Genomic DNA, 56,548 nt, shown 5'->3' with positions numbered 1-56,548 from the left:
CGCCCGAGGCGCGCAGGGCGTTGCGCAGCGCATCCTCGGCCGTGTCCCAGGTCGCGTCGTCGCCCAGGCGCGGTTCGGGCCGCAGCGCGATCTTGATCTGGATGTCCTCGAAGCCGAAGTCGGCGTACACCCGCAGCGCCTGCTCGTGGAACGCGCGCACCTCGTCCTCGACCTGCGCGGCGGTGCAGAACACGTGGCCGTCGTCCTGGGTGAAGCCGCGCACGCGCAGGATGCCGTGCAGCGCGCCGGAGGGCTCGTTGCGATGGCAGGCGCCGAATTCGCCGTAGCGGATCGGCAGGTCGCGATAGCTGTGCAGGCCCTGGTTGAAGACCTGCACGTGGCCCGGGCAGTTCATCGGCTTCAGCGCGTAGGTGCGCTTCTCCGATTCGGTGAAGAACATGTTGTCCTGGTAGTTGTCCCAGTGGCCCGACTTCTTCCACAGCTCCACGTCCAGGATCTGCGGGCAGCGCACTTCGCCATAGCCTGTCTCGCGATAGACGCGGCGCATGTACTGCTCCACGACCTGCCACACCGCCCAGCCCTTGGGATGCCAGAACACCAGGCCGGGCGCCTCCTCCTGCAGGTGGAACAGGTCCTGCGCCTTGCCGATGCGGCGATGATCGCGCTTCTCGGCCTCCTCGATGCGCTGGATGTAGGCCTTGAGCTGCTTCTCGTCGGCCCAGGCGGTGCCGTAGATGCGCTGCAGCTGCTCGTTCTTAGAATCGCCGCGCCAGTACGCGCCGGAGATGCGGGTGAGCTTGAACGCCTTGAGGAAGCGCGTATTGGGCACGTGCGGGCCGCGGCACATGTCCACGTATTCCTGGTGGTGGTACAGGCCCATCGCGGTGATCTCGGGGCCCATGTCCTCGATCAGGCGCAGCTTGTAGTCCTCGCCGCGTGCCTTGAACAGTTCGACGACCTCGGCGCGCGGCGTCATCTTCTTGATGACGTCGTACTCCTGCGCGATCAGTTCGCGCATGCGCGCCTCGATCGCGGCCATGTCGTCCGGGGTGAACGGGCGCTCGGAGTGGATGTCGTAGTAGAAGCCGTCCTCGATCACCGGCCCGATCACCATCTTCGCATCCGGGTACAGCTGCTTCACCGCATGCCCGACCAGGTGCGCGGCCGAATGGCGGATGATCTCGACGCCTTCGGCATCCTTCGGCGTCAGGATCTGCAGCGTCGCGTCGTGCTCGATGAGGTCGCTCGCGTCCACCTGGCGACCATCGACCTTGCCGGCCACGGTGGCCTTGGCCAGGCCGGGGCCGATCGACTGGGCCACGTCCATGACGGTGACGGGGTGTTCGAACTCGCGGCGGCTGCCGTCTGGGAGGGTGATGGTGATCATGGGCCAGCGATGGGATTCGGAAGTGGGGATTGGGGATTCGGAACGGCGACCGGGCTCTTTACGAATCCCAAATTCCCAATCCCGAACCGTGCGGCCGCCAAGCGGCCCCAAAAAAAAAGCGCCACGAGGGCGCCCTGCGGAGTGCCTCGGTCGTTCTCAGCGTCGGACGGTGGTAGTGCGCATGTCGCACGCTCGGCCGGCGTTTCCGCGGGCCACCTCGTGGCGGATCTCCCGCGATTCTACCCCGGATCGGCGATTGTTGCGCTGCACCGCCTGACTTGCGCGGTCGGTGGCATCATGCCGCCAGCCCTCCGCAGCGGCCCGCATGAACATCCGGGGAAAAGCCACCTCGCTCGACATCGCGCACCTGGCGGGCGTGTCCCAGCCCACCGTCTCGCGCGCGCTGCGCGGCAGCCCGATGGTCAACGAGGAGACCCGGCGGCGGATCCTGGCGATCGCCGAGCAGCTCAACTACAAGGTCGACAAGAACGCCTCCAACCTGCGTGCGCAGCAGTCGGGCACGCTGGCGCTGCTGCTGTTCGAGGATCCGACCTCGGACGAGTCGCACATCAACCCCTTCTTCCTGCCGATGCTGGGCTCGATCACGCGCGCCTGCGCGCGTCGCGGCAAGGACCTGCTGATCTCGTTCCAGCAGCTGTCCAACGACTGGCATGCCGATTACGGCGACAGCCACAAGGCCGACGGCCTGATCCTGCTGGGCTACGGCGACTACCTCGCCTACCAGGGCAAGCTGGCCACGCTGATGTCGCAGGGCACGCCGTTCGTGCGCTGGGGCGCGGTGCTGCCGGGACAGCCCGGCCTGTCGATCGGCTGCGACAACATCGGCGGCGGCCGCCAGGCCGGCGCGCACCTGGCCGCCATCGGGCGCCGGCGGGTCGCGTTCCTGGGCGATGCCTCCACCCACTATCCCGAATTCCTGGAACGCTACGAAGGCTGCGACGCGGCCCTGCGCGAAACCGGACCCGGCCTGGACCGGGCCCTGCAGGTGGACGCGGAGAGTTCGGAGGATTCGGGCCACGCGGCGGCGCAGGCTCTGCTGGCCCGCGGACTGCCGTTCGACGCGGTGTTCGCGGCCAGCGACCTGATCGCCATCGGCGCCATGCATGCGCTGGCCGACCACGGGCTACGCATCCCGGAGGATGTGGCCGTGGTGGGCTTCGACGACATTCCCGCCGCGCGCATCGCGACCCCGGCGCTGACCACGATCAACCAGAACACCATCCTGGCCGGCGAGCTCCTCGTGGACAGGCTGGTCGCCCTGGTCGAAGGCGCGCCCGCCGAAAGCGAGCGCCTGCCGGCGACGCTGGTGGTGCGCCGTTCCAGCAGCGAACTGCCGGCCGGTTAGGGCCGCCGCCCGGCAGGCGGTGCGGACCGCCTGCATGCGGGCAAGGACGCGCCCGCGGATCCGCGTTGCTCGCGCCGGCCTTCAGCCTTCACCTGCCGCGCGCGGCGCCCCTGGAAGCGGAGGCGTCATCGCCTGCGTCAGCGCCTGCAGCAGGGCCGGATCGTCCACCGGCACGTCGCGCAACAGCACGCGCACGCCATGCGCAGGCACTTCGAGGTCGATGCGATCGCCGAGTTCGACCGTCGCGCCGTCGACGCCGTCGCGCCAGGTGCCGCGCTGCACCGGCCCGTCCACGGTAACGCGCGCCGCCGCATCGCCCTTGTTGAGCAGCACCAGGGCGGTCTGCGCAACGCCGCTGCGCTGGTAGACGCGATAGAACGCGGCCTGGTCCCCTTCCAGCTTCAGGTTGAGCTGCAGACCGCGCTGCAGCGCGGGCGACTCCCGACGCAGGCGGGCGATGCGCTGCAGCGGCCCGAAGATCGGACTCTGCGCGGCGGCATCGATCCGCGCCTGGCCGTAGTAATTGCGATTGCCGGCGTGCTCGGCACGACCCCGCATGAACCCGGTTTCCGAACCGTAGTACAGCACCGGGATGCCGCGCGCAGTGAACAGCCAGTTGTGCGCGTCGATGAAACCCGTGTCGCTGGCGTCCATGCGCGGCATGTCGTGGTTGTCATAGAAGGTGGCGAGGTCGTAGGGATTGGCATAGGGGCCGTCGCGCAGGTGCAGCGCCGGCGCCAGTCGCTCGTAGCCCGCGCCCTTGCGGCCGAACACCTCGTCCATCGCCTGCTTCATCGGGAAGTCGAGCACGCTGACCTCGCCGTGGCCCTTGTGCGTATGGACCGCGATGTTCTTGGCTTCGTAATCGAAGGCCTCGCCGAACATGAAGAAGTCCGGGCGCTTGCGCCGGATGCGTTCGCTGAACTGCTGCCAGAAGCCGCCCGGCATCCAGGCGATGGTGTCGATGCGGAACGCGTCTGCGCCCTGGTCGATCCACTGCTCGTAGGCAGAGGCGAGGTGATCCAGAACCTGCGGATTGGCCGGGTCGAAATCCGACAGCTGGGCCAGGTTGCCGTCGTAGATCGAGCCGTCCTTCGCGTCGACCGGCCCGACCTTGCTGTAGAAGGCGTGCAGCGGGTTGCCGGCCGGATCGAGCTGCTGCGGCGGCAGGTTGCCATGATCGGCAACCAGGCGGCCATCGCGGTCGTAGACGCGCCCGAACATCGGCTGGTCCTGCGGCATCGACCATGCCGGCGACCCGTGGTTGCCGACGATGTCCAGAACCAGCTTCATGCCGCGCGCATGCATCGCGCCCGCCAGTTCGGGGAAGCCCATGCCAGGACTGGGCAGGTGTTCGTCGACGCGGTGGAAGTTGACCCCCCAGTAGCCGTGGTAGCCGGCCTTGCCGCGATCGCTGAGGATGCTGTCGCAGCCCGGCTGGGTGCCGCCGGTGAAGGCCTCGTCGGGGTTGTCGACGATGGGGGTGATCCACACCGCGCCGAAGCCCATGCCGTGGATGTAGTCGAGGTTGTCGGCCAGGCCCTTGAAGTCGCCGCCCAGGTAGCCGATGTTTCCGGCGACGCCGTCACAGGCCGGCAGGGGTATGTCGAAGCTGCGGTTCGCGCCGCCCTGGTCGCGATGGTCGTTGTCCGGATCGCCATTGACGAAGCGGTCGGTGAGCACGAAGTACACCGCGTGACTGGCGAACGGCTCGAGGGTGCCGTGGAACTCCTGCGCAGCGGCAGTCGATGCGGCCGGGCGCGCATCGGCAGCGGGTTCGGGTCGCGTTCCGGCGCAGGCGGCGAGGCACGCGGCGGCGAGCAGGAGGGGAATCAGGCGCATCGTCAGGCGACTCCGGTGGTGTCGCGCGGCGCGACCTGGGACAGGGGCAGGCGTACGCGCAGCGTGCACAGCCCGGCAATGAACAGGCAGGCGCCGCCGAGCATGAGCACGCGCAGCGGATCGCCATCGAACAGCCTGGACAGCAGGACCCCGAGCGTGCTGACCGCAACGAGCTGCGGGATCACGATGAAGAAATTGAAGATGCCCATGTAGACGCCCATCTTCGCGGCAGGCAGGCTGTCGGACAGCATCGCGTAGGGTAGCGACAGGATCGATGCCCAGGCGAACCCCACGCCCACCATCGACAGCAGCAGCCACTGCGGGTCGCGCACCAGCGCGATCGACAGCAGGCCCAGCCCGCCCAGCCAGAGGTTGAGCAGGTGGCTGCCGCGCAGGCCGACGCGCCGCGCCAGCCACGGGATCGCGATCGCCGCGAGCGCTGCGAAACCGTTGTAGGCGGCGAACAGCACGCCCACCCAGTTGGCGCCCTCGTTCCAGGCCGCGGATGCGGTGTCGGTGGTGGCGTAGTGGTGCCGGGTGACCGCGGCGGTCGTGTAGATCCACATGCAGAACAGGCCGAACCAGGAAAAGAACTGCACCAGGGCCAGCTGTCGCATCGTGCCCGGCATGGCATGCAGGTCGGCGACCAGTGCGGGCAGCAGCGTTTCCGTGCGCATCCGGGGCGCCAGCAGCCGCAGCAAGCCGTAGGCCAGCGGCAGCGCCGCGAGCACGTACAGCAGCCGGTCCCAGCCGAGCCACGAGACCGCGACCACGCCGGTCGCGCCGGCCAGCAGCCAGGGCACGCCGCCGGCCGCCGATGGCGGCTGCGCCGCGCCCGCGAGGCGGCCGCCTTCCGGCTCGGCGTCATCGAACGACGCCAGCACCTCGGGCGGATACTCGCGGGTCCGCAGGATGGTCCACAGGATCGCCAGCAGCAGGACCGCGCCGCCTGCGTAGAAGGCGTAGCGGACAGTGTCGGGCACCTCGCCCGGCGCCGCCGTATTGGCCACGCCCCACTTCGCCAGCAGCCACGGCAGCAGGCTCGCCACCACCGAACCGACGCCGATGAAGAAGCCCTGCATCGCGTAGCCGGTGGGCCGCTGCCGGGGCGACAGCTGGTCGCCGACGAAGGCGCGGAACGGCTCCATCGACACGTTGAGCGAGGCGTCGAGGATCCACAGCATGCCCGCGGCGATCCACAGCTGCGGCGAGTTGGGCATGACGAACAGCGCGAGCGTCGAGAAGATCGCGCCCCACAGGAAGTAGGGCCGGCGCCGGCCGAGCCGGGTCCAGGTCCGGTCGGAGAAGTAGCCGATCACCGGCTGCACCAGCAGGCCGGTCAGCGGCGCGGCGATCCACAAGCCGGGCACCTGCTCCATGTCCGCGCCGAGGGTCTGGAAGATGCGGCTGACGTTCGCGTTCTGCAGCGCGAACCCGAACTGGATTCCCAGGAATCCGAAGCACATGTTCCAAATCTGCCAGAACGACAGTTGCGGCTTGCTCGCCATGCGGCCCCTCACCCGTGTGCGCCGTCCGCATTGTCACTGCTTTGCGCGCGTCTGTCCCTGCCCCGACGGCCACGATCGCAACCTGGCCGGCGCGCACCGAAAGCTGAGGAAAGCCCTTGATTCAAGCGCTTTCGCGATCGCCACCGGCTGCACAGCGCCGCCCCTGCGCATATCGCATGCATACGTATTCATACGCGTTTGCATCCGGCAACGGGCGTTCCGGCGCAGGCGTTGTGGAATAGTGCCGACCGTCCAGAGCAGGTCGGAGTCGCGCGTGGAGAAGCACGTGGCAGCAACTGAGTGGTGGCGCGGCGCGGTGATCTACCAGGTGTACCCACGCAGCTTCAAGGACACCGGTGGTGACGGCGTCGGCGACCTGCCCGGCATCGTCGAAGGGCTCGATTACATCGCCTCGCTGGGCGTGGACGCGATCTGGATCTCCCCGTTCTTCAGATCGCCGATGGCCGACTTCGGCTACGACATCGCCGACTACCGGGACGTCGATCCGCTCTTCGGCACGCTCGAGGATTTCGACCGGCTGCTGGCGAAGGCCCACGGCTTGGGCATCCGCGTGGTGATCGACCAGGTGCTCAGCCACACCTCCGACCAGCATGCGTGGTTCCGCGAAAGCCGCATGGATCGCGACAACGCCAAGGCCGACTGGTACGTGTGGGCCGATCCGCGCGAGGACGGCACCCCGCCGAACAACTGGATGTCGCTGTTCGGCGGGATCGCCTGGCGTTGGGAACCGCGCCGCGAGCAGTACTACCTGCACAACTTCCTCGCCGCCCAGCCGGACCTGAACTTCCACAACCCGGACGTGCAGGCCGCGACGCTGGACAACGTGAAGTTCTGGCTCGACCGCGGCGTCGACGGCCTGCGCCTGGACGCGATCAACTTCTGCTTCCACGACCGGCAGCTGCGCGACAACCCGCCCAAGCCCGCGCACCTGCGCACCGGCCGCGGCTTCAGCGCCGACAACCCCTACGCCTACCAGTACCACTGGCACAACAACACGCAGCCGGAAAACCTGCCCTTCCTCGAATCGCTGCGCGCCCTGCTCGACCGCTATCCGGGCGCGACCACGCTGGGCGAGATCTCGTCCGAGGACTCGCTCGCCACCACCGCCGAGTACGTCAATCCGCGGCGGCTGCACATGGGCTACAGCTTCGAGCTGCTGACCGACGACTTCAGCGCGGGCTACATCCGCGGCACGGTCGAACGCCTGGAATCTGCGATGACCGAGGGCTGGCCATGCTGGGCGGTCTCCAACCACGACGTGCAGCGTGCGGTCACCCGCTGGGGCGGCGCCGACGCCGGCCCGGACTTCGCCAGGATGCTGGTGGCGCTGGTGTGCTCCCTGCGCGGATCCGTCTGCCTGTACCAGGGCGAGGAGCTGGGCTTGCCCGAGGCGGACGTTCCGTTCGAGGCCCTGCAGGATCCTTACGGGGTCGCGTTCTGGCCCAACTTCAAGGGCCGCGACGGATGCCGCACGCCGCTGCCGTGGACCGGGGATGCGCTCGGCGGCTTCACCAGTCGCGATCCCTGGCTGCCGATCCCGCAGGCGCACCTGGAATTGAGCGTGCAGCAGCAGGACCAGGATCCGCACTCCACGCTCAACGCGACGCGACGGTTCCTGCGATGGCGCAACGGGCAGGTTGCGCTTCGCCATGGCGACATCCGCTTCGTGGAAACGGAAGAGCCATTCCTGGCCTTCGTCCGCAGCATCGCCGGACATCGGATGCTGGTCGTGTTCAACCTGTCGGCCGCGGCCGGGACGATGCCCTTGCCTGCATTCGCGTCCGGGATGAGCGCGATCGACGGCCATGGCTTCCAGGGCGCCGAGATGGTGGCGAGCCACGCTCTAAGCCTGCCCGCGTACGGAGTCTGGTATGGCGCACTGCGCGACGACGCGGACGCGCTCGGCAGCCCGCAATGAATACGTATGCAGCGCAGCGCCGCCCATCGGCACCGCGCCTAAGATTGCTCCAGTGAAGAAAGCAGCGACACCGGGCGTGCGAAGCAACGCCAAACGCCTTTACTGACCGACAACTGATCCTTCGGGAGGGGACATGTTGAATCAAGAACGCAACCTGCTGAGCCTCGCGCTCGCCGCCGCCATCACGATGGCCGCCAACGCCGCGCAGGCGCAGACCGCACAGGAGCAGGACGCCACGCCGGTGCCGCAGTCGGACACGGCCGAGCTCGATACCATCGTGGTCACCGGCATCCGTCGCGGCATCGAGAGCGCCATCTCGGTCAAGCGCGACTCGACTTCGATCGTCGAGGCGATCTCGGCGGAGGACATCGGCAAGCTTCCCGACGTCAGCATCGCGGAGTCGCTTGCGCGCCTGCCCGGCCTGTCGGCGCAGCGTGTCGCCGGCCGCGCCCAGGTCATCAGCGTGCGCGGGCTGTCGCCCGACTTCTCCACCACGCTGCTCAACGGCCGCGAGATGGTCAGCACCGGCGACAACCGCAGCGTCGAGTTCGACCAGTACCCGTCCGAACTGATCAATGGCGTGACGGTCTACAAGACGCCGGATGCCGGGCTCGTGGGCCAGGGCCTGACCGGCACGCTCAACATGCAGACCGTGCGCCCGCTCAGCTTCGACGAACCCGTCGGCGTGATCAGCGTGCGCGGCCTGCACAACTCGCTGGGATCGGCCGCGGATGCCTCGGGGTACGGCGAGCGGATCAATGCGAGCTACATCACCCGCTCGGACGACCGGCGCTTCGGCTTCGCGATCGGCTTCTCGCACTCCGATACGCCGATCCAGGAGAACCAGGTGGGCCTGTACGAGCCGTGGCAGCAGGTCGGAGACGGCTGGCGCCCCGGCGTGCCGGAGGGCACGTTCTATTCCGACGGCATCAAGGCGCTGCGTCGTACCGGCAACACCGAGCGCGACGGGCTGATGATGACCCTGCAGTTCCGGCCCTCCAACGCCTGGACGAGCACGCTGGACCTGTTCCATTCCAAGGCGCAGCAGGTCAGCACGGCCAACCAGTTCGAGGTGCACATCGGCGACTACAACGGCACCAACGGCGATGTCCGCCTCGACGTCACCAGCCCCGTGATCAACGGCGACGGCACGTTCACCGGAGGCGTGGCGGGCAACGTCTATCCGCTGGTCCGCGGCATGTACAACTACCGCGAGGACGAGATCAGCGCCTTCGGCTGGAACAACGAATTCACCGCCGGCAGCGTCGAGCTGGTGGCCGACGTCAGCTATTCCAAGACCGAGCGCGACGAGATCAACCTGGAGAACAACACGCAGCTCCTGCCCTCTCCCCAGCTCGATTCGGTGACACTGGATTACCGCAGCAACGGTTTCTCGCAGCTGGACCCGGCGCGCGACTACTCCGATCCGTCCTCGCTGTACCTGACCAACACGATCTACGGCTCCGGCTACGGCAAGACCCCGCGCGTCGAGGATGAGCTGCGCGCCTTCCGGCTGGACGCCTCGCTGCCCGCGCCCGCCGCCGCAAGCTGGCTGGCGGACTTCGATGTGGGCGTGAACTATGCCGACCGCCAGAAGAGCAAGTGGCAGCCCGAGGGCAACATCAACCTCGGCGCGCAGGGCGACACCGCGATCGGGCCCGACCTGCAGTACGGCCTGGTCGACCTGGGCTTCGCCGGCGTGGGCATGATCCCCTCGTGGAACGTCCCGGCGGCGGTCGCGCGCTACATGAGCTTCATTCCGGTCGACGACCTGTCCTATCTGATTCCGAAGGCCTGGCGGGTCGACGAGGAGATCTCCACCGCCTACGCGCGCGCCAACATCGACACGCAGTGGGGCAGCGTGCCGGTGCGCGGCAACTTCGGCGTGCAGGTCCAGCGGGTCGACCAGTCGTCGACGTCGCGCTACTGGGACACCACGCGGCCCGAAGGGCAGAACGTGCAGCCGATCACCCGCGGCAAGGAATACACCGATGTGCTGCCCAGCCTGAACCTCGCGTTCTCGCTGACCGAGGACCAGACCCTGCGCATGGCGCTGGCGGAACAGGTCGCGCGTCCGCGCGTCGACGAGCTGCGCGCTTCGCTCGAGTTCGGCGTCAACACGGCCACCGGCGAACCCGGCGGCTCGGGCGGCAATCCCGAGCTCGATCCCTGGCGCGCCTACGCCTTCGACCTGTCGTACGAGAAGTACTTCGGTCAGCGCGCCTACGTCTCGGCCGCGTTCTATTACAAGGACCTGCGCACCTACATCTACACCGAGGCGCGCGATGGCTTCGACTTCAGCGACCTGCTGGTCGATTACGTGCCGGGGCCGAACGAGCCGCCGACGCTGTCCACCGGACGCTTCACCGCCCCCTACAACGGCGAGGGCGGCTCGCTGCGCGGGCTGGAGCTGACCGCGTCGTTGCCGCTGGACCTGTTTTCCAGCGCGCTGAGCGGCTTCGGCGTGGTGGCCAGCGCGAGCTTCAACGACAGCGACATCACCATCCCGCCGCCGCCCAATGCGCAGAGCAGCGTCGGCAGCCAGAACGTGATGCTGCCCGGCCTGTCCGAGCGCGTGTACAACCTCACCGCCTACTACGAGCGCAACGGCTTCGAGGCACGCATCAGCCAGCGCAGGCGTTCGGACTTCATTGGCGAGATCGGCAACTTCGACGGCGACCGCACGCTGCGCTACGTGGTGGGCGAAAGCATCACCGACGTGCAGGTGAGCTATGCGTTCGGCGATCACACCGGGCTGGGCGGGCTGAGCGTGCTGTTCCAGGCCAGCAACATCACGGACGAGGCTTACCGCACCTACGCCGGCACCCGCGACCGCCCGCTCGAGCACATCGAATGGGGCCGCACCTACCTGCTGGGACTCAACTACAGGTTCTGATCCGCGCAGCGCCCTTGCGCAGTTCCGACCCCTGCCGGCCCTCCCCCGGCAGGGGTTTTCTCTGTGCGGCCGCACGCGTGGCGTCGATGCCGGCCGCGTTGCCGCGCCGGCCTCCAGGCACGGCCAGGCCCCGGAACCAGTGGCCTCCCGGGCTGTGCCGCTTCCTGGCGAATGCGCATCGCCACGCGCACCGCATCCGCGGGACCGTGCTCGAAGCCGCAGGACATCTCCACCGGAACGGGCGGGCGGAGACGAAGGATACGGCCGGGGCGAAGCCGGTCCTGCGCAGGGGGAGACCCTGCGACCGCACAAGAACAGAAGAATCCACGCATCGCGTGGTGGGCGGTACAGGGTTCGAACCTGTGACCCCTACCATGTCAAGGTAGTGCTCTACCGCTGAGCTAACCGCCCGAGGAACCGTACGCGACCGGGCCGGGCCCGGTGCGCCCCCATCCGTCTGGCGGATGGAAGGCCCGCCATCGCGGCGGGAGGCGAATTCTATCCGATGCCGGCGGCAGTTGCCATCCACCGGGGCACGGGTCGGGACCGCCCGGTGCCGCCGGGCGCCGGCGGGGGCCGGCGCACGTCCGTGCCGCGGCCGACGCGCCAGAGCGCGGTTGCGCCCCCGGGGCGTGCCAGGCGCGCAGCCCGGCACGACATCCTCACCCGGCCAGCGTCGCCTCCCGGATCTTCCGGATCTCGTCGCGCACCCGGGCCGCGTCCTCGAACTCCAGGTCGCGGGCGTGCTGGTACATCTGCTGTTCCAGGGTCTTGAGCCGCGCCGCCAGCTTGGCGGGGTCGAGCGCCGCGTAGTCCTCGGCGCGGTCGGCCACGCGGCGCGCCTTGCCGGCGGCCGCGCGGGCCGCGGCAGGCTCGTCGCGGGCGCCTTCCATGATGTCCATGACCGCGCGCACCACCGACTGCGGGGTGATGCCGTGCTCGGCGTTGTAGTCGATCTGTTTCTGCCGGCGCCGGTCGGTCTCCTCGATCGCGCGCCGCATCGAGTCGGTGACCCGGTCCGCGTAGAGGATGGCCTTGCCGCGCAGGTTGCGGGCAGCGCGACCGATCGTCTGGATCAGCGAGCCGGTCGAACGCAGGAAGCCCTCCTTGTCGGCATCGAGGATCGCCACCAGCGACACCTCGGGCATGTCCAGGCCCTCGCGCAGCAGGTTGATGCCCACCAGCACGTCGAACTTGCCCAGGCGCAGGTCGCGGATGATCTCCACGCGCTCGACCGTGTCCACATCCGAATGCAAATAGCGCACGCGGATGTCGTGTTCGCCGAGGTATTCGGTGAGGTTTTCGGCCATGCGTTTGGTCAGCGTGGTGATCAGCACCCGATCGCCCATCGCCACGCGCTGGTTGATCTCGCCCAGCACGTCGTCCACCTGGGTGGCGACAGGCCGGATCTCGACTTCGGGATCGATCAGGCCGGTCGGGCGCACCAGCAGTTCCACCACCTGCCCTTCCGACTTCTCGATCTCGTACTTGCCGGGCGTGGCCGAAACGAAGATCGTGCGCGGCGAGCGCAGTTCCCATTCCTCGAACTTCAGCGGCCGGTTGTCCAGCGCCGAGGGCAGGCGGAAACCGAATTCCACCAGCGTCTCCTTGCGCGAGCGGTCGCCCTTGTACATCGCCCCGACCTGCGGCACAGTCACGTGCGATTCGTCCAGCACCAGCAGCGCATCGGGCGGCAGGTAGTCGAACAGGCAGGGCGGCGCTTCCCCGGGCATGCGCCCGGTGAGATGGCGCGAATAGTTTTCCACGCCGGTGCAGTAGCCCACCTCGGCCATCATCTCCAGGTCGAACTGGGTGCGCTGCTGCAGCCGCTGCGCCTCCACCAGCTTGTTCTGCGCGTAGAACTGCTCCAGCCGCTGCGGCAGCTCGAGCTTGATCGCCTCGATCGCCTCCAGCGTGGTGCGGCGCGTGGTGACGTAGTGCGACTTGGGGTAGATGGTGTAGCGCGCCAGCGAACGTCGGGTCTCGCCGGTCAACGGATCGAACTGGGTCAGCTTCTCGATCTCGCCGTCGAACAGCTCGATCCGCAGCGCCTCGTCGTCGGATTCGGCCGGATGCACGTCCACCACCTCGCCGCGCACACGGTAGGTACCGCGGCGCAGTTCGGTATCGTTGCGCGTGTACTGCATCTCGGTCAGGCGCCGGATCAGCTCGCGCTGGTCGATGCGCTCGCCGCGCACCATGTGCAGCACCATCCGGAAGTATTCGTTCGGATCGCCCAGGCCATAGATCGCCGAGACCGTGCACACGATGATCGCGTCGCGCCGCTCCAGCAGGGCCTTGGTCGCGGACAGCCGCATCTGCTCGATGTGTTCGTTCACCGAACTGTCCTTCTCGATGAAGGTGTCGGTGGACGGCACATAGGCCTCGGGCTGGTAGTAGTCGTAATAGCTGACGAAGTACTCTACCGCGTTGTGCGGGAAGAACTGCTTGAACTCGCCGTAGAGCTGCGCGGCCAGGGTCTTGTTCGGTGCCATCACCAGGGTCGGCTTCTGCACCTGCTGGATCACGTTGGCGATCGTGTAGGTCTTGCCGGAGCCGGTGACGCCCAGCAGGGTCTGCCGCGCCAGCCCGTTCTCGAAGCCCTCGACGAGCTTCTCGATGGCCTGCGGCTGGTCGCCGGTGGGCTGGTAGGGGGCAACGAGCTGGAAACCGGCAGGGTGCAGGGCTCTGTTCATGGGGTGTCCATTAGGGCGGCGCTGGCGCAGACAGGCGCCCGAAACCGGAGATCGTATCCGGCCCACGGTTCGGGCGGTCCAGCTCAGGTGGGGGTGGCGTCAAGCTTTTCCTACCCCTGTCCGGGCCACCGCCCGACGGCGCCGCCTCCGGGCCGCGCCTAGGCTGTGCCGGTCATCTCGCCAGGAAGGCCGAAATGCGACGCAAGGATGCCGGCTTCGGCCTGCTCGAACTCATGGTGACGCTCTCGATCGCCGCCGTGGTCATCACCATCGGCCTGCCCTCGTTCTCGTCCGCGCTGGCGCGCCTGCGCGTCACGACGACGCTGCACCTGCTCACCGCCGACATGGCGATGGCCCGGGGCAGCGCCGTCGTCCAGGGCAAGCAGGTGGTCGTCTGCCCCCGCTCGGGGGCCACCGGCTGCAGCCCGGAGCCCGACTGGGGCCAGGGCTGGCTCGTCTTCATCGATGCCGACGGGAATCGGCGGCCAGACAGCGAATCGGACGTGCTGCGCGCGAGCGACCCTCCCGCGCACCAGCGGCTGTCGATCCGTTCCACGCGCCCTTTCCTGCGCTACCAGGCCGACGGCCGCAGTGCCCACAGCAACCTGACCGTTCATGTTTGCGAGGCGGACGCGCTGGCTGGACAGGTGGTCGTCAACAACCACGGACGCGTGCGCAGCGCGCGACCGGAGACGCCCACCGCCTGCCCGTCACGGCCCTGAAAGCCGCTGTCTTGACCTTGCCGGGGCAGCCATTAGAATACCCGTCCCCGCCCGAATAGCTCAGCCGGTTAGAGCACTTGACTGTTAATCAGGGGGTCGTTGGTTCGAGTCCAACTTCGGGCGCCAGCTTCGAACTAGAAAGCCGCGGATGACTCCGCGGCTTTTTTTTCGCGCTACCAGCAGTCCGCGACAGTGCCGGTAGCGCCTCCGGCCACGCCCTTGCGGCCGGCGTGGTCCAGGGTCAGGGTCATGCAGCGCGTATCGGCGACCTGCGAACCCTGAGGGACAGCGGACAACGTGAACCCGGTACCCGTTTCGTTGGGCGTGTAGGCCAGGTTGTAGGCGGTCGTCCCTTCGCCCTGCCTGGGCGAGGTGCGGTGCGCGGTGTCAACGCTCGCCCAGAAGCCGTCAAACGAGCCGTGGACCGTCCGCCAGCGCTCGGCACGCTGCGCCAGTTCCACCAGGGCGCCCTTGGCTTGTCCACGCTTGCCCTTGCGCACCGCGTCCATGTAGGACGGATAGGCGATGGCCGCGAGGATGCCCACGATCGCTACGGCCACCATCAGTTCGATCAGGGTGAAGCCCCTGTCGCGACGGCCTGTCGGCCGCCGCCTGTTCGTACGCGCTGTCATCGACGCCCCCCTGGTCATTCCGCTGGATGTGTCCGGGCTCACTTCAGCTGTCTCCAGGACTGTCGCCCGCACGGCCGCGGCAGGACGAAGCCGCCAGGATAGATCACCACCTGGCACTCCTCGAACGTGGGGCAGTCGACCCCGGGCGTACAGGCCGGATTGGTGATGTAGCTCGTCGGATTGATGGCCGCCACCGAGGTGCTCGTGATGGGCGCGCCGCCGCCTTCGATCTGCACCGCGCCGCAGTTTGCGCCGGTGCAGGCCGCCGCCTGCGACCCGAGCGTGCGCACATTGCTCAGTGCGCCGGAGCCCGAAAGCAGGTCCAGTGCGTAGACGATATTGGTCCCGCCCGGGTCGCAGCTGTCGCCGGTTGGCGAGAACGTGGTGAAGAACACGCGCCCGCTCTGGATACGCGGGGTGGCGATGAACCGTTCTCCCACCGGGACCAATCCGCTCCCGCTGGCGTTGCCGGCGAGGTTGTTGACCACCAGATCGAGGTACCAGCCGCGTTTGGCATTGCCGCCGTAATAGCTGACGCGATTGCGGCTGATGTCGCGCGTGGTGACCGGGGTATCGAGCGTGCCGTTGCCGTCGGTGTCGATCATCGCAGTCGTGTTGGACTGGATCCACTGCCGCTGCAGCACCGTGTCCTTGGCAGCGGCGTTGGCCATGGTGACCGGGGTGCCATTGTCGAAGATCGCGTAAAGCGACTGTACGTCCGGGGCCACCGCGACGTCGTTGTCTCCATCGACGAAGTACCGGCCGGTGCCGAAGTACACCATCACACCGTCGCCCGGGCCCGCGGAGACCCGCAGGCCACCCGTGACCGGCTGTCGCTGCCCGTTGGAGGCGATGGCTGTCACCAGCGGCTGTCCGCCCAGGGCGACAGCCCACGAGGACACCGAAGCATTGCTGATGTCGAACTTCCAGAGATTGCCCTGCAGGTCGCCGCCGTAGACGGTGTCGGCCTTGCCGTTGCCGTCACGGTCGATCGCGGTGACTTGGCCCAACCCGTTGTACGCGTCGGTGGCGTTGGCGCAGCTGCCCCAGATATTGAAGAAGTCGAGGGTGCAGATCAGCGTATCGACCCAGGACGCGGATCGGGCGGCCTGCCCGTCTCCCGCCGTCAGCTTGGCGATCCGCTGGCCGGTGAACGCATTGAGGATGTACAGAGACGGATCGCTGGTATTGCCGCCGTAGCCGTTGCCGAACAGCACACCCCACTGGCCGTTCTCCAACGGCAGCAGGAGCGGACGCCCGTACACGTTGCCGATATCCGCATCGATCGTACCGTTCAGTTCCCACAGAACGCTGGCGTTGCCGAAGCTGCCGGGGTTGCTGACGTCCAGCGCGAACACGGACCTGCCGCCGCCGCCCATCGCGCCGACCAGTACCGTCTTCCAGGTATTGCCGTCCTTCGCGTCGGTGACGGTGATCTGGCCATCCACGTAATAGCGATGGTTGTACAGCGCATCAGGCAGCGCGAGTTCGCCCAGGCGCCGCAGCGACTCGTGGGGAATGAAGCCGAACAGCTCCCGGCCTGCATTGCCCGCGGGGCACGCCAGGTCCTGGTTGCCGGCACACGGCGTGGTGTTGGCTTCGAACGCATGCAGCATGCCGTCGTTCGCGCCGACGTACACCACCGTGTCCCTGTCTGCCTTCTGCGCCAGGTAGCCGGACGCGCCGCCGTATCCGGAGAACATCGAGTCCGAATAGCTCCCGTAACCGAAGTCGGAACGCGGCGAGGCGATCACCGGCTCGGAGTTGATGATGTCGCCCAGCACGGCGGTGCGCGTGCGCAGGGTGTTGCCGACCCCGGGCCGGCCCTGCTCGCGCGACTGGTCGCCCCGCAGGTAGTTCACGATCGCTTCGGCGGTGTAGACGGCGCCATAGTTGTTCGGCAGGCTGGCCAGCGGACCGGTGATCCCGAGCCGCGCAAGCCGCGACGCGTCATCGGTGCCGAGGTTGCCGTTGTCGCCGCGGAACTCCACCGCGGTACGCACGTTGTCGCGGCCCGGCCGGGTGACCGTCCGGATGTTGCGTGCGGTATGCGCCGGCAGGCGTGCCTGCGCATTCCACAGCTCGGTCGGCGCCAGGGTGCCATCGCGATTGACCGCGGTGGCGGACAGGTTGCCCGACCAGTCCTTTCCGTTCCGGTCGCGACGGAAGCTCGGCAGCAGCGTGAAGGAGGCGCTGCCGACGCGCGCGCCGCTCAGTGCCTGGCTGCCGGACTCGATGCTGTAGTTGGCGATGTTGTCGAAGGCCCGCGACAGCTGTGCGCGGAGGTTGAGCGGGTTGGTCACCAGGAAGTAGTTGTCCGGATCGCCGTCACCGTCCACATCCCAGGCGTTGGGCGTGGGCGACCCGTACTTGGCGGCGTACCACAGCGGATCCTTGAGCTGGGTACCGCCCGCCACCGTGCCGGGCGTGAACGTGCGGCTGGCGGTGAAGGGCAGCCCCTGGTTGCAGGGCGCCGTGCTCATGGCCCCCACGCAACCGCCTGCCCAGACGCCCGCGGGCGTGTTGAGCATGTAGGCCGAGCTGGCCTGGTTCGTATTGTCGCGGTCGCGGACCTCGAGGTAGATGCCGTCACGGGTCGTGCCCGAGATCACGTAGCCCACGTTCTGGTTCGCGCTGCCGGCGGCGTAGTCGGCGGACAGGTCGATCGTGACGGTGTTGTTCGCGTTCGCGGTCACCACATAGCGACCGATCACGTCCATGTCGTGGTCGTTGCCCTGTTCGACGTCTTCGTAGTTGATCCGGAAGATCGCGCGCGGCCGCCCGCCATTGACGCTGGTGTCGACGGGCTGGCCCGGGAAGTTGGTGAAGCTCTCGACGTAGAAATCGACGATCGTATTGGTCGGCTTCAGGGCGTTGCCGCCGAAGGTGCCGCTGACGGTCTTCGCGAACGGCAGCAGCGTCACGGTCTGTCCGCCCACCGGAAACTCGATGCGCGGCAGCGGCGAGGCCAGCGCAATGGAATACGTATTGACGTTCTGCGGGCCCTGCGCGTCGTTCACGTCGGTGTTGCGACCGTAGCGCGCGACGCTGGCGGAATAGTAGGTGCCCTGCTTGGTCGGTTCCTCGGGCGCCAGACCGCGGATATTGCCGAAGCTGCCCGCGGACTTGGCCGTTGGCGCGCCGTCGGTCGTCTGCCCTGACACCTCGCCGATGAAGACGTTGCGGGCAGCGCCGAACTCCGCATCCCAGATCTGCTGACCCTGGCTGGCCACGTCCAGCCCGGGCAGGGCCGCATCCTCGCCGGTGTTGTTGAATGCGCTGCCCGGCAGGTCGCCGTCGTAGCTGGGATTGATGTCGCTGATGATGGTCTGGTGCGGACGCGCGCAGGAGGGGTACGCCTGGTGCGTCACCCCGCCGACGGTCGTGTCGGCATACGGGTCGCGCCAGGCCGGCGTCGGCAGGCCGAGGCGGGTGTCTTCGGCCTCACCCTGGGTGCTGCCGCCGGACGTGGCGAAGCGGGCGGTCGCCGCCCCGGCGCCGGCGAAGTAGCGCAGGCCCTCGAACAGCATTTCCGCGATGGGGTTGCCCCACATGCGGCATTCGCCGTTGTTGACTGCCCGGCCGCCTTGCGACACGCAGTTGCCCCCCACCCCGTGCGCGGTATTCGCCCAGTTCCAGTTGCGGTCCGCGTTGAGGTTGTCGGTGGCGCTGCCGTCGTAGCCGCCGCCGATCATCCTGAGACGATCGATGCTGCGCACGATGCCTTCCACGTCGGTCCGGAACACGCCGGTGGCCGGATCGATCTCGCGGTTGAAATCCTCGACGTTGCTGCGCAGCACGCCGCCTTCGAGGTTGTTGCGCTGGGAACCGGTGATCAGGCCGAAGAACATCTTTCTCGACTCGCCGTAGTCGTGCAGGATCCCCGTGGGCTTGTAGGTGGGGTTGCCCGCGCTGCCATAGGCCTTGCAGGAACTGTCGCGCAGCGCGGCGTTCCCCGCTCCCGCCGGACACGCGCTGACCCTGACGAAGTAGTCGGTCATCGCACTGCCACCGAGCGTCGGCGTCAGGTCGTAAGTGGTCCGCGTGGTGTTCTGCATGCGCAAACCGGAATTCTCGGTTCCGCTCAGGACCGTCCACGTGCCATTGCAGTTGTTCTGGTTGCTGCAGGTACGGAACTCGAGCGTATAGCCCTCTCCGCCGCCGTCCTCTTCATGGCGGAACTTGAACCTGTAGGTGGTCTGGCCCGCAAGCTCAACGTTGGCGCTCAACTCGTTACCACTGCAGGCACCGAATCCGCGACCGGCAGTGGTATAGCAGCCGGCCACGGCGACCTGCGTCCCATTGGCCTGCGTCAGCCGGAAGTCGATGACGTCGTCACCGTTGATGCGGAACTGATACCGCTGCGCGTTGTTGGAGACGCGGCGGATCTCCCCCTCGAAGATCGTCAGGAACTGGTTCTGGTTCGCGTCATGCGGGTTGCAGACATTGCCAGCCGTCGCGCTGTTGCAGTTGACGGTGTTGATGGGGTCGGAACCGTACCGGTTCGCGGCGATCGCATAGTTCGTCTCCAGCGTATCGAACGCGGCGCGATTGCCTGGGTGGCCCGGGAAGGGTTGTGTGACGCCACCGCCGGCGCAGAAGATGCCCTGATTGACGCAGCGACGGTTCGCGACCGGACCTTCGATGGACACCCATTCCCAGACCCGATAGGGCGAATTGGTCAGCACGCGGAAGCGCGGTGCGGTGTAGTCCGGGAAGGCGGATCCGGTGTCGGTGGTCGTGGTGACCGCGAACAGGTGGTAGGTATCTTCCGCCGGAAGGCTCAATGGGGCGTAGTTGCGGATGTCGTAGCCGTCGCGCGCGACGCTTCTGTACTCCTTGCCCCAGCTGTGCGCGTCCTGCGGGAAGAACGCACCCTGCAGCACCGTCTCACTGCTGGTATCGACGTGCCGCCAGCCGCCGTACAGCACGCGGCGCAGTGCGTCCATGCGCGACATGGTCAGGTAGTTGAGGAAGTCGCCGCTCCAGGCGCCCGTACAGGTCTTGTTCGGGGCCGCGGCCGTGGGGACGAACCGGTTGTTCTGCCAGCTGTAGCAGGCGTACGAATTGAAATACCCGTAATAGTCGATCCTGTATCGGGAACTGCCGTCGGTAGGGGCCGGATTTTTCAGCTGCCAACCGCGGTAGCCCACATCCAGGACGCCGTCGCCATCCAGGTCGGACGCGTCGTTGTACGCCTCGTAGTAGATCTTGTGGTCCTTGCCCATCACCAGCATGTTGAGCGGCGGGACGGCGTCCTCGATGTACAACGGGGCCTGCGCGATCGCGGGCGGGTTGCCGGCGAAATAGACGGTATCCGAATGCACGACGGCGGCACCGATGCCCGCAAGGACGAGCACGGTGCCGATGATGCCGGCGCGGAGGTTCTTGTTGCGACTCATGTCTGTTCCTCGCACCCGCTCAGGGGATGAACACGGTGTCGACCACGGATTCGGACGTTGGGAACAACGCCCTGTCCCTGTCGTAGGCGGTCACCTGATAGATCTGGTCCGTGCGCTCGGACTCGTCCGCAGGCATGTCGAGCGCGCCCCAGGAGAAGCACAAGTCCAGCCGGCGGACAAAGGGAGTCGCCCCGCTGTAGGCTTGCGCGTCGAAGGAGTAGGTGCAGTTGGTGGGTGCGATGCTGGCGATCGGGTTGCGGCCGGCCTCGACCTCGTCCTGCAGGCCCTGCTCCTGGATTCTTGCGATCGACTCGGCGTTCTGGAACGCCAAGTTGCCCGCCTCGTAGTTGGCGGACATGCGTTCCTGGAGCCCGGCCACCTGCATGGCCACGATGCCGATCAACGCCAGCAGGACCAGCATGATCAAAGCGACGTACAGCACGGCGCCGGACTGGTTGCGCTTGAAGGAAGCCTTGGACGCTTTCATGGTGCCGACTCAGTTGCCGAACAGACGATTGCGCAGCGCAATCGTGCTTTCGTAGACGGCCCGGTAGCGGGTGTCGTCCGGGGGGGTGAACGTGACACCGAGCGCGGACAGGCGTGTCGCATCCCCGTCGCGCTGCTCGGCCGCTGCCGGCTCCGTGCTGCGGGCCAGCAGACCGACCCGGACGAGGCCGACGCGCCGCCATGCGGTTTCCGGGTCCGCTGCAGGCTCGACAGCCGTCGCCACCAGGCTGCTGCCGATGTTGCCCGTCGGCGTGGTTGCGGCTCCGGTGTTGTTGTCCTGGCCGTATTCCAGCTGGAGCGACTCGATGCCCTCCACCAGCTCTTCCGGGTCCATGGCCGTGACTGCCGCCGAACCGGGCGCCGCGGTGTAGCGCATCCGGTAGAGGGCGGGGTTGTCGTTGGCGTTGATGCCGACGTAGTACACGACGCTTTCGGCGCGGTAGAGCATCGCCTGGCCGGTGGTGAACGGCGGCGTCGTGAAGAAGCTCGACTCGTTGAGTCCGCCGAGACCGACCGTGACGCTGCCCGCAGCCGATGGCGAAGCCGAAAACGGCGTGCTGGTCGCCTGGAAGACCGCGGCCTGCATGCAGTCGGCGATCGCGAACAGACCGGGGTTGGCGAGGCCTTCGGTCAGCCGCCCGGACTGGCCGGCTTCGAACTGGATAGTGGCCGGATCGCCCGGCGTGAATGCGGTGACCTGCGCTCCGATCGGGGCGAAGGTGCGCAGGACGAGGACGTCGCTGCCCGCGATGGGCGCTCCGGCCGCCGTCCCGCTCGGAAAGTCGTCGAACAGACTTGCCGGCATGCCCGACCAGCTGGCCAGCGATGCCGAGCCCGGCATGGAAGACAGCGTAACGGTATTGCCGTTCGCGGTGTTGACCGCCTCGTAGCCGACGATGGGCATGTCGAAGCGGAGCGCCAGTTCGGGTTCGGCGGCATAGTTGCCCGCGAATTGCTGCGCGTCGGTCAGGAACGTGGAGACCAGCGCCGGGCGTGAGGCGGTGACGTTGCCCGGGAGGAACCGGGCCTGGTCGTTCACGCAGCCGGCATGTCCCGCCATGCGCAGGTCGCGCTGCAGGATATCGATCGCGAACCGGCCGTTCTCCTGGGTTCGGGCCAGGCCTGCGGAGAGCATGTAGGCGGTCCTCGAAGCGGCGAACACCTCCACCAGCGCCAGGATCAACAGCGAACCGATCGCCAGCGCGACCATCAGTTCGATCAGCGAAACGCCCTTCTGCGAGCGACGCGTAGAGTGATGGCTCACAGGGTCGTCTCCAGCTCGATTCGGCCACCGCCGCTCAGGTTCTGCGTCTCGTTTTCGGCCCAGACCACGGTAATCGTGACCTCCGGCGCGTTGGTGACGTCGACTTCAGCATGGGAACCGGCGCCGAGCGCCTCCCGCACTTCGCACTGCCAGCGCTCCACGTTCCTGGCCGCGGATGTCGATGCATAGGTCTCGCAGCCGCCGGATGCATCCACGGTGGCGAAGTCGGATTCGCCCATCGCGTAGGCCGCGACTTGGCTGCGGTTCGCGCGCATCGTGTCGAGCAGTTCGCTGGCGAGGTTGACGGCCAGCGTGCGCTGCTGGGCACTGTGCGTGTAGCGCAGGTTGACCGTCTGCATCAGGGCCAGGCCCAGCAGGCCGAATGCCAGCACTAGCAGCGCGACCAGCACCTCGATCATCGAGAACCCGCGCTGGTGCGGCGCGAAGCGCTTCTGTGGTCGCCTGTTCATGGGCACACCCTCTTCTGGTTCACGATCTGTCCGGACACGTTGATGGCCAGATCGCGCACGAGCTCCTGGCCGGCCGGACAGGTGTCGGGCTTCAGTTCGAAGGTGGTCGAGGTGCCGGTCACCGGACGCCCGCGGTAGTCGAATCCGATCCGGTCGACTGGCGCGGCGGCCGCATTGGCCGCGGTCAGTACCAGCCGGGGGTGGGCATTGACCACGCGCACGACGGTATCGCTCGCCGACTGAAACGTGCCGTGGTTGGCGGCAACATCGCCACCATCCACCCAGACCAGCCAGCCCGCATTCCAGTCGCTGCCGCAAGCCACCCCATCGGCACTGGCGCAGATGCCGCCCCCGTCGGTGCTCCGGATGGCTTCGGAGCGCGCCAGCGACACACTGGCGATCAACTCGTTGGTGGTCGTGGCCAGTCGGTTGCGCCGCATCGAGCCTTCGAAGCTCGGGAACGCGGCCGCCACCAGGATGGCCACGATGGCGATCGCCACCAGCAGCTCGACGAGGCTGAACCCCAACAGACTGTTGCGCCGCATGTCCCCCACCCGTTCCCAGGGCTATCGGGCTAGGGTACAGACGGTGCCCGGGGGGGCAACCCCGGCAGGACGAACGGTGCCGAAGCCCGGACGAGCGTCACCCGGTCAGGCGATCACCCGGTAGCAGGGGCGATACTCGCCGGAAATCTTCATCCGGCGCTGCTGCACGAAGGCACGCAGCAGCGCGTCCAGCGCCTGCATGATGTCGGGGTCGCCGTGGATCTGGAACGGCCCGAACTCCTCGACCCGGCGCATGCCGTCTTCCTTGACGTTGCCGGCGACGATGCCGGAGAAGGCGCGGCGCAGGTCCGCGGCCAGGTCCTGGGGCCTGCGGCCGTGGCGCAGGTCGAGCGCGGCCATCGCCTCGTGCGTGGGCACGAACGGCTGCTGCACGTCGAGCGGGATCTCCATGCCCCAGTTGAAGAAGAACGAGTCCTTGTGCGCGATGCGGTACTCGCGGACCTTGCGGATGCCGGCCGACATGCGCTTGGCCACCTTCTCGGGGTCGGCCACGATGATCTCGTAGCGCGAAGCGGCCGCCTCGCCCAGCGACAGCCGGATGAACTGGTCGATCTGCTCGAAGTACGGCGCCGAGGCGGTGGGGCCGGTCAGGATGAAGGGGAACGGGATGCCGGCGTTCTCCTCGCGCAGCAGGATTCCGAGCAGGTAGAGGATTTCCTCCGCCGTGCCGACGCCGCCGGGGAACACGATGATGCCGTGGCCGAGCCGGACGAAGGCCTCCAGGCGCTTCTCGATGTCCGGCATGATCACCAGTTCGTTGACGATCGGGTTGGGCGACTCGGCCGCGATGATTCCTGGCTCGGTGATGCCGATGTAGCGCGGCCGGCGCTTGCGCTGCTTGGCGTGGGCGATGGTGGCGCCCTTCATCGGGCCCTTCATCGCGCCCGGCCCGCACCCGGTGCAGATGTCGAGCCCGCGCAGGCCCAGCTCGTAGCCCACGTTCTTGGTGTACTGGTACTCCTCGCGACCGATCGAATGGCCGCCCCAGCAGACCACCAGGTTGGGATCGGACGGCTGCAGCGCGCGCGCATTGCGCAGCAGGCCGAACACCGCATTGGTCAGCCCGGACGAGGTCTCCAGGTCCTCGGCGTACTCGGGACCGAGTTCGATCGCGGTGTAGGCCAGGTCGCGCACCACCGCGAACAGCAGCTCGGCCACGCCGCGGATGATCTCGCCATCGACGAAAGCCATCGCCGGTGCGTTGAGTAGGTCGATCCGCAGGCCCCGGTCGTGCTGCAGCACCTGGATGTCGAACGAGGGATACAGTTCCTGCGCCGCGCGCGGATCGTCCGACGCACTGCCGCTGGTCAACACCGCCAGCGCGCAGCGGCGCAGCAGGTCGTGCATGCCGCCGGCCGACGCATCCCGCAGGCGCGCCACCTCGTCGCGCGACAGCACGTCCAGCCCGCCCTTGGGGTAGATCCGGGCGCTCACCACCGGCAGCGAAGTCACTGCCATTTCGTTCTTGAGCTGTTCCATTCGGGGCTCTCTCTTCAGGCTGGCGACTGTAACGCAGCCGCCCCTACAAACGGAAACGGCCGGGTTGCCCCGGCCGTTTCGGTGCTGCGAACCGCCAGCGGTCAGAACTTGTAGCGGAAGCCCAGCTGGAGCGACCAGCGCGACTCCCAGTCGGTCCAGACCGGCGTGGTCACGCCGTTCGGATTCCGGCTGCCCACCGCATCGCTGTTGAAGTTGTAGATGTACCGACCGGTCGCCGCATCCACGCCCTGGAAGCCGACCGCAACGCGGTCACCGTAAGGCGAGTTGTACTGGATGCGCCCCCAGTCCTTGTTGATCAGGTTGCCGACGTTCATCACGTCCAGCCAGATCTCGGACTTGTGGCCCTTGAAGAAGCCGGGCAGCTCCTGACTGATGCGCAGGTCGAACTGGTTGACCCAGGGGTTGCTGAACCCGTTGCGCTCGGCCACCGCTCCGCGGTAACGATCCAGGCCGTTCTCTGTGATCCAGTCGAAGAACGCCGCTTCCATCGCGGCACCGCCGGTGAAGATCACCTCGCCCACCGACGCCGGCACGTACAGCAGGTCGTTGGTGTAACCGTCGCCGTTCATGTCGTTGGCGAACCGCCAGCTGTGCGGCGCACCCGAACGGCCTTCGTAGAACACCGAGAAGATCGTCGCGTAGTCGTCGAAGAACGACTTGCGGAACTGCATGGTGCCGGTGATGCGGTCGCGGATCTCGTAATTGGAGGTGGCAGCCTCGTCCGAGTTGGGGTCGAAGATCGCCTTGTTGGACCAGTTGGAGATGGCGCGCGAACTGGTCAGCGGGTTGACTTCGGTGGCGTTCGTGTAGGTGTAGTGCAGCGACCAGCCCCAGGTGTCGAGCAGCGGCTTGTTCAGGCCCGCGGTGAACTGGGTGGACCTGCCGTTGTCGGTGTTGGTGAGGAGCAGCACGCCGTCGCCGGCCCATCCGGTGACGTTCTCGTAGCCCGGCAGAGTATCAGCCAGCGCCGCTACGCCGACACCACCGTTGGCACGCGAGGCGGTGCGGGTGTTGACGTTGCCCCAGTAGAAGGTCCGGCCGTCATGCGTGCCGTCCACATAGGTCGGCGCGCCAAGGTCCAGGCGCTCGAAATGCAGGCCCTTATTGACGCGGGTGTACAGCAACTCCGCCGACGCCACGATGCCGTGCCACGGCAGTTCCTTGTCGAAGGCCAGGTTGGCCTTCCACACAGAAGGCTGCTCGAAGTCGCGGTCCATCAGGTTGACCATCATGCCGTAGCCGCTTGCCGGGTCAGGACGCGGCATGTTGTCGACGTCGTCCAGCTGCACCGGCAGCCAGCCGTCCGCGGTGTTGCGGTCGTTGTAGCCGATCAGGCCGAAACCAGTGTTCTGGTAGGAGTTGCCCACCCACACGTTCGCCGCCGAGCCCTGGAACAGGCCCACACCGCCGCGCAGCTGGCTCGGCAGATCGCTGTCGAAGGTGTAGTTGAATCCGAAACGCGGCTGGACCAGCGCGTCGTCCATCTTCTCGCGGTTGTCGTAACCGTAGTACGCCTGCACCAGCTGGTTGTGCACCGGCACGTCGTCCATGCTCGGGATGTCCACGCGCAGGCCGAACATCAGGGTCAGGTTGTAGTTGAACGCCCAGCTGTCCTGCACGAACAGGCCGGTGTTGGCGTGCTTGTAGCGCATCGCCACCGAATCCAGGTCATTGCCCGGCACCGGCGCATTGAGGTCGTAGACTGAGTACTGGCCAGCCCGGAAAGCATCCAGTCCGGCGAAGACGTAGGTGCCCCAGATGTTCTGCGCGTAGAGGTTGTAGACGTCGTTGCGCTCCCAGTCGAAGCCGAACTTGAGCGTGTGGTCGCCGACGTACCAGGTGGCGGCACCGAAGGCGTTCTCGGTGGTGGTGTTGATCTGGTTGCCGTGACGGAACTCGTCAGTACCGAAGTTCAGGTACGGGGGAGCGACGACGCTGTCGCCCGCGGTGTTCTCGCCGAAAGTCACGACCACCTGGGGCAGGCGCGAGTAGACCGTGCTCAGCGAGTCATAGGTGCGGCGGCCAACCTTGAACTCCGTGCTGAAGCTGTCCGACCAGTCGCTGAAGAGCTGCACCACGGAGGTCTCGACGTTCTTGGTGACGTCGTACCAGCGGCTGTTCAGTCCCAGGGCGGGACCGGAGACACCGACGTTGTGGCTGTTGTAATTCATGCTGTTGCTGGAGCCCGCCAGGTTGGGCTCAACCTGCTCCAGCTTGGAGAAACGCGCGGACAGGCGGTGGTTGTCGTTGATGTTCCAGTCGATCTTGGCCGCGTATTCCTCGACTTCGTTCTTGATGCTCGGCGGCGATTCCATGCTTCCGATATCGACGTTGTACACATCACGGGCGATCTGCTGGGCCTCGGCGATCTGCTCGTTGGTGATATCGACGATGGTGTTGGCGCCCGAACCGACCGGGCCGAACGAGGAGCCGGCGCGGTCGCGGCTGAACTTCTCGTAGTTCACGAAGAAGAACAGCTTGTCCTTGATGATCGGGCCGCCGAAGGTCGCACCGTAGGTCTGCTCGTCGTTGAAGCCGGTGAAATCGGCTCCGGACACCGGATGCTCGCCCCACCAGTCGCCATCGCGGTAGGCGCCGTAGATCGAGCCGTGGAACTCGTTGGTACCCGACTTGGTTACCGCATCGATCACCGCGCCAGTGGCGCCGGTGATGGTGGTGTCGTAATTGGAGATGTCGACGTTGATCGCCTCGATGGCATCCATCGACACCGGCTGGCGCATGGTCGGGAAGTTGTTCGACTCAAGGCCGAAAGTATCGCTGGTGTTGATGCCGTCGATGCGGATGGCGTTGTAGCGCGGATTCTGTCCGCCAACGCTGATCTCGCCGCGCGACTTGTCGCTCTGCGCGATGCGCGGATCCATGCGCACGTAGTCCTGGATGTTCCGGTTCGCCGACGGCAGCGCTTCGATCTGCTGCTGCGAAATGTTGGTGCCCGTTCCCATCTTGTTGGCGCTGAAAATGTCCGTGGCCCCGGCGATGCCGACGGCCGTCACCGTACTCAGGGTGGTCACGTCGGCAGCCAGCGAGGCATTGATCGTGTTCACCTGATTCAGCGCCAGGTACACGTTTTCCTCGGTCTTCGTGCCCTCGCCCGACTTGGTGATCGTGATCTCGTACGGACCGCCCACGCGCAGGCCGCGGGCGTTGTAGCGGCCGCTGGCATCGGTGGTGGCGCGGCTGACCGTGCCCGACTCGACGTGGGTGATGACGACTTCCGCGCCCGCGACGGGCTGGCCGCTGTTGTCGGTCACCAGGCCGCCGACGCCGGCGGAGGTGCTCTGCGCGAATACGGGCGCTGCGGCGAGCGCAGCGATCAGACCGATCGACAGTTTCGACAGTCGGATCCGGTTGCGGTGGGTCATGGGATTGCCTCGATGCGGGGTGGTCTTGGTGGCGGAGCAACCTTGTGCGGCGGCCACGGACGCTTGCGTATGGCAAGGCCGTGGTCGGCGGCATGGTTAACTTCAGATTAACACATTAACCGTTTCACATGACAGCGAAAAGACAGCTGTCAGCGTATGGAAGTGCTTGTCCACGCTGGATTTCATGCCGAATCCAAATTGCTGTTCCAAGTGCTTGTTGTTGCTATGCAACATCAGCTGACGAGCGACAGCCGCAGGTAGCTGGCCACCCCGTCGAGCAGCATCTGCACCGAGATCGCCACCAGCAGCATGCCCATCAGGCGCTCAATCGCGGTCAGGGCGCGCGAACCCAGCAGGCGGTAGAGCGAGGTGGCGGAGAACAGGATGGCGGCGGTCGCGGCCCAGGCCAGCAGCAGGGCCAGGCTCCATTCGCCGAGGCGATCGGGTTCCTTGCTGCCCATCAGCATCACCGCGGCCATGCCGGAGGGCCCGGCCACCAGCGGAATGGCCATCGGCACGATGAAGGGCTCGCCCCCGGGAATCTCGCCCATCAGGCCTTCCGGCGGCGGGAAGATCATGCGCAGCCCGATCAGGAACAGGACGATGCCGCCTGCGATGGCCACCGACTCCTGACGCAGGTGCATGACCTCCAGCGCGTACTTGCCGGCCCACAGGAACAGCATCAGCACCGCCAGCGCGATCAGCAGTTCGCGCGCCAGCACGATGCGCTGGCGACGCGGCTCCAGCCGTCGCAGCATGCTAAGGAACACCGGGATGTTGCCCAGCGGATCCAGGATCAGGAACAGCAGCAGCGCCGCCTGCAGGATGGTCATGGCGCGGGAGGGGCCAGCAGGGCGATGCAGTCGGCGGCGTAGCGCGCCGGGTCGCGCGCCTGGCGATCGCCCTCGACGGCGTAGGCGCGCGCGCGCAGCGGCGTACGCATCGGCCCCGGCCGCAGCGCACGGACCCGCAGCGGCGTGGACGCGGTTTCCGCATCGAGCATCGCCACCAGCGCCTCCTGGCCGTGCTGGGCGATGCCGTACCCGCCCCAGTAGGCAGGCGCGGCGCAGGGCGCCGGATCGATGACGAACACCAGGGTGCCGGCATCGGAGGCGCGCAACAGCGGCAGGCAGGCCTGGCTCAGCCACCAGCGCGCGGTCAGGTCGACGTGCAGGGCGCGGGCGAACCCGGCCGGATCGGTATACTCGAGCGGCGTGAGACCGGCGAAATCCGCGGCGCAATGGACCAGGCCGTCGAGCCGCCCCGGGCGATCGGCGAGCCTCGCAGCCAGTTCGGCATAGTCGTCGGGCGAGGCGCCCTCCAGGTCGAGCGGATAGAGCAGCGCCTGGCCGCCTGCCTTCTCGATGGCGTCGGCCACCTGCTCGAGCTTGCGCGACTTGCGGCCAGCCAGCACCGGGACGGCGCCGGCCTGTGCGCAGGCCAGTGCAACGGCGCGGCCCAGCCCGCCGTGGGCGCCGGTGACCAGGATCACCCGCCCCCGCAGCGCGTCGCCCTGCAATGCCGGGGACGTTGCGCTCACGCCTTCTGGACTTCCGCGATCATCCGCGCCAGCTCCCCGCTCTCGTGCAGTTCGAGCGTGATGTCGCAACCGCCGATCAGCTCGCCATGGATGAACAACTGCGGGAAGGTCGGCCAGTTGGAGAAACGCGGCAGGTTGGCGCGGATTTCGGGGTCGGCCAGCACGTTCACCGTATGGATGCCGGTCGCCCCGGCGGCCTTCAGCACCTCGACCGTGCGACTGGAGAAGCCGCACATCGGGAACTGCGGCGTGCCCTTCATGAACAACACGACGGGATGGTTTTCGACCTCGGCCTTGATGCGGTCCAGCGGCGTCATCGCGCAACTCCTGTACGGCGGCAACGCACGAAGCCTGCCCCCGGTAGTGGGTTTTGCGTATTGTATGCCGCGCTTCCCCGCGCCGCCGCCCGGACCCGACCGCACGATGCCGATCCAGCCGCAACCGCTCCACTGCGACGCCAGCGCTTTCGCGCCGCAACTGCCGGCAGACTTGGTGGCGCGGCATCGGGCCGCGCAGCAGGCGGGCGTCGAAGCCCTCAATGCCCTGCTGGCCGACGAGGTCGCCGATCCGCCGCCGACCCTGGAAGAACTGGCGCGCACGGCCCGCGGCGCGGTCGCCGCGCGCGCGGCCCAGGCCTGGGCGGAGGAGTTCTACTGGTCGGCGCTGCGGCCGGCGGACGGCGGGCCGCGCGAGGAGCCGCGCGGGCCGCTGGCCGAATCGATCGCCCAGGCGTTCGGCGACCCGGGCCGGATGCGCGAGCGCTTCGCCGAGGCCGCGACGCGGCTCTCGGGCCCGGGCTGGCTGTGGCTGGTCCAGCGGCGCGACCGCCGGCTGGCGATCCTGGCCACGCCGGGCTCGACCACGCCGCTGACCGGCGACGATGCGCCGCTCCTGGCCTGCCCGCTGTGGCCGCACGCCCTGCCCGACGATGGACCGGACGCGCGCGAACGCCATCTCGCGGCGTTCTGGGCGCTGCTGGACTGGAAGGCGGTGGCGAGCCGGATGCGCTGAGGCCGCAGGCACCACCCGGTGCCGGCGGCCGGGGCGCCCCCGCTCAGCCCTCGATCGCGGCCAGCGCCTGCAGCACCGGGGCCACCTGCGTCTCGCGCCCCAGGGCCGTACCCACCGCGCGCAGGGATGGCACGAGCCCGCCGACGTCGTCCGCACGCAGCGTGGCGTGGCCCACCTTGCGGCCGTCGCGCGGCTGCTTGCCGTAATCGTGCCAGTGGCCGCCGGCCTGCCCGAGCACCGCCTCCGCCCGCGGCATCGCGCCGATCCAGTTCAGCATGCAGGCATGCCCGCGCGCGCGGGTGTCGCCCAGCGGCAGCCCGAGCACGGCACGCAGATGGTTCTCGAACTGCGAGGTTTCCGCCCCCTCGATCGTCCAGTGGCCGGAGTTGTGCACGCGCGGCGCCATCTCGTTGGCCAGCAGCATGCCGTCGCGGCAGAACAGTTCCAGCGCGAACACGCCCACGTACTCCAGCCGTTCCGCAAGCGCGCGCGCATAAGCATGCGCCCGTTCGGCCAGCGCCGGCTCGCAGGCGGCCGGGGCAAGGCTGGCCGACAGCACGCCGTCTACGTGCCAGTTCTCGGTCAGCGGCCAGGTGCGGAACTCGCCGTCGCGCCCGCGCACGGCGACCACGCTCAGTTCGCGCTCGAACGGCACGAAGGCCTCGAAGATCAGGCCTACCGCCTGCGCCTGCGCGCCCAGCGCCTGCCAGGCCGCCTCGACATCCGCCAGCGACCGGATCCGGAACTGCCCCTTGCCGTCGTAACCGAGCCGGCGCGTCTTGAGGATGCCGGGCACGCCCACCCGGGCGACCGCCGCATCCAGCGCTTCGCGGCTTTCGACCGCGGCGAAGTCGGGCACCGGGATGCCCAGGTCGCGGAACAGGGTCTTCTCCACCAGGCGATCCTGCGCGGCCGCCAGTGCGCGCGGTCCTGGATACACCGGCACCCGCTGCGCCAGCCATTCCGCGCTGTCAGCCGGCACGTTCTCGAAATCGAATGTCGCCACGTCGATGCGTGCGGCGAAATCGGACAGCGCGGTTTCGTCGCGGTAGTCGCCCACCAGCAGCGGCGCGCACTGCCCGGCACAGGCGTCGGCGACGGGGTCCATCGTCACGAAGCGCAGGCCGAGCGGCGCGCCGGCCAGCGCGAGCATGCGCGCCAGCTGCCCGCCGCCGAGGATGCCGACCGTGGTCATCGCACGCTCACCGGCGCGGGTCGTCGGCGCCGGCGACCTCGTCGGTCTGGCGCTGGCGGAACGCGTCCAGCGCGGCACCGATCGCCGGCTGCGCGTGCGCGAGCATGGCCGCGGCGAACAGCGCGGCGTTGGCGGCCCCGGCCTGGCCGATCGCGAACGTCGCCACCGGAACGCCCGCAGGCATCTGCACGATCGACAGCAGCGAATCCATGCCGTTGAGCGCCTTGCTCTGCACCGGCACGCCGAGCACCGGCACCGCGGTCTTGGCCGCGAGCATGCCCGGCAGGTGCGCCGCGCCACCTGCGCCGGCGATGATCGCGCGCAAGCCGCGCGCCTGCGCCGTCGCCGCGTAGTCGAACAGCACATCGGGCGTGCGATGCGCCGACACCACGCGCACCTCGTGGGCGATGCCGAGCGCCTCGAGCTTCTGCACGGCGTGCTGCATCGTCTCCCAGTCGGAGCGCGATCCCATCACGACGCCGACCAGCGGAGTTGCGGAAGAAGCCGACATTCGGTGTCCCCGGACCTAAAGACGTATTCTAGCGGTTCATCCGACCGCCTTCCCGCCATGGACCGCAAGCTGCTCGACCTCCTCGTCTGCCCCGCGAGCCGGCAACCGCTGGCCCTCCTCGACCCAGGCAGCCTGGCCGCCCTCAATGCCGCGGTCGCCGCCGGCACGCTGCAACGCGCCGATGCGTCCGCGCAGTCGGCGCCGCTGCGCGAAGCGCTGGTGACGCACGACCGCAAGCTGGTCTACCGCATCGACGACGGCATCCCGGTGCTGCTGGCTGAGGAAGCGATCCCCACCGCGCAGATCGCGGACTTCCCCAAGGGCGACCGGCCACGCGCCTGAGGGACGCGACCCGGACCGCAGCGCGGGCCCTCCGGCCGCGGCCTTCGGGCACGGCCAGCCGACGCCCGCAACAGCCACCCGACCGAGGTGCCGCCATGCCAGACCCCTTGCGCCCGCTCGCCCCGCAGCCCGATCCCGCACAGGTGGCCAGCGACGTCGGCCGCGCCCTGGCCGAAGACCTCGGCGGCGGCGACGTCACCGCCGCACTGCTGCCCGACGACGCGGACCGCGCCTACCTGCTGTGCAAGGAGGATGCGGTGGTGTGCGGGCGGCCCTGGTTCGACGCCTGCCATCGCACGCTCGACCCCGAGGTCCGCATCGAGTGGCGCGTCGCCGAAGGCGATCGCGTCGTGGCCGGCACCGTGCTGGCCACGCTGCAGGGCCGCGCGCGCGCGCTGGTCAGCGCCGAGCGCGCCTCGCTCAACTTCCTGCAGACCCTGAGCGGCACCGCCACCGTCACCGCCGCCCATGTCGCCGCCGTCCGCGGCACCGACGCGCGCATCCTCGATACCCGCAAGACCCTCCCGGGACTGCGCGCCGCGCAGAAGTACGCGGTGCGCACCGGCGGCGGCGACAACCACCGCATGGGCCTGTACGACGCGGTGATGCTCAAGGAGAACCATGTGCGTGCATTCGGCTCGGTCGCGGCAGCGATCGCCGCCGCGCGTGCCGCGCAGCCTTCGCTGCCGCTGATCGTCGAGGTGGAGACGATCGAGCAGCTGCAGGACGCGCTCGCCAGCGGCTGCGATCGCATCCTGATCGACGACTTCGATGCGCCCACGCGACGCGAAGCCGTGCGGATCGCGCATGGCACGCCCTGGCAGGGGCGGATTCCGCTCGAGGTTTCCGGCGGCGTGGACCTGGACGGCGTGCGCGCGGTCGCCCTCGACGGCGTGGACTGCATCTCGATCGGTGGCCTGACCAAGCATCTGCGTGCGATCGACCTGTCGCTCAAGCTCGGCCCACCGCCAGGCTGATCGCGCGCCCCGACGCGGCGCGGCGAGGTTCGATCCACTGCCTGCCCCAGCGCCGCCAGCTAGAGCGGACGAGTGCGATTGCAATCGCCCGCCGCCGACGCCACATTGCAGCCCTATGCCCGACTTCCCCGCCCTGATCGCCCTGATGCTCGCCGGCGCCGCCGGCTACGCCTGGTGGAACTCCGCCCGCGCCGCCGCGGAACGGGCGGCGATCGTCGGCCGCGGCGCCTGCCAGGCCGCCGGGGTGATCTGGCTCGACCAGAGCGTGCACGCCAGCGGCCTGCGCCTGCGACGTCGTCCGGATGGGCGGCTGGGGCTGGAGCGCAGCTTCCGCTTCGAGTATTCGGAGGACGGGGTGCAGCGGCACGTGGGGCGCCTGGTGCTGCACGGCGAAGAGCTGGTCGGCTTCAGCGGGCCGGCGCGGGCGACCCAGGTGGTGACCCTGCACTGACCGCCAGCCTGGCCGCGGGCGCAGCCGGCCGCGGATAGCCGCGACAGCACGGCCAGTCAGTTCGCGCTCGCGCTACTTGATCACCCGCAGGTGCGCGCCGCGCCTGGGGGCGTCGTCGCCCGGGGCATCATCCGGCGGCGTGGGTTCGTCGTCCGGCGGCGGCGCGGCCGAGCCGGTATCGTCCGGAAGGGCCATGCCCTGTCCGGTCTCGCGCGCGTAGATCGCCAGCACCGCGGACACCGGCACGACGACCGGGTGGCTGACGCCGCCGAAGCGCGCGGTGAATCGCACCGCATCGTTGTCCAGTTCGAGCTTGGCCACGGCCCGGTCGGCGATGTTGAGCACGACCCGGCCTTCCTTGACGGTATGCGGGGGCACGCGCACGCCCGGAAGCTGCGCATCGACCAGGATGTGCGGGGTCATGCCGTTGTCGGCGATCCACTCGTACAACGCCCGCAACAGGTACGGGCGATGACTGGTCATGCTGGGGGGGGCATCGGACATCGGGCGTGATCCGGATCGGGGCCGCCGGCGTGCTGCACGCCGCAGGCGACCCCGGGGTCCATCAGTCCGGCAGGTCCCGCAGGTGCTTCTCCTGCGGCGTCAGGCTGCGCACGAAGCCCGGGTTGCGGAAGATGCGGTTGCCGTATTCCTCGATCACCTTGCCGTCCTTGGGCAGCGGCACGTCCAGCGCCGGCAGGCGCCAGATGATCGGCGCCATCGCGCAGTCGGCCAGGCTCATCTCGTTGTTGAGGTAGAACTTGGCGGCCTTGAACACGGGGATGGCGGCGGTGAGCAATTCCTTCAGGCGCTTGCGGCCTGCATCGGCCTGCGGCCGGCCGCCGAACTGGATCGCCTGGACCTGCGGCACCCACTCGTGCTCGATGCGCAGCATCGCCAGGCGCAGGCGCGCGCGCGAAAGCGGGTCGACCGGCATCAGCGGCGGGTGCGGATAACGCTCGTCGAGGTACTCGCTCACCACGCTGGCGGCGTAGAGCACCAGGTCGCGTTCGACCAGGGTCGGGACCGAGTGGTAGGGATTGAGGTCGATCAGGTCGGGGGGCGGGTTCTGCGCGTCGACCGGGATCAGGTCGTAGCTGACGCCCTTGGCGGCCAGTACCAGCCGTACCCGATGGCACAGCACGTCGTCGACGGACGAAAACAGGGTCATTGCATTGCGCATACGTGGACTCGCTGCCATCAACGGCTTCTCCCGCGGCCGGAATCCGCCGGCCACATGGCGCCGCCTGCCCGTCGCAGGCGGTCACCCGGTCTTCGCCCCGGACGATGCCGGGCGATCGCGTCCCGCATCCGCCGGACCGCGCCGCCCGACCGCACCGCCGGATTAGTGCACGTCCCTCCAGTACTCGTTCTTCATCAGCCACGCCAGCAGCGTCAGGAACGACAGGAACAGGATCACCCAGACGCCGAGCGCCGGCCGCTTGAGCGCGGCGGGCTCGCCGGCGTACTCGAGGAAGGCGGTGACGTCGCGCACGGTCTGGTCGAACTCGGCCGCGCTCTGGGTGCCGGCCGAGGAGACCTCCAGGTGCTCGACCTCCGCCTCGGCCGCGCCCTCGGCCTGCTCGGCGTACACCGCGTGCTGCAGGCCCTGCTGCTTCCAGAAGGGGTTGGGCATCGAGGCATTGGGGAACAGGGTGTTGTTCCAGCCGAGCGGACGGGTCTCGTCCAGGTAGAACGACTTGAGGTAGGTATACACCCAGTCGCTGCCGCGCACGCGGGTGATCAGGCTCAGGTCCGGTGGCACCTGGCCGAACCAGCGGGTCGCCTGCTCGGCCGGCATCGACGAGACGATGTGCTCGCCGAACTTGGCGCCGGTGAGGTTGAGGTTGGACATCACCTCGTCCTCGCTCAGGCCCAGGTCCTCGGCCATGCGCGAATAGCGCAGGTACTTGAGCGAGTGGCAACCGGCGCAGTAGTTCATGAACAGCTGCGCTCCGCGCTGCAGCGAGGCGCGGTCGGACAGGTCGGTGCCGGCGTGCTGCACCGGGCCGCCGCCCGCGGCCAGCGCCGCGAACGACAGCAGCATGCCGCTGGCGACGACCGCAAGGCGGGAAAGGATGGTCTTAGTCATGCGTCGTCACCCGTTCCGGCACCGGCTTGGTCTTGTCGATCGCCGTCCACAGCGGCATGGTCAGGAAGAACAGGAAGTAGAAGGCGGTGAGGAAGCGGCCGACGATGGTCTCGACCGGGTCCGTACCGGGGCCGGCGCCGATCTTGCCGAGCCAGATGAAGCTGATCGCGAACAGGCCCAGCAGCACCTTCGACATCAGGCCGCGGTAGCGGTAGGACTTGACCTTGGCGCGGTCGAGCCACGGCACCGCGAACAGGATCGCGATCGCGCCGAACATCACCAGCACACCGCCCAGCTTGTCGGGCACCACGCGCAGCATCGCGTAGTAGGGCGTGTAGTACCACACAGGCTTGATGTGCTCGGGCGTCACCAGGCGGTTGGCCTCGGTGAAGTTGTCGTGCTCGAGGAACCAGCCGCCGAACGCGGGCGCGAAGAAGATCACGAACGCGCATGCGATCAGGAAGAAGCAGACGTAGAAGCTGTCCTTCACCGTGTAATACGGGTGGAACGGCACGCCGTCGGCTGGGGCGGTCTTCGACCAGCGGTTGCCCTTCGGCCCCTTCTTGATCTCGACGCCGTCGGGGTTGTTGGAACCCACTTCATGCAGCGCGCCGATATGCAGCACCACCAGCAGCAGCAGCACCAGCGGCAGCGCGATCACGTGCAGCGCGAAGAAGCGGTTCAGCGTGGCGTCGCTGGGCAGGTAGTCGCCCATGATCCACTCGGTCAGGCCGTTGCCGATCACCGGGATCGCGCCGAACAGCGAGATGATCACCTTGGCGCCCCAGAACGACATCTGGCCCCAGGGCAGCACGTAGCCCAGGAAGGCCTCGGCCATCAGCACCAGGTAGATCAGCATGCCCAGGATCCACACCAGCTCGCGCGGCTTCTGGTAGCTGCCGTACATCAGGCCGCGGAACATGTGGATGTACACCACGATGAAGAACATCGAGGCGCCGGTGCTGTGCATGTAGCGGATCAGCCAGCCCCATTCCACGTCGCGCATGATGTACTCGACCGAGGCGAAGGCTTCCTCCGCGCTCGGCTTGAAGTGCATCGTCAGGAAGATGCCGGTCAGGATCTGGTTGACCAGCACCACCATCGACAGCACGCCGAAGATGTACCAGATGTTGAAGTTCTTCGGAGCGTAGTACTCCGACATGTGCTTGCGGTAGAACGGCGAGAAGCCCGGCGCACGCAGGGTGAACCAGTCCCACACGCCATTGACGCCGCGCTGGATCATGTTGCTCATCTCATGCCGCTCCCGGGTCGACGCCGACGACGATGGTGTTGTCGTCGGCGAAATGGTGCGGCGGCACCACGAGGTTGGTTGGCGCGGGCACGCCCTGGTAGACGCGACCGGCCATGTCGAACTTGGACTTGTGGCAAGGGCAGAAGTAACCGCCCTTCCACTCCGGATCGAACGGCGCCGGACGGATCTCGGCGACCATTTCCGGCGAGCAGCCCAGGTGCGTGCACAGGCCGACCAGCACCGAGACCTCGGGCTTGAGCGAGCGCAGTTCGGGGCTGGCCTCGCTGATGTAGGCCGGCTGCTGGTCGACGTTTTCCGACTTCGGGTCGCGCAGCAGGCCGTCCAGCGTCGGCAGCGCGTCCAGGATCGCCTTGGAGCGCTTGACGATCCAGATCGGCTGGCCGCGCCATTCCACGATCAGGCGCTGGCCGTCCTGCAGGGCGCTGATGTCCACGGTCACCGGCGCGCCGGCGAGCTGGGCCCGGGCGCTGGGGTTCCAGGACTTGATGAACGGGACGGCCGCGAAACCGGCCCCTACCGCGCCGACCGCCGCCGTGGTGGCGGTCAGGAACCTGCGCCGGCCCAGGTGGTCGGGTGCCCCGTCGTCGGGGTCGTATACCGCTTCGTTGGCCATCCGGCTCTCCGCGAAACTTCTGAGGTAGCTGTTTTCAAGTGGCTGCCGCGCGCGCCCCGTCCCCGGAGGCTGGCGCGCAAAGAACGCCGAAGTGTAGCGGAACGCTGAATGCGGCGACAACGTCTGCACCTCCGCGACGCCTGCTTTGCCTGCGCAATCAGGTGCTTGCCGCAGGCCGCCGGAAGCCGGGGACCGGCCCCGCAGCCAGGTTGGCGACGTGCCTCCGCTTCGCGCGACGGAGGAAATCGCGGCGCGGTGGCGAGACCCGGCAGGACGCCGGTGGCGCGACGGCTCAAAGCCGCGCCCCGGCCACCCGCGCGGCGAGCCGCGCCGATGCCGTGAGGGGACGCGGTGGGAAAAGCAGGCGACCGGCAGCGCCGTACCGCGTGGGCAGACGCCCGGACGCCTCCCGGCTAGCCGCGCCTCATGCCGGGCGCCTCCGCCAGCCGCCCTTGCGGCTCAGTTGGCCGCGACATGCCCGCGGTAGCGTTCGGCGAGCTGGGCCACGCGGACCACGTAGCGCTGGGTCTCGCTGTAGGGCGGCACGCCCTTGTGCCGGTCGACCGCGCCCTCGCCGGCGTTGTAGCCGGCCGAGGCCAGGGTGAGGTCGCCGTTGAACCGCTTCAGCAGCCAGGCCAGGTACTCCACTCCGCCGCGGATGTTCTGCGCCGGATCGTAGGCATTGGTCACGCCGAAGCGCTGCGCGGTGGCGGGCATCAGCTGCATCAGCCCCTGCGCGCCTGCGCGCGAAAGCGCATTGGGATTGAAGGCCGATTCGGCATGCATGATCGCGCGCACGATCGCCTCCTCCACGCCGAACTCGTTGGCCGCGGAGCGGATCTCGGCCGCATAGGCGGACGTATTGAGCCGCACGTTGCCGAAATTCACGCCCGGCAGCGGCGCGCAGGCATAGCAGGTCTCGAAGAAGCTGTAGTTGATCGTGCGGACCGCGGTCGCGCCAGCGCCCCCGCGCGGACGCTGGCTGGTGTAGTGGCGCACACCGTCCTTGACGTAGGAATACACCTGGCCCTGCTGCAGCCTCCGGCTGGACTGCGCCGCGGGCGCGGAAACCGCGACCGGGCGCGGCGCGGGCGTCGCGCTGCCCCCGCCCATGAAGGTGGCGGGCGGGTTGTTGTGGACCGTGGCCGGCGACCCGGCAACGGTGTTGGCAGGCGAGGCGCTGCCCGCACCCGGCACCGCGGCCGGTCGCGAGGAGGAGCGCGATGGCGCACTGCGGTAGTTGCTCACCGCCACGCAGCTCGCGCCCTTGACCCGCTTGCTGACGTAGCTGCGAGTCCCGTCCGCGGTATCGCAGCGGTAGATGGTGCCCGCCCACGACGGCGCGGCCAGCGCGATCAGCGCCAACCCGAGGATCGCGACGAGTCCCCTTCCCCCTTTCATGCGCGCAGTGTCCACCCTTGCTGCCACCCCTGCCAAGTCCTTGATTGTTAAACGGCGCACGGTTTGGAAAGCGGACGCCCACCCGCGTCGCCGCGGCAGCCCCTTACACTGGCGCCCCCTTTGCCGCACGCCGGCCCGGACATCGCGCCTGGCGCGGTGGCCTGGGGCCGTCCCACCCATCCGGCCCGGACTCACCGCCGCGCCCCGGAAACGCCCATGATCGAACTGCCCATCCTCGCCGACAAGACCGAAGCCGCCCCCGTCGCGGCCCGCGGCAAGCTCTTCATCCAGACCCACGGCTGCCAGATGAACGAGTACGACTCGGCGCGCATGGCCGACGTGCTGGCCGCCAGCGACGGCCTGGAACTCACGACCAACGTCGAGGAAGCCGACGTGGTCCTGGTCAACACCTGCTCGATCCGCGAGAAGGCGCAGGAGAAGGTGTTCAGCCAGCTGGGACGATGGAAGGCGCTCAAGGCCGGCGGCCGCGAGGTGATCATCGGCGTGGGCGGCTGCGTGGCCTCGCAGGAAGGCGAGGCGATCGTCAAGCGCGCGCCCTACGTGGACCTGGTGTTCGGCCCGCAGACTCTGCACCGCCTGCCGGAGCTGATCCGCGCCCGCCGCGAGCAGCGGCGGCCGCAGGTGGACATCAGCTTCCCCGAGATCGAAAAGTTCGACCGCCTGCCCGAGCCGCGCGCCGAAGGCCCGTCGGCTTTCGTCTCGATCATGGAAGGCTGCTCGAAGTACTGCAGTTTCTGCGTGGTGCCCTACACCCGCGGCACCGAGATCAGCCGGCCGTTCGAGGACGTGCTGGTGGAAATCGTGCAGTTGGCCGGCCAGGGCGTACGCGAGGTGAATCTGCTGGGCCAGAACGTCAACGCCTATCGCGGCGCGATGGAGGGCACGGACGAGCTGGCCGACCTGGGCCTGTTGATCCGCACCATCGCCCAAATCGACGGCATCGACCGGATCCGCTTCACCACCTCGCATCCGCTGGAGTTCTCCGACTCGCTGGTCGAGGCCTACCGCGACGTGCCGCAGCTGGCCAACTACCTGCACCTGCCGGTGCAGTCGGGCAGCGATCGCATCCTGGCGGCGATGAAGCGCGGCTACACCGCGATCGAGTTCAAGCAGAAGCTGCGCAAGCTGCGCGATGTGCGTCCGGACATCTCGATCAGCTCGGACTTCATCGTCGGCTTCCCCGGCGAGACCGACCAGGACTTCGAGAAGACCATGAAGCTGATCGAGGACGTGGGCTTCGACCAGTCGTTCTCCTTCATCTACTCGCGCCGCCCCGGCACGCCCGCCGCCGACCTGCCGGACGATGTCTCCGACGAGGTCAAGCATGCGCGCCTGTCGCGACTGCAGGCCACGATCAACGCCAATGCGGCGCGGATCTCGCAGGCGATGGTGGGCAGTGTGCAGCGCGTCCTGGTCGAAGGACCATCGCGCAAGAATCCGGCCGAGCTCACCGGCAAGACCGAGAACATGCGTTCGGTGAACTTCCCGGCCCCACCGCGCCTGGTGGGGCGGTTCGTGGACGTGGTGATCACCGAGGCGATGAGCAATTCGCTGCGCGGCCGGGTGGCGGGGATCGACTCGGCCTAGCGCGATGGGCGCGACGTGCGGCCCCCGCCCGGTCATCCACCGGCGGCACGCCGCACATGCGCTTGGGGAGAGCGGCTGAGGACGGCCTCGCAACGGCCGCGTCCGTCGCGCGTTGGCGCTTGCCGGAGAGCCTTCCGCTCAGGGGCGGTCGAGGCGCCACAAGGTGCGCCCCTGCGCCCCTTCCAACACCCACCACCGGCCATCGGAAGACACCCGCAGCGCGCCGCTCACGCCGGCGCCAGCGGGCAGACGCACGCTCGCCAGGCCCGCGGCGAGATCCGCGGGATCCGGATGCAGCGGCTGCAGCGTGGCGCGCCCCAGTGGCGCGCCGGGATCGGCCTCCGCGTCCTGCACCCCGGCCGGCAGCGGCGCGATGCGCTCGTCGGCGACGCCGCACTGCGCATCCAGCCAGACCTGGCGGCGCAGCATGCCCACCCCGTCGGAATGCGAATACGCCGCCACCACCGCACCGGCGTCGTCGACCGCCAGCAGGCGGTCGGCTTCGACGCCCTGTGCGCGGCACACGATCTCGCCGTCGCGCCACAGTTGCGGCACATCCGCGATCACCCAGAGCGCGCCATCCGGGCTGAAGCCCAGGTCGGCCACCCAGCTGGCGATGTCCAGGCGGCGCTCACCGGTGGCGGCTGCGTCGAGCGGCAGGATCCGTACCGCTTCGCCCGCAGCCCATGCCAGCCAGGGCTGCGCGGGATGGAAGGCGACAGCGCCTGCGCCGGGCAACGGCCGTGGATCGACCAGCTGCGCCTTGGCCGTATCGGCCGGCTGGCCGGCCGGAGCGGGCTGCGCCGTCGCCTGGTCGCTGGTGCCGGACGCAGCGCAGGCCGCGAGCAGGGCCGCGGCGGCGCAGGTCGCGGCGCGCAGCCACGGCACGCCTGCACCGCGGCGTTGCAATGGGGTCTTCTTCATGCGGTGGGAGTGTGCCAGAGCGGGACAGGCCTCACGGCTGCTGACCGATGCCCATGCGGTCCCAGACGGCCTCGAGGCCTTCGCGGTTGTGCGTGCTGACGAAGCCGCCCGCATCGCTGGCGCCGAAGCCCGGGTGGTATTCGACATGCGGCCGGTCCGGGTTGCGCCAGCGCCCGCCCCAGGTCAGCCCCTGGTCCTCGGCAATCTGGCCGTAACGGGTCCAGTTGCCGTCCTCGGGCCACGAAGGCTGCCCGTTCGGCGTGCTGAACACGACGTCCGCGCCGAGGCCGTAGTTGTGCCAGGACTGGCCGCCGCGCGCACCGGTGACGCGCTGCCCGGGCTCGGTGCGACCCTGCGCATACAGCTGGTCCTGGTGCGCGAAGGTGCGGTAGACCAGGTCCATCTGCATCGCCATGCCCTCCTGGCGCGCACGCACCAGCGTGTCCTTCACGCGGTCGGCGAACTCCCGGTTGACGTTGGCCTCGTCGAGCCGGCCGCGACGATCGGCCGGATGCAGGTCGAGCAGGGTGGACAGTTCGCCGTCGATGGTTTCACGCAGCTGCACGCGTGCGCCCAGGTCGGTGTAGACGTTGCGCGCCTGCTCCTCGCCATCCAGGCGCACGAGGCCGTCGTTGGTGATGCTGCCCACGCTGCGACCGTCGGCATCGAGCAGCGCGCCATGATCGATGGCGTAGGTCTGTCCGTCGATCGTCAGCGTGCCCGCGTCGGGCGAGACCAGCGCGTGCGCGGCGGACGGATCCACGCCCAGCTCCTGCGCGATGCGCCCTTCCACGAACGCCGCGGTCGCCGCGTTCGGCGCGGCCATGAAGTCGTCCAGCGCCTGCACCATGCGCGCATCGTCCAGCGCATGCACGGAGAGGCCGGCGACCAGCCGGTCGAGCGCCTGCAGCGCCTGCGGGTTGTTCTGCAGCCCGGTGCGGATCTCCTGCTCGCGCCGCGACGCGGCCGTGTCGACCGCCGCCTGGGCGGCCGCCGCGGACACGCTGCCGCTGCCCGTGCTCGCATCAATGCCATGGTCGGTAGCGGTCGTCATCGCGTGCCTCCGTGAACACGAACGCCGCGCCGGTCGGCGCGGCTGCGCGAACACGCTAGCGCCACCGCGCACGCCGCCGCAGCTGGGGCCGACCCCAGTCGGCGCCGCAGCGGATACCGAAGCGTGACGGATGCACGCCTGCGGCGACGACGACTTCAGTCCAGCCGCTTGCGGAAGCGCAGGATCGCCAGCGTCATCGTGACTCCGGTGAAGGCCAGCAGCGCCAGCACGCCGGGCCACAGCTCCGCCAGGCTGGCACCGCGCAGCATCACCCCGCGCACCAGGCGCAGGAAATGCGTCATCGGCAGCGCCTCCGCGCCCCACTGCACCACGTCGGGCATGCCGGCGAAGGGGAACATGAAGCCCGAGATCAGGATCGACGGCAGGAACACGAACATTGCGATTTGGATCGCCTGGAACTGCGTGCTGGCGCGGGTCGAGATCAGCAGGCCCATTGCCAGGTTGGCCAGGATCAGCAGCAGCGAGGCGATGTAGACATCCAGCAGGCTGCCGCGCAGCGGCACGTCGAACATCCAGATGCCCAGCACAAGGATGAGCGTGGTCTGCACCAGCCCGATCACCGCATAGGGCAGCACCTTGCCGATCATCAGCCCGGCGCGGCTGAGCGGGGTGGCGATCAGCAGTTCCATGTTGCCGCGCTCGCGCTCGCGCACCAGGGCCATGGCGGTGAACATGGTCATCGTCATGGTCAGGATGATGCCGATCAGCCCCGGCACGATGCTCACCGCCGAGCGGCGCTCGGGGTTGTAGAAGCTCACCACCTCGATCTGCGCGGGCGGCGCCTGCACGCGGCGTCCGTTCACCGCCTCCAGCGGCAGCTGCGCCAGCTGCACCGCCGCGGCCTGGACCACGGTATCGGTGCCGTCGACCATCACCTGCACCGCCGGCCGGCCGTCGGCCAGGCGCCGCTCGTAGTCGGGCGGCAGCACGATCGCGGCGCTGATCCGGCCACGCCGCAGCTGGTCCATGGCCTGGGCCGGGCTGTCGCCCACGCCGGTGATCTCGATGATGCCGGTGGCGCGCATGTCCATCACCGCGGCGCGCGAAGTCGCGGTATTGGCCTGGTCGACGATCATCGCGTCGAGGTTGCGCGGGTTGAAGTTGATCGCGTAGCCGAACAGCAGCAGGTCGATCACCGGGATCGCCACGATCATCACCATGCTGATGCGGTCGCGGCGGATCTGGCGCAGTTCCTTGAGCACCACCGCCCAGAGCCGTCGCCAGGACTTCATGCCGCGCCCGCCCGGTCACGTCCGCGGGTGGCGGCCACGAACACGTCCTCGAGGTTGGCCGCAGAGGGCCGCACCTCGGCCGGCAGCGAGGCTTCGCGCAGCGCGCGCGACACCGCGTCCGCGCTGTCGCGGCCCGGCGCCGACAGCACGCGCAGGCTGTTGCCGATCTGGGCGACGCTGAGCACGCCGGGGAGGCGCGAGAGCACCTGCTGGGCGCGTCGTGGCTGCGCGGCATGCACTTCGACGCTGCGATCGTCCAGCCGTGCCGCCAGTTCGCCCGGCGCGCCATCGGCGACGAGCACCCCGCGATCGAGGATGGCGATGCGGTGGCAGCGCTCGGCCTCGTCCATGTAGTGGGTCGAGACCAGGAGCGTGGTGCCGGCGTCGGCCAGTTCGAAAAGCTTTTCCCAGAAGTCGCGGCGCGACTCGGGGTCCACGGCACTGGTCGGCTCGTCCAGGAACAGCAGTTCGGGCTTGTGGATCACCGCGCCCGCCAGCGCCAGACGCTGCTTCTGGCCGCCGCTGAGGGTGCCGGCAAGCTGCTTCTGACGATCCTCGAAGTGGTACAGGCCCAGCAGTTCGTCCACCCGCGCGCGCGTGTCGGCGCGCGACAGGCCATACACCGCGGCCAGGAACTCGAGGTTCTCCCGCACGGTGAGGTCCTCGAACAGCGAGAACTTCTGGGTCATGTAGCCGATGCGCAGGCGCAGCGCGTCGGCCTGCTCGGGAATGCGCAGGCCGAGCACCTCGATCTCGCCGCCGCTGGGGGTCAGCAGTCCGCACAGCATGCGGATCGTGGTGGACTTGCCCGAGCCGTTCGGGCCGAGGAAGCCGTAGACATGGGCGCGCGGCACGGTGAGGTCGACGTGGTCGACCGCGGTCAGCGCACCGAAGCGCTTGACCATCCCCCGCGCGCGGATGGCGGGCTCACGCTCGCCGGCATCGGTCGACGGGCTTCCGGTCGCGCCGTTCACTGCGCGAATTCCACCCGCAGCGGCAGGCCGGCCGGCAGCTCGGCCACACCCTCGCCCTCCAGCTGCACCTCGGCCAGATAGCTCAGGCGCGCGGCGTCCTTGCCGGTGAGCGCGTAGTACGGGGTGAAGGTGGGCTCGCTGCGCACCATGCGCACGCGGCCGGAATAGCTGCGGCCCCCATCGGCGCCCACGTGCACGGTCGCCGTATCGCCCACCTGCACGCCAGCGCGCAGCGGCTCGGGCACGTAGACACGGGCATGGGGCGCATCGCCGACCAGCATCACCGCCACCGGCGCGCCGGGTGCGGGTTCGTCGCCGAGCCGGTAGGGCAGGCTGTCGACCCGGCCGGCGCGCGGCGCGACCACGTCCAGCTTGCCGGTGGTCACCGACTGCGCGCGCAGCTGCGCTTCGGCTGCCGCCAGCGCCGATTCGGCCTGGGCGATCTGCTCGGGGCGCACGCCGCTCTCGGCCTCGGCCAGGGCGGCGCGTGCCGCGGCGGCCTGCGCATCGGCGCTGGCTGCGGCCGCGCGGGCGCGGTCGACCTCGGACGCGGCGACCAGCTGGCGCGAGCCCAGCGGCTGCAGCCGCGCCGAATAGGCGCGCGCGTCGCGTGCCTGCGCCTGGGCGGCGGCCAGGTTGGCGCGCAGCTGGTCGATGTCCTCGCGGCGCGCGCCGTTGCGCAGCTCCTCCAGGAGCTGGCGCTGGCGCGCGGCCTCGGCTTCGGCGACCGCCAGCTGTGCGTCGCCGCGGACCTGCTCGAGGCTGAGGATGCGGGCGCCGGCCTCGACGCGCTCGCCCTCGCGCACGTCGATCGCGACGATGCGCTCGGCTGCCGGCGCCGGCAGGGCGATGCGGTCGTACTCGAGCGTGCCCAGGGCGCTGGGCGCGTCGTGGCGACAGGCCGCCAGCAGCAGGAGGGCGACGCACAGACCGGCGGTCCGCACGCGATGGAAGGTGGACCGGCTCATTGCGGAAGCTCCAGCCCGCGCAGGAGCAGCGCGAGCGCGTGTTGGCGGATGTCGTCGATGCCGAGGTCCGCGCTGTCGAAGATCTGCCGCCAGATCGGAGTGCCGGCGGCCGGGAACAGCGTCAGCCCCACGATCGAGACCATCAGCAGGCGCGGGTCCAGCGCCGGGTTGAGGCGGCCGGCGGACTGCTCGGCGGCGAAGCGGTCGGCCAGCACCCGGGCGATCTGAGGGGCGAGATCGTGGACGAGCAGTTCGCGCAGGCTGCCGCCCTCGCTGACCACTTCGCGGATCCACAGCGGGGCCAGCCAGGCGTGCTCGCGCACCATCGCGCACAGCGTGTCGACGAAGACGGCGAGCACCTCGCGCATCGGGGCGTCCGGCATGCCCAGCAGGGCGTCGCGGACGCGCGCGAACACCGGCATCAGGCGCTCGGCGATGACCGCCTCGCGCAGGCCGGCCGCATCGCCGAAGTAGTAATGCAGCAGGGCCGGGGTCACTCCGGCGGCGCCCGCGATGTCGCGCAGGGTGGTGGCCGCGATTCCGCGCTGCACGTAGCAGCCCAGGGCGGCGTCCAGGGCCGCGGCGCGGCGGTCGGCGTCGCCGGGCGGCCGGCCGGGCGCGCGCTGGGGCGGCCGGCTGGGCCTGGCAGTACGGGTACCGACAGCCTCTTCGTCCATGCCTGGGATATTAATTGGTCGATCAATTAATGGACGAACGCCCGCTGAACACTACCGCCACCGACGGGGCGTCGCGCTCGGGTGCGCTACCCTGCGCCGCCTATGGCAGACCAGACCCAGCGCGATTTCACCCTCGACCCGGCCGACACCGAACGGCTGGCCAACCTTGCCGGCCCCTTCGACGGCCACCTGCGGCAGATCGAACTCCGGCTCGGGGTCCAGATCGCCAGCCGCGGCAACGTGTTCCGCGTCTCCGGGCCGGACGCGAAGGCGGTGGCGCAGGTTGAACGCCTGCTGCGCGACCTGTACGAGGAGGCGGCCAGCGAGACCTTCGACAGCAATGCGATCAACCTGCGCCTTAACGAGGCCAACGTCGACCGCGCCGGCGACACCTCGCCGCAGGACGTGGCGATCCGGGTCAAGCGCGGCACCATCCGCGGGCGCGGCGCCAACCAGGCGCGCTACCTGCACGCCATCTCGCAGCACGACATCAATTTCGGCATCGGCCCGGCCGGCACCGGCAAGACCTTCCTGGCCGTGGCGATGGCGGTCGAGGCGCTCAACGAGTCGCGCGTGCAGCGCCTGGTGCTGGTGCGCCCGGCCGTGGAAGCCGGCGAGAAGCTCGGCTTCCTGCCCGGCGACCTCAGCCAGAAGGTGGACCCCTACCTGCGCCCGCTCTACGACGCGCTCTACGAGATGCTGGGCGTGGAAAAGGTGCTCAAGCTGCTCGAGCGCAACGTGATCGAGATCGCGCCGCTGGCCTACATGCGCGGACGCACGCTCAACGACGCCTTCGTGATCCTGGACGAAGCGCAGAACACGACCATCGAGCAGATGAAGATGTTCCTGACCCGGCTGGGCTTCGGCTCGACCGCCGTGGTCACCGGCGACATGACCCAGATCGACCTGCCGCGCCACGTGAAGTCCGGACTCAAGGACGCCATCGAGGTGCTGCGCGACGTGGGCGGCGTGAGCTTCACCTTCTTCGAGGCGCGCGACGTGGTGCGCCACCCGCTGGTCGCGCGCATCGTCGATGCCTACGACCGCCGCGATGCGGACGGGACCGCGCCGTCCTCGACCTGAGGCGTCGCACGCCGGCCCCTACCCGCGCGCAGCGGCCCGGTTAGACTGGCCACCATGACCAGGGGCCCGATCCGTCTCGACATCGCCGTCGGCTACGCGCTTCCGCGCAAGGGGCTGCCGTCGGCGGTGTCGTTCCGTCGTTGGGCCACGGCCGCGCTTGCGGGACGCATCCGCGAGGCCGACCTGGCGATCCGCCTGGTCGGCACCAAGGAAGGCCGCGCCCTCAACCGCCACTATCGCGGCAAGGACTACGCGACCAACGTCCTGAGCTTCCCCGCGGAACTGCCCGAGGGCCTGCCGCCGGGCGTGCGCATGCCGCTGCTGGGCGACCTGGTGATCTGCGCGCCGGTCGTGGCGCGCGAAGCGCGCGAGCAGGGCAAGGCCCTGAACGCGCACTACGCCCACCTCACCGTGCACGGCGTGCTGCACCTGCTGGGCTGGGACCACGAGGACAGCCGCGAGGCCGACGCGATGGAGCAGCTCGAGCGCGAAATCCTCGCCGGCCTCGGCCTGGACGACCCCTACTCGCTGCCGGACGACCAGCCTTAGAGGCAGTCGATCAGTCCGTCCATCACGCTGCGCTGCAGCCCGGGCAGCGGCGCATACAGCGGCTCGTCGACCGCCATTGCCGCGAGCAACTGGTCGATCGTGGTGCCGGCAGCCAGCGGCGTCCGGCATTGCCAGAACGCGCGCTGCACGCCGATCCGCCCGGTCGCCTGCGCGATCTCCTCGTGGCTGGCCGCGAAGGTCCACACGCACATGCCGATCCGCCCAGTGAGGCGATGCACCGAGCAGCGATAGCGCAGCGGCTGGATGTTGGTGTACTCGCCTTCGCAGAAGGTGTCGCCGCAGATCCAGTCGAAGTCGCGGCGCAGGTTGCGGGTCGAGGTGAACCATGCCTCGTACTGCTCGTCGGTCTGGAAGTACTCGGTGGCGTCGCCGTATGCGCGGTCGTCCGCAGCGGCGGCGGCGAGGGGAAACAGACAGCCGAACAGGCAGGTGGCCAGACGGGAAAGCGACATGGGCGTCCTCCTTGACGCGGGGTGGGAGCCCAGCATCCCCGCCCTGTCTTCCGCCGTCCGTCGGGCGGGCGCGCGATGGCGTGTGGGAGAACCCCCCGTCCGACGCGGGCCGCCCGCCGGCGTAAGCTCACCCCGCTGCCCCTGCGGCTGGGCGGCAGCCGCCGTACCAAGGCCCCGAACCGCCGGCCCCGTCGACCCGCGCGCCGCCGCCATCAGGAGAAAATCCTTGCAATTCAAGGATCTGTTCGTGAATCCGGCGCTGCGCTACGCGCTCGGCGTCGAGCAGATCACCGGCGAGTATTACCTCTCGATCCCGGTCGCCAACCGCCTGGCCGACTACGAGGAGTACTACCGGATCGACCGGCGCGCCTTCGAGCGCTACTGCCGCGATCCTGCCTCCGCGCACGAGTTCCTGGAGCGCTGCCGCCGGCGCGAGGCCGATGCGCTGCTGTTCCTGGCGCCCGGCGGCGACCGCGGCGTGCCGGGCTGAATATTTGGGCCGTGGCCCGGACCCGGGTAGACTTGGCTCCGCCGCCCACCACGGGCGATTTTCGAATCAAACACTTACTGCAATGTCCGAGGACGACAGTAGTAGCGCCGCCGACATCCCGGAAAGACGGCGCAGCTGGCTCGAGCGACTGAGCTCAGCCATCTCCGGCGAACCCAGCACCCGCGAAGACCTGGTCGAGTTGCTGCGCGACACCCACTCCGACGGCCTGATCGAGGCCGACACCCTGCGGATGATGGAGGGCGCGCTGGCCGTGTCCGACATGACCGTCGGCGACGTGATGGTGCCGCGCGCGCAAATGGTGGCCCTGCCCGCCGAGGCCCGGCTGCTCGACCTGATGAAGCAGGTGGTCGAGTCGGGCCATTCGCGTTTCCCGGTGCACGGCGAAGACAAGGACGAGATCCTGGGCATCCTGCTGGCCAAGGATCTGCTGCGCGGCGTGGTGGCCGACAACGGCCCGAGCACGGTGCACGAAGTACTCCGCCCCGCGGTGCTGATCCCCGAATCCAAGAAGCTCAACCTGCTGCTGCGAGAGTTCCGCCAGTCGCGCAACCACATGGCCATCGTCATCGACGAGTACGGCGGCGTGGCCGGGCTGGTGACGATCGAGGACGTGCTGGAGGAAATCGTCGGCGAGATCGACGACGAGCACGACGATGCCGAGGATCCCGAGGCGCTGATCGCCGCCCAGGCGGACGGCCAGTACGTGGTGGACGCGCTGACCCCGATCGCCGATTTCAACGAGCGTTTCGGCGCCGATTTCGACGACGACGAGTACGACACCATCGGCGGCCTGGTGACAGCCGAGATCGGCCACCTGCCCGAGGCCGGCGAGGAACTGACCCTCGGCCGCTTCGGCTTCCGCATCGCCCGCGCCGACGCGCGCCGCCTGCATGCCCTGCACGTGAGCGTGCATGCCGACGACGGGACGGAGTGAGGTGACGCCGGCCGCCGTGGCCGAAGCGCCGCGCCGCGCCGGGGTCGACGCTCCGCGCCGCGCGAAGACCACGCCGCGGGCCCTGTCCTGGCGCACGTGGGCGGCGGCGGCAACGCTGTTGCTGCTCCTGCTGGCGTGCCTGCCCGCGCAGGCCGCGCCGCGCATCGGCGTGGCGACGATGCAGCCGGGCGAGATCTTCTTCGAGCGCTTCGGCCACAACGCGATCGTCGTCGACGAGGCGGGAGGGGCCGAGCCTGTGTCCTACAACTTCGGCTATTTCGACCTGGAAGAGCCGGATTTCCTTGCCCGCTTCGTGCGCGGCGACATGCGCTACCGGCTGGTGGCCCTGCCGCTCTCGCAGGACCTGACCTACTACCGCGAGGTCGGCCGCGGCGTGTCGGTGCAGTGGCTGGACCTGGATCCGGCGCAGGCGCGCGCCCTGGCCGCCGCGCTGGCGGACAACGCACTGCCCGAGAATGCGGTCTACCGCTACGACTACTTCACCGACAACTGCTCCACGCGCGTGCGCGATGCGCTCGATCGCGCACTGGACGGCGCGCTGCAGCGCCAGCTCGCCAGCCGATCGCGCGGCAACACCTACCGCGGCGATGCGGTGCGCCTGGCCTCGCCCGCGCCGTGGATGTGGCTGGGCTTCGACCTCGGTCTCGGCCCCTCAGCCGACCGCCCCAATTCACTGTGGCAGGACGCCTTCGTCCCGATGCGGCTGGCCGATGCCTTGTCCGGGATCCGCCTGGCCGACGGACGCGCCCTGGTGTCGTCCACCGAGCAGTTGCTGCCGCACCGGCTGGCGCCCGAGCCGCCGGAAGCGCCGCGCGCGTGGTGGCCGTGGCTGCTCGCGGGGCTCGCCCTCGGCGCAGGCATCCTGGCGCTGGGCCGTCGCCGGCCGGCGATGCTTGCCGCGGCTGCGCTGGCGTTCTGGACGCTGGCGGGCATCCTCGGCCTGCTGATGGCGTTCCTGTGGGGCTTCACCGAACATCGCTTCGCCTGGTCCAACCACAACCTGCTGCTGTTCCCGCCGCTGGCGTTGCTGCTGCTCGGCGGCGGCTGGCGCATCGCGCGCGGACGCGATGGCGGGGCCATGTTCCGCAGCGTGGCCTGGGCGCTGGCGCTGTGCGCAGTCGCGGCCCTGTTCCTGCATCTGCTGCCGGTGCTCCCTCAGCGCAATGCGCCCTGGATCGCGCTGGTGGTGCCGGTGCACATCGCACTGGCCTGGGCGCTGGCGCTGCGCGGGCGCAGCTGAACGCGGCCGGATCGTCCTCAGGCACCAGGCGGGATGCCGTCCGCGGCCGGTGCGGGAAGCGGCAGCCGATGCATTGTCGCCCGTGGCATGCATCCCTGATCCGGTGACGATCATCGTCGACGCATCGTCCTCGTCCTGCATCGAGCGCCTCGACGCCGCCGTGCTGCCCTTCCGATCCGGCCGCGCGCCTGCATACGCACGCCATCGCACCATCGGGACGATTGCGGAGGGGGACCGCACGATGTCGTTGCCGCGAGCGCTCCGCTTCGCTGCGCGGTAGCGCCCCGGACCTCGGCTAGGCGGTCGGCAGTTGCCGCCCGTGCGGCGCTGGAGCAGGATGCGGCGATGGAACAGCCACCGGCCGCGAACCCGCCCAGCGTCATCAACTGCATCGTGTATGCGCGCGACGGCGTGCATCGCGACGTCCCGCTGGCGGAGATCAGCGAGCTGCTGGCGCGCGATACCGACAGCTTCGCCTGGATCGGCCTGTACGAGCCCGACGACACGGTGCTCGAACGCCTGCAGGAAGAGTTCGACCTGCACGATCTCGCCGTCGAGGACGCGCACAAGGCGCACCAGCGCCCCAAGATCGAGGCCTACGGCCATTCCCTGTTCGTGGTGGCCAGTACCGCCCAGGTGGTCGCGCAGAAGATCGTCTACGGCGAAACCCATGTCTTCTTCGGCCCGCGCTACCTGGTGACGGTGCGCCACGGCGCCTCGCTGTCGTACGCGGCGGCACGCGCGCGGCTGGAGCGCGAGCCGGAGCTGCTCGGGCTCGGTCCCTCGTTCGGCCTGTACGCGGTGCTCGACGCCATCGTCGACAACTACCTGCCGATCGTCGACGAGTTCAAGGCCACCCTGCCGGCGCTGGAGCAGGACATCGTCAGCGAGTCCTTCGACCGCTCCACCGTGATCCGGCTCTACGACCTCAAGCGCGAACTGACCTACATGCAGGTCAACGTGGCGCCGATGCAGGATGTGCTGTCGCAACTCGTGCGCAGCAGCAGCCCGCTGATCCCGGAGGACGTGCGGGTGTACCTGCGCGACGTCCTCGACCACAGCCTGCGCATCAACCAGACCATCGAGGTGCTGCGCGAGATGCTGGGCACGGCGCTGACCGTCAACCAGGCCCTGGTCACCCAGGCCCAGGGCGAGGTGGTGAAGCGCCTTGCGGGCTGGGCCGCCCTGCTGGCCGCGCCGACCCTGATCGCCAGCTGGTACGGCATGAATTTCGACGCCATGCCCGAGCTGCACGGCCGCTGGAGCTACCCGGTCCTGATCGGCGTGGTGGCGCTGGTGGTGCTGGGGCTGTACCGCTACCTGCGCAAGGTGCGCTGGCTCTGAACGGCCGCGAGGCAACGGCCACGCTTTGACCAAAGTCCAATGCGCCGGCCGCGCTGCGGCGCAGCTTTGCGATTGACGCGGATCGGCGTAAAAGCCCAACTTGGCACTCCCCCATCGCGAGGCTGGACCATGAAGTCTGGATTCGGAAAGATCGGCTGGGCCTTGCTGGCCCTGCTGGGCGCGTTCTGTCTGGGCACGGTGGCCCTGCGCCGCGGAGAATCGATCAACGCCCTGTGGATCGTGATCGCGGCGGTTTCCATCTACCTGGTCGCCTATCGCTACTACGGCCTGTTCATCGGCAGCCGGGTGCTCGGGCTCGACCCCACCCGCGCCACGCCCGCCGTGCTGCGCAACGACGGCCTGGATTTCGTTCCGACCAACAAGCATGTGCTGTTCGGCCACCACTTCGCCGCCATCGCCGGCGCCGGCCCCCTGGTCGGCCCGGTGCTGGCCGCGCAGATGGGCTATCTGCCAGGCACGCTGTGGCTGATCGCCGGCGTGGTGCTGGCCGGCGCGGTGCAGGATTTCATGGTGCTGGTGATCTCCAGCCGCCGCGACGCGCGCTCGCTGGGCGACCTAGTGCGCGAGGAGATGGGAAAGATCCCCGGCACCATCGCCCTGTTCGGCGCCTTCCTGATCATGATCATCATCCTGGCGGTGCTGGCGATGATCGTGGTGAAGGCGCTGGCCGAAAGCCCCTGGGGCATGTTCACGGTGATCGCGACCATCCCCATCGCGATCTTCATGGGCATCTACATGCGCTACATCCGGCCCGGGAAGATCGGCGAGATCTCGGTGGTCGGCATCCTGCTGCTGGTGGCTGCGATCTGGTTCGGCGGCGACGTCGCCGCGCATCCCACTTGGGGCCCGGCCTTCACCTTCACCGGCACCCAGATCACCTGGATGCTGATCGGCTACGGCTTCGTCGCCGCGGTGCTGCCGGTCTGGCTGCTGCTGGCGCCGCGCGACTACCTGTCGACCTTCCTCAAGATCGGCACCATCGTCGGCCTGGCCATCGGCATCCTGATCGTGATGCCGGAACTGCGCATGCCGGCGCTGACCCAGTTCACCGACGGCACCGGGCCGGTGTGGAAAGGCTCGATGTTCCCGTTCCTGTTCATCACCATCGCCTGCGGCGCGGTGTCCGGCTTCCACGCGCTGATCAGTTCGGGCACTACGCCCAAGCTGCTGGCCAACGAACGCCACGCGCCCTACATCGGCTACGGCGGGATGCTGATGGAATCCTTCGTAGCCATCATGGCGATGGTGGCCGCGGCGACCATCGACCCGGGCGTGTACTTCGCGATGAACAGCCCGGCCGCGGTGATCGGCACCGATGTGGCCAACGCCGCCCAGGTGGTTTCCAGCTGGGGCTTCACCGTCACCCCGGAGGTCCTGACCGCCACCGCGGCCGACATCGGCGAGAACTCGATCCTCTCGCGCGCCGGCGGCGCGCCGACGTTGGCCGTGGGCATCGCCCAGATCTTCCATGCAGTGCTGCCAGGCGAAGGCATGATGGCCTTCTGGTACCACTTCGCGATCCTGTTCGAAGCACTGTTCATCCTCACCGCGGTGGACGCCGGCACGCGCGCCGGGCGCTTCATGCTGCAGGACCTGCTGGGCAACTTCGTGCCGGCGATGCGCAAGACCGAGTCCTGGGGCCCGAACCTGATCGCCACCGCCGGCTGCGTGGCGATGTGGGGCTACTTCCTGTACGTGGGCGTCACCGATCCGCTGGGCGGCATCAACATGCTGTGGCCGCTGTTCGGCATCGCCAACCAGATGCTGGCCGGCATCGCGCTGATGCTGTGCACGGTGGTGCTGTTCAAGATGAAGAAGGACCGCTATGCCTGGGTGTCGATCGTGCCGACGGTGTGGCTGCTGGTGTGCACCACCTACGCCGGCTGGATCAAGATCTTCGACGCCAATCCGGCGGTAGGCTTCCTCGCCCAGGCGAACCGCTATCGCGACGCCATCGGCCGCGGCGAGCTGATCGCACCGTCCACCGACGTCGGCGGCATGTCGCAGATCATGTTCAACAACTACGTCAACGCAGGCCTGACCGCGCTGTTCCTGCTGGTGGTGCTGAGCGTGCTGTTCTACTCGATCGGCGCGATCCGCAAGGCCCGGGCCAGCGCGGCCCGCACCGATCGCGAGACGCCGTACGTGGCGCTGACCGAAGAGCAGCAGAAGGCCTACCTCTGATGGCTGGCGCACTCGTCCCGCTGGACCACTTCGCCGCCCACAAGGTGGTGTGGCGAAGACTGGTGCAAACCGCCCGCCTGTGCTGCGGCGTGCCGGACTACGACAACTACGTCCGGCACATGCTGGACAAGCATCCCGACCGCGAGCCGATGGACTACAAGACCTTCTTCCGCGAACGCCAGGAGGCCCGCTACGGCGGGCGCGGCGGCTTCCGCTGCTGCTGAGGCAGCTGTTTCTGCTGGATCGAGGGACGGGGCCGCGAGGCCCCGTTTCCTTTCACACCCGCGGGCGCCGATCAAGCGGATCCACCGTGGAGGCCACATCCACTGCTCCGCGTCGGCGGTTGCGGGTGGCGTGCGGGCAAGCACCTGGCTTGCGACTGGGGCATGGCGAACGCGAGAAGGCGCCCTGCCACGCGCGCCGCCAGATTGCGCGATCCGGGGCGTCGCCTCTCGTCAACAGACGCGAGCGCGCCCCTCCCTCCGAAGGCGAGAGCCCCAGGACGCGAGCCCGCGGTGACGCGGGAGGGGATGGCGCAAGCGGCGCGCGGATGTACCGCGGCCGCGAGTGCGGACAGGGACGTCTGCCCGAGTGGTGCGCCATCCCCTCCCGCGGCGTTGCGGCCCCTCCGAAGCCGATAGCCTCGCAGCTTGCGCGACAAATCACCCGGACGCATTGGAGCAGCCTGCCCCATGGGAAAAGCAGGCGCAGGCTCCGCGGTGAGCCGCCCTACTGCCCCGCCATCATCCGCAGCACCTGTCCAAGGAAGTAGGCGATGACGGTGCCGGTCGCATAGCCCACCGTGCCCAGCAGCACGCCCACCGGCGCCAGCGTCGGATGGAACGCCGCGGCGATGACCGGTGCCGAGGCCGCAGCGCCGACGTTGCCCATCGAGCCCACGCCGAAGTAGAACAGCGGCGCCTTCACCAGCTTGGCCGCGTACCAGATCACGGCCACGTGGATCGACATCCACAGCAGGCCGATCAGCACCAGCTCGGGACGGTTGGCCAGCTTCAGGAAGTCCATCTGCATGCCGATGCAGGCGATCAGGAAGTACAGGAACACCGTCCCGACCTTCGATGCACCAGCATTCTCCAGCCGGCGCACGCGGGTGAAGCTCAGCAACAACCCGCCTAGGGTCGAGAGCACCACGATCCACACGAACGGCGCATCCAGGCTGAACTGCGCCGACCACGGCGCGTTGGCCTTGAACCAGGCCGAGGCGGGTTCGGCGATGGCGTGCGCCAGGCCGACGATGCCGAAGGCCCAGGCGATGATCACCA

48 protein-coding genes and 2 tRNA genes (2 of these 50 only partly in view) are annotated in these 56,548 nt (G+C 68.8%); 18 read left to right on the top strand and 32 right to left on the bottom strand.

Annotated elements, in window-relative coordinates:
• On the bottom strand, positions 1-1,348 hold the 5' portion of the coding sequence (thrS, locus tag ACQYVW_RS11680; RefSeq protein WP_434947101.1) for a threonine--tRNA ligase. Its footprint begins 554 nt before the window's first position; 1,348 of the gene's 1,902 nt are visible here — the first part of the coding sequence; it begins with the start codon at positions 1,346-1,348; its stop codon lies off the left edge, out of view.
• 325 nt (positions 1,349-1,673) lie between these two features.
• Between thrS and ACQYVW_RS11675 the strand changes: the two genes are divergently transcribed.
• Positions 1,674-2,714 (top strand): LacI family DNA-binding transcriptional regulator, encoded by a 1,041-nt coding sequence (locus ACQYVW_RS11675; RefSeq protein WP_434947100.1) that lies wholly within the window; start codon positions 1,674-1,676, stop codon positions 2,712-2,714.
• Between the two features lie 81 nt (positions 2,715-2,795).
• Here the strand turns inward: ACQYVW_RS11675 and ACQYVW_RS11670 are convergent, their stop codons facing one another.
• Both ACQYVW_RS11670 and ACQYVW_RS11665 read right to left on the bottom strand, forming a co-directional pair.
• A complete protein-coding gene (locus tag ACQYVW_RS11670) occupies positions 2,796-4,556 on the bottom strand; it encodes an alpha-amylase family glycosyl hydrolase (RefSeq protein WP_434947099.1) in 1,761 nt (586 codons plus the stop codon).
• A gap of 2 nt (positions 4,557-4,558) precedes the next feature.
• Complete coding sequence (locus ACQYVW_RS11665) at positions 4,559-6,064, bottom strand: MFS transporter (protein ID WP_434947098.1); 1,506 nt, start codon at positions 6,062-6,064, stop codon at positions 4,559-4,561.
• A 286-nt stretch (positions 6,065-6,350) separates the two neighbouring features.
• Between ACQYVW_RS11665 and ACQYVW_RS11660 the strand changes: the two genes are divergently transcribed.
• Both ACQYVW_RS11660 and ACQYVW_RS11655 read left to right on the top strand, forming a co-directional pair.
• Positions 6,351-8,003 (top strand): alpha-glucosidase family protein, encoded by a 1,653-nt coding sequence (locus ACQYVW_RS11660; RefSeq protein ID WP_434947217.1) that lies wholly within the window; start codon positions 6,351-6,353, stop codon positions 8,001-8,003.
• A gap of 133 nt (positions 8,004-8,136) precedes the next feature.
• Positions 8,137-10,899, top strand: a complete 2,763-nt coding sequence (locus tag ACQYVW_RS11655; RefSeq protein WP_434947097.1) for a TonB-dependent receptor — start codon at positions 8,137-8,139, stop codon at positions 10,897-10,899.
• Positions 10,900-11,235: 336 nt separating this feature from the next.
• Here ACQYVW_RS11655 and ACQYVW_RS11650 read toward each other — a convergent pair.
• Both ACQYVW_RS11650 and uvrB read right to left on the bottom strand, forming a co-directional pair.
• Positions 11,236-11,310: transfer RNA gene (locus ACQYVW_RS11650), tRNA-Val, on the bottom strand.
• Between the two features lie 251 nt (positions 11,311-11,561).
• Positions 11,562-13,595, bottom strand: a complete 2,034-nt coding sequence (gene uvrB, locus ACQYVW_RS11645) for an excinuclease ABC subunit UvrB (protein WP_434947096.1) — start codon at positions 13,593-13,595, stop codon at positions 11,562-11,564.
• Positions 13,596-13,789: 194 nt separating this feature from the next.
• Here uvrB and ACQYVW_RS11640 point away from each other — a divergent pair, with 194 nt between their 5' ends.
• On the top strand, positions 13,790-14,317 hold the full coding sequence (locus ACQYVW_RS11640) for a GspH/FimT family pseudopilin (protein ID WP_434947095.1): 528 nt from the start codon (positions 13,790-13,792) through the stop codon (positions 14,315-14,317).
• 49 nt (positions 14,318-14,366) lie between these two features.
• Positions 14,367-14,443: transfer RNA gene (locus ACQYVW_RS11635), tRNA-Asn, on the top strand.
• Between the two features lie 47 nt (positions 14,444-14,490).
• Here ACQYVW_RS11635 and ACQYVW_RS11630 read toward each other — a convergent pair.
• From ACQYVW_RS11630 to grxD, 11 genes are all read right to left on the bottom strand, one after another.
• A complete protein-coding gene (locus ACQYVW_RS11630) occupies positions 14,491-14,949 on the bottom strand; it encodes a type IV pilin protein (RefSeq protein WP_434947094.1) in 459 nt (152 codons plus the stop codon).
• A gap of 38 nt (positions 14,950-14,987) precedes the next feature.
• A complete protein-coding gene (locus tag ACQYVW_RS11625; RefSeq protein ID WP_434934677.1) occupies positions 14,988-20,351 on the bottom strand; it encodes a pilus assembly protein in 5,364 nt (1,787 codons plus the stop codon).
• 19 nt (positions 20,352-20,370) lie between these two features.
• Entirely contained in the window at positions 20,371-20,838 is a 468-nt protein-coding gene (locus tag ACQYVW_RS11620; protein ID WP_434947093.1) for a pilus assembly PilX family protein, read from the bottom strand.
• 9 nt (positions 20,839-20,847) lie between these two features.
• Positions 20,848-22,122, bottom strand: a complete 1,275-nt coding sequence (locus ACQYVW_RS11615) for a PilW family protein (RefSeq protein ID WP_434947092.1) — start codon at positions 22,120-22,122, stop codon at positions 20,848-20,850.
• Positions 22,119-22,592: a type IV pilus modification protein PilV gene (pilV, locus tag ACQYVW_RS11610; RefSeq protein WP_434947091.1), complete on the bottom strand. Its 474-nt coding sequence runs from the start codon at positions 22,590-22,592 to the stop codon at positions 22,119-22,121. Before pilV ends, ACQYVW_RS11615 begins: the two co-directional genes overlap by 4 nt.
• Positions 22,589-23,137 (bottom strand): GspH/FimT family pseudopilin, encoded by a 549-nt coding sequence (locus tag ACQYVW_RS11605; RefSeq protein ID WP_434934685.1) that lies wholly within the window; start codon positions 23,135-23,137, stop codon positions 22,589-22,591. The genes pilV and ACQYVW_RS11605 overlap by 4 nt, the downstream gene beginning before the upstream one ends.
• A 105-nt stretch (positions 23,138-23,242) precedes the next feature.
• Entirely contained in the window at positions 23,243-24,616 is a 1,374-nt protein-coding gene (ppnN, locus tag ACQYVW_RS11600; RefSeq protein ID WP_434947216.1) for a nucleotide 5'-monophosphate nucleosidase PpnN, read from the bottom strand.
• Positions 24,617-24,738: 122 nt separating this feature from the next.
• Entirely contained in the window at positions 24,739-28,041 is a 3,303-nt protein-coding gene (locus ACQYVW_RS11595) for a TonB-dependent receptor (protein WP_434934686.1), read from the bottom strand.
• 233 nt (positions 28,042-28,274) lie between these two features.
• On the bottom strand, positions 28,275-28,874 hold the full coding sequence (locus ACQYVW_RS11590; protein WP_434947090.1) for a YhgN family NAAT transporter: 600 nt from the start codon (positions 28,872-28,874) through the stop codon (positions 28,275-28,277).
• Positions 28,871-29,581 carry an SDR family NAD(P)-dependent oxidoreductase gene (locus tag ACQYVW_RS11585; protein WP_434947089.1) on the bottom strand — a complete coding sequence of 237 codons (711 nt, stop codon included), beginning with the start codon at positions 29,579-29,581 and terminating at the stop codon, positions 28,871-28,873. Before ACQYVW_RS11585 ends, ACQYVW_RS11590 begins: the two co-directional genes overlap by 4 nt.
• Positions 29,578-29,898 carry a Grx4 family monothiol glutaredoxin gene (grxD, locus tag ACQYVW_RS11580; RefSeq protein WP_434934692.1) on the bottom strand — a complete coding sequence of 107 codons (321 nt, stop codon included), beginning with the start codon at positions 29,896-29,898 and terminating at the stop codon, positions 29,578-29,580. Before grxD ends, ACQYVW_RS11585 begins: the two co-directional genes overlap by 4 nt.
• Before the next feature lie 106 nt (positions 29,899-30,004).
• Here grxD and ACQYVW_RS11575 point away from each other — a divergent pair, with 106 nt between their 5' ends.
• Complete coding sequence (locus ACQYVW_RS11575) at positions 30,005-30,592, top strand: Fe-Mn family superoxide dismutase (RefSeq protein WP_434947088.1); 588 nt, start codon at positions 30,005-30,007, stop codon at positions 30,590-30,592.
• A 43-nt stretch (positions 30,593-30,635) separates the two neighbouring features.
• Here the strand turns inward: ACQYVW_RS11575 and ACQYVW_RS11570 are convergent, their stop codons facing one another.
• Together ACQYVW_RS11570 and purE are read right to left on the bottom strand one after the other, a co-directional pair.
• On the bottom strand, positions 30,636-31,787 hold the full coding sequence (locus tag ACQYVW_RS11570; RefSeq protein WP_434947087.1) for a 5-(carboxyamino)imidazole ribonucleotide synthase: 1,152 nt from the start codon (positions 31,785-31,787) through the stop codon (positions 30,636-30,638).
• Between the two features lie 7 nt (positions 31,788-31,794).
• Positions 31,795-32,298, bottom strand: a complete 504-nt coding sequence (purE, locus tag ACQYVW_RS11565; protein WP_434935604.1) for a 5-(carboxyamino)imidazole ribonucleotide mutase — start codon at positions 32,296-32,298, stop codon at positions 31,795-31,797.
• 57 nt (positions 32,299-32,355) lie between these two features.
• Between purE and ACQYVW_RS11560 the strand changes: the two genes are divergently transcribed.
• The 3 genes from ACQYVW_RS11560 (at position 32,356) to ACQYVW_RS11550 (ending at position 34,068) form a co-directional block, all read left to right on the top strand.
• Entirely contained in the window at positions 32,356-32,640 is a 285-nt protein-coding gene (locus tag ACQYVW_RS11560; RefSeq protein WP_434947086.1) for a Trm112 family protein, read from the top strand.
• Between the two features lie 95 nt (positions 32,641-32,735).
• Entirely contained in the window at positions 32,736-33,617 is an 882-nt protein-coding gene (gene nadC, locus ACQYVW_RS11555) for a carboxylating nicotinate-nucleotide diphosphorylase (RefSeq protein WP_434947085.1), read from the top strand.
• 115 nt (positions 33,618-33,732) lie between these two features.
• Positions 33,733-34,068 carry a DUF3301 domain-containing protein gene (locus tag ACQYVW_RS11550; protein ID WP_434935598.1) on the top strand — a complete coding sequence of 112 codons (336 nt, stop codon included), beginning with the start codon at positions 33,733-33,735 and terminating at the stop codon, positions 34,066-34,068.
• A 72-nt stretch (positions 34,069-34,140) separates the two neighbouring features.
• Here the strand turns inward: ACQYVW_RS11550 and ACQYVW_RS11545 are convergent, their stop codons facing one another.
• The 6 genes from ACQYVW_RS11545 to ACQYVW_RS11520 form a co-directional block, all read right to left on the bottom strand.
• Positions 34,141-34,572, bottom strand: coding sequence for a ClpXP protease specificity-enhancing factor (locus ACQYVW_RS11545; RefSeq protein ID WP_434935596.1), 432 nt, complete (start codon positions 34,570-34,572; stop codon positions 34,141-34,143).
• Positions 34,573-34,633: 61 nt separating this feature from the next.
• Positions 34,634-35,269, bottom strand: coding sequence for a glutathione S-transferase N-terminal domain-containing protein (locus tag ACQYVW_RS11540; protein ID WP_434935594.1), 636 nt, complete (start codon positions 35,267-35,269; stop codon positions 34,634-34,636).
• 144 nt (positions 35,270-35,413) lie between these two features.
• A complete protein-coding gene (locus ACQYVW_RS11535) occupies positions 35,414-36,115 on the bottom strand; it encodes a cytochrome c1 (RefSeq protein ID WP_434935610.1) in 702 nt (233 codons plus the stop codon).
• A 37-nt stretch (positions 36,116-36,152) separates the two neighbouring features.
• Positions 36,153-37,412 (bottom strand): cytochrome b, encoded by a 1,260-nt coding sequence (locus tag ACQYVW_RS11530; RefSeq protein ID WP_434947084.1) that lies wholly within the window; start codon positions 37,410-37,412, stop codon positions 36,153-36,155.
• 1 nt (position 37,413) lies between these two features.
• On the bottom strand, positions 37,414-38,046 hold the full coding sequence (gene petA, locus ACQYVW_RS11525; RefSeq protein WP_434947083.1) for a ubiquinol-cytochrome c reductase iron-sulfur subunit: 633 nt from the start codon (positions 38,044-38,046) through the stop codon (positions 37,414-37,416).
• A 459-nt stretch (positions 38,047-38,505) separates the two neighbouring features.
• On the bottom strand, positions 38,506-39,447 hold the full coding sequence (locus tag ACQYVW_RS11520; protein WP_434947082.1) for a lytic transglycosylase domain-containing protein: 942 nt from the start codon (positions 39,445-39,447) through the stop codon (positions 38,506-38,508).
• 216 nt (positions 39,448-39,663) lie between these two features.
• Here ACQYVW_RS11520 and miaB point away from each other — a divergent pair, with 216 nt between their 5' ends.
• Entirely contained in the window at positions 39,664-41,055 is a 1,392-nt protein-coding gene (gene miaB / locus ACQYVW_RS11515) for a tRNA (N6-isopentenyl adenosine(37)-C2)-methylthiotransferase MiaB (protein ID WP_434947081.1), read from the top strand.
• Positions 41,056-41,193: 138 nt separating this feature from the next.
• Here the strand turns inward: miaB and ACQYVW_RS11510 are convergent, their stop codons facing one another.
• The 6 genes from ACQYVW_RS11510 to ACQYVW_RS11485 form a co-directional block, all read right to left on the bottom strand.
• Positions 41,194-41,979: a hypothetical protein gene (locus tag ACQYVW_RS11510; protein WP_434947080.1), complete on the bottom strand. Its 786-nt coding sequence runs from the start codon at positions 41,977-41,979 to the stop codon at positions 41,194-41,196.
• A gap of 31 nt (positions 41,980-42,010) precedes the next feature.
• Complete coding sequence (locus ACQYVW_RS11505; protein WP_434947079.1) at positions 42,011-43,033, bottom strand: M15 family metallopeptidase; 1,023 nt, start codon at positions 43,031-43,033, stop codon at positions 42,011-42,013.
• Between the two features lie 155 nt (positions 43,034-43,188).
• A complete protein-coding gene (locus ACQYVW_RS11500) occupies positions 43,189-44,286 on the bottom strand; it encodes an ABC transporter permease (protein WP_434947078.1) in 1,098 nt (365 codons plus the stop codon).
• Complete coding sequence (locus ACQYVW_RS11495) at positions 44,283-45,191, bottom strand: ABC transporter ATP-binding protein (protein ID WP_434947215.1); 909 nt, start codon at positions 45,189-45,191, stop codon at positions 44,283-44,285. Before ACQYVW_RS11495 ends, ACQYVW_RS11500 begins: the two co-directional genes overlap by 4 nt.
• 65 nt (positions 45,192-45,256) lie before the next feature.
• Entirely contained in the window at positions 45,257-46,228 is a 972-nt protein-coding gene (locus ACQYVW_RS11490; RefSeq protein ID WP_434947077.1) for an HlyD family secretion protein, read from the bottom strand.
• Positions 46,225-46,905: a TetR/AcrR family transcriptional regulator gene (locus ACQYVW_RS11485; RefSeq protein WP_434947076.1), complete on the bottom strand. Its 681-nt coding sequence runs from the start codon at positions 46,903-46,905 to the stop codon at positions 46,225-46,227. Before ACQYVW_RS11485 ends, ACQYVW_RS11490 begins: the two co-directional genes overlap by 4 nt.
• 102 nt (positions 46,906-47,007) lie before the next feature.
• On the opposite strand from ACQYVW_RS11485, the gene ACQYVW_RS11480 reads away from it, so the two are divergent.
• Positions 47,008-47,988, top strand: a complete 981-nt coding sequence (locus ACQYVW_RS11480; protein ID WP_434936723.1) for a PhoH family protein — start codon at positions 47,008-47,010, stop codon at positions 47,986-47,988.
• A 54-nt stretch (positions 47,989-48,042) separates the two neighbouring features.
• Positions 48,043-48,537, top strand: a complete 495-nt coding sequence (gene ybeY / locus ACQYVW_RS11475) for an rRNA maturation RNase YbeY (RefSeq protein ID WP_434936725.1) — start codon at positions 48,043-48,045, stop codon at positions 48,535-48,537.
• Here the strand turns inward: ybeY and ACQYVW_RS11470 are convergent.
• Positions 48,534-49,010: a hypothetical protein gene (locus tag ACQYVW_RS11470; RefSeq protein ID WP_434947075.1), complete on the bottom strand. Its 477-nt coding sequence runs from the start codon at positions 49,008-49,010 to the stop codon at positions 48,534-48,536. The two genes, ybeY and ACQYVW_RS11470, sit on opposite strands and share 4 nt — an antisense overlap.
• 226 nt (positions 49,011-49,236) lie before the next feature.
• On the opposite strand from ACQYVW_RS11470, the gene ACQYVW_RS11465 reads away from it, so the two are divergent.
• The 6 genes from ACQYVW_RS11465 (at position 49,237) to ACQYVW_RS11440 (ending at position 55,489) form a co-directional block, all read left to right on the top strand.
• Positions 49,237-49,500 carry a hypothetical protein gene (locus ACQYVW_RS11465; RefSeq protein ID WP_434947074.1) on the top strand — a complete coding sequence of 88 codons (264 nt, stop codon included), beginning with the start codon at positions 49,237-49,239 and terminating at the stop codon, positions 49,498-49,500.
• A gap of 82 nt (positions 49,501-49,582) precedes the next feature.
• A complete protein-coding gene (locus ACQYVW_RS11460; RefSeq protein WP_434936730.1) occupies positions 49,583-50,455 on the top strand; it encodes a CorC family transporter in 873 nt (290 codons plus the stop codon).
• A 115-nt stretch (positions 50,456-50,570) separates the two neighbouring features.
• Positions 50,571-51,716, top strand: a complete 1,146-nt coding sequence (locus tag ACQYVW_RS11455; RefSeq protein ID WP_434947214.1) for a lipoprotein N-acyltransferase Lnb domain-containing protein — start codon at positions 50,571-50,573, stop codon at positions 51,714-51,716.
• Positions 51,717-52,061: 345 nt separating this feature from the next.
• Positions 52,062-53,060 (top strand): magnesium and cobalt transport protein CorA, encoded by a 999-nt coding sequence (locus ACQYVW_RS11450; RefSeq protein ID WP_434934999.1) that lies wholly within the window; start codon positions 52,062-52,064, stop codon positions 53,058-53,060.
• 129 nt (positions 53,061-53,189) lie between these two features.
• Positions 53,190-55,265 carry a carbon starvation CstA family protein gene (locus ACQYVW_RS11445; RefSeq protein ID WP_434947073.1) on the top strand — a complete coding sequence of 692 codons (2,076 nt, stop codon included), beginning with the start codon at positions 53,190-53,192 and terminating at the stop codon, positions 55,263-55,265.
• Positions 55,265-55,489, top strand: coding sequence for a YbdD/YjiX family protein (locus ACQYVW_RS11440; protein ID WP_434934995.1), 225 nt, complete (start codon positions 55,265-55,267; stop codon positions 55,487-55,489). The genes ACQYVW_RS11445 and ACQYVW_RS11440 overlap by 1 nt, the downstream gene beginning before the upstream one ends.
• 505 nt (positions 55,490-55,994) lie before the next feature.
• On the opposite strand, the gene ACQYVW_RS11435 is transcribed toward ACQYVW_RS11440, so the two are convergent.
• Positions 55,995-56,548, bottom strand: partial view of a DUF819 family protein gene (locus ACQYVW_RS11435; protein WP_434934993.1) — the 3' portion only. It continues 703 nt past the right edge of the window; the window shows 554 of its 1,257 coding nt (coding positions 704-1,257); its start codon lies beyond the right edge, outside the window — the gene reads right to left on this strand; it ends in the stop codon at positions 55,995-55,997.

The sequence above is a fragment of the Luteimonas campi genome (genome assembly GCF_051162505.1).
Taxonomy (GTDB): domain Bacteria; phylum Pseudomonadota; class Gammaproteobacteria; order Xanthomonadales; family Xanthomonadaceae; genus Luteimonas.
This window is presented reverse-complemented; position numbering and strand designations above follow the sequence as displayed.

What these genes read in the sequence shown, in the direction of transcription:
- ACQYVW_RS11675 (WP_434947100.1), top strand. Translation starts at nt 1,674, where the DNA reads ATGAACATCCGGGGAAAAGCCACCTCGCTCGACATCGCGCACCTGGCG.
- ACQYVW_RS11670 (WP_434947099.1), bottom strand. Translation starts at nt 4,556, where the DNA reads ATGCGCCTGATTCCCCTCCTGCTCGCCGCCGCGTGCCTCGCCGCCTGC.
- ACQYVW_RS11665 (WP_434947098.1), bottom strand. Translation starts at nt 6,064, where the DNA reads ATGGCGAGCAAGCCGCAACTGTCGTTCTGGCAGATTTGGAACATGTGC.
- ACQYVW_RS11655 (WP_434947097.1), top strand. Translation starts at nt 8,137, where the DNA reads ATGTTGAATCAAGAACGCAACCTGCTGAGCCTCGCGCTCGCCGCCGCC.
- uvrB (WP_434947096.1), bottom strand. Translation starts at nt 13,595, where the DNA reads ATGAACAGAGCCCTGCACCCTGCCGGTTTCCAGCTCGTTGCCCCCTAC.
- ACQYVW_RS11640 (WP_434947095.1), top strand. Translation starts at nt 13,790, where the DNA reads ATGCGACGCAAGGATGCCGGCTTCGGCCTGCTCGAACTCATGGTGACG.
- ACQYVW_RS11630 (WP_434947094.1), bottom strand. Translation starts at nt 14,949, where the DNA reads ATGACAGCGCGTACGAACAGGCGGCGGCCGACAGGCCGTCGCGACAGG.
- ACQYVW_RS11625 (WP_434934677.1), bottom strand. Translation starts at nt 20,351, where the DNA reads ATGAGTCGCAACAAGAACCTCCGCGCCGGCATCATCGGCACCGTGCTC.
- ACQYVW_RS11620 (WP_434947093.1), bottom strand. Translation starts at nt 20,838, where the DNA reads ATGAAAGCGTCCAAGGCTTCCTTCAAGCGCAACCAGTCCGGCGCCGTG.
- pilV (WP_434947091.1), bottom strand. Translation starts at nt 22,592, where the DNA reads ATGAACAGGCGACCACAGAAGCGCTTCGCGCCGCACCAGCGCGGGTTC.
- ACQYVW_RS11605 (WP_434934685.1), bottom strand. Translation starts at nt 23,137, where the DNA reads ATGCGGCGCAACAGTCTGTTGGGGTTCAGCCTCGTCGAGCTGCTGGTG.
- ppnN (WP_434947216.1), bottom strand. Translation starts at nt 24,616, where the DNA reads ATGGCAGTGACTTCGCTGCCGGTGGTGAGCGCCCGGATCTACCCCAAG.
- ACQYVW_RS11595 (WP_434934686.1), bottom strand. Translation starts at nt 28,041, where the DNA reads ATGACCCACCGCAACCGGATCCGACTGTCGAAACTGTCGATCGGTCTG.
- ACQYVW_RS11590 (WP_434947090.1), bottom strand. Translation starts at nt 28,874, where the DNA reads ATGACCATCCTGCAGGCGGCGCTGCTGCTGTTCCTGATCCTGGATCCG.
- grxD (WP_434934692.1), bottom strand. Translation starts at nt 29,898, where the DNA reads ATGACGCCGCTGGACCGCATCAAGGCCGAGGTCGAAAACCATCCCGTC.
- ACQYVW_RS11575 (WP_434947088.1), top strand. Translation starts at nt 30,005, where the DNA reads ATGCCGATCCAGCCGCAACCGCTCCACTGCGACGCCAGCGCTTTCGCG.
- ACQYVW_RS11570 (WP_434947087.1), bottom strand. Translation starts at nt 31,787, where the DNA reads ATGACCACGGTCGGCATCCTCGGCGGCGGGCAGCTGGCGCGCATGCTC.
- purE (WP_434935604.1), bottom strand. Translation starts at nt 32,298, where the DNA reads ATGTCGGCTTCTTCCGCAACTCCGCTGGTCGGCGTCGTGATGGGATCG.
- ACQYVW_RS11560 (WP_434947086.1), top strand. Translation starts at nt 32,356, where the DNA reads ATGGACCGCAAGCTGCTCGACCTCCTCGTCTGCCCCGCGAGCCGGCAA.
- nadC (WP_434947085.1), top strand. Translation starts at nt 32,736, where the DNA reads ATGCCAGACCCCTTGCGCCCGCTCGCCCCGCAGCCCGATCCCGCACAG.
- ACQYVW_RS11550 (WP_434935598.1), top strand. Translation starts at nt 33,733, where the DNA reads ATGCCCGACTTCCCCGCCCTGATCGCCCTGATGCTCGCCGGCGCCGCC.
- ACQYVW_RS11545 (WP_434935596.1), bottom strand. Translation starts at nt 34,572, where the DNA reads ATGTCCGATGCCCCCCCCAGCATGACCAGTCATCGCCCGTACCTGTTG.
- ACQYVW_RS11540 (WP_434935594.1), bottom strand. Translation starts at nt 35,269, where the DNA reads ATGGCAGCGAGTCCACGTATGCGCAATGCAATGACCCTGTTTTCGTCC.
- ACQYVW_RS11535 (WP_434935610.1), bottom strand. Translation starts at nt 36,115, where the DNA reads ATGCTGCTGTCGTTCGCGGCGCTGGCCGCGGGCGGCGGCCCGGTGCAG.
- ACQYVW_RS11530 (WP_434947084.1), bottom strand. Translation starts at nt 37,412, where the DNA reads ATGAGCAACATGATCCAGCGCGGCGTCAATGGCGTGTGGGACTGGTTC.
- petA (WP_434947083.1), bottom strand. Translation starts at nt 38,046, where the DNA reads ATGGCCAACGAAGCGGTATACGACCCCGACGACGGGGCACCCGACCAC.
- ACQYVW_RS11520 (WP_434947082.1), bottom strand. Translation starts at nt 39,447, where the DNA reads ATGAAAGGGGGAAGGGGACTCGTCGCGATCCTCGGGTTGGCGCTGATC.
- miaB (WP_434947081.1), top strand. Translation starts at nt 39,664, where the DNA reads ATGATCGAACTGCCCATCCTCGCCGACAAGACCGAAGCCGCCCCCGTC.
- ACQYVW_RS11510 (WP_434947080.1), bottom strand. Translation starts at nt 41,979, where the DNA reads ATGAAGAAGACCCCATTGCAACGCCGCGGTGCAGGCGTGCCGTGGCTG.
- ACQYVW_RS11505 (WP_434947079.1), bottom strand. Translation starts at nt 43,033, where the DNA reads ATGACGACCGCTACCGACCATGGCATTGATGCGAGCACGGGCAGCGGC.
- ACQYVW_RS11500 (WP_434947078.1), bottom strand. Translation starts at nt 44,286, where the DNA reads ATGAAGTCCTGGCGACGGCTCTGGGCGGTGGTGCTCAAGGAACTGCGC.
- ACQYVW_RS11495 (WP_434947215.1), bottom strand. Translation starts at nt 45,191, where the DNA reads ATGGTCAAGCGCTTCGGTGCGCTGACCGCGGTCGACCACGTCGACCTC.
- ACQYVW_RS11490 (WP_434947077.1), bottom strand. Translation starts at nt 46,228, where the DNA reads ATGAGCCGGTCCACCTTCCATCGCGTGCGGACCGCCGGTCTGTGCGTC.
- ACQYVW_RS11485 (WP_434947076.1), bottom strand. Translation starts at nt 46,905, where the DNA reads ATGGACGAAGAGGCTGTCGGTACCCGTACTGCCAGGCCCAGCCGGCCG.
- ACQYVW_RS11480 (WP_434936723.1), top strand. Translation starts at nt 47,008, where the DNA reads ATGGCAGACCAGACCCAGCGCGATTTCACCCTCGACCCGGCCGACACC.
- ybeY (WP_434936725.1), top strand. Translation starts at nt 48,043, where the DNA reads ATGACCAGGGGCCCGATCCGTCTCGACATCGCCGTCGGCTACGCGCTT.
- ACQYVW_RS11470 (WP_434947075.1), bottom strand. Translation starts at nt 49,010, where the DNA reads ATGTCGCTTTCCCGTCTGGCCACCTGCCTGTTCGGCTGTCTGTTTCCC.
- ACQYVW_RS11460 (WP_434936730.1), top strand. Translation starts at nt 49,583, where the DNA reads ATGTCCGAGGACGACAGTAGTAGCGCCGCCGACATCCCGGAAAGACGG.
- ACQYVW_RS11450 (WP_434934999.1), top strand. Translation starts at nt 52,062, where the DNA reads ATGGAACAGCCACCGGCCGCGAACCCGCCCAGCGTCATCAACTGCATC.
- ACQYVW_RS11445 (WP_434947073.1), top strand. Translation starts at nt 53,190, where the DNA reads ATGAAGTCTGGATTCGGAAAGATCGGCTGGGCCTTGCTGGCCCTGCTG.
- ACQYVW_RS11440 (WP_434934995.1), top strand. Translation starts at nt 55,265, where the DNA reads ATGGCTGGCGCACTCGTCCCGCTGGACCACTTCGCCGCCCACAAGGTG.